Origin of the sequence: Streptomyces sp. NPDC046197, assembly GCF_040646295.1 — a bacterium.
Classification (GTDB): Bacteria; Actinomycetota; Actinomycetes; order Streptomycetales; family Streptomycetaceae; genus Streptomyces.
The window spans coordinates 1-55,757 of the sequence record NZ_JBEYZY010000036.1; the positions used below are offsets into that span (position 1 = coordinate 1).

General features: G+C 72.5%; 51 protein-coding genes and 1 pseudogene (1 of these 52 running past the window's edge). 26 read left to right on the forward strand and 26 right to left on the reverse strand.

Annotated elements, in window-relative coordinates:
- From AB0A61_RS33495 to AB0A61_RS33510, 4 genes and pseudogenes are all read left to right on the forward strand, one after another.
- A pseudogene (locus tag AB0A61_RS33495) lies at positions 1 to 184 on the forward strand (slipin family protein); the annotation flags it as partial.
- Positions 185 to 428: 244 nt separating this feature from the next.
- Positions 429 to 1,508 (forward strand): S1 family peptidase, encoded by a 1,080-nt coding sequence (locus AB0A61_RS33500; RefSeq protein WP_361300862.1) that lies wholly within the window; start codon positions 429 to 431, stop codon positions 1,506 to 1,508.
- 299 nt (positions 1,509 to 1,807) lie between these two features.
- Complete coding sequence (gene dnaE / locus AB0A61_RS33505; RefSeq protein ID WP_361300865.1) at positions 1,808 to 5,389, forward strand: DNA polymerase III subunit alpha; 3,582 nt, start codon at positions 1,808 to 1,810, stop codon at positions 5,387 to 5,389.
- The gene (locus tag AB0A61_RS33510) at positions 5,386 to 6,360 is read left to right on the forward strand and encodes a hypothetical protein (RefSeq protein ID WP_361300868.1); all 975 of its coding nucleotides are present in this window, start codon (positions 5,386 to 5,388) and stop codon (positions 6,358 to 6,360) included. Before dnaE ends, AB0A61_RS33510 begins: the two co-directional genes overlap by 4 nt.
- Positions 6,361 to 6,400: 40 nt before the next feature.
- Here AB0A61_RS33510 and AB0A61_RS33515 read toward each other — a convergent pair whose 3' ends face one another.
- Positions 6,401 to 6,775, reverse strand: coding sequence for a cupin domain-containing protein (locus AB0A61_RS33515; RefSeq protein ID WP_361300871.1), 375 nt, complete (start codon positions 6,773 to 6,775; stop codon positions 6,401 to 6,403).
- Positions 6,776 to 6,873: 98 nt separating this feature from the next.
- Here AB0A61_RS33515 and AB0A61_RS33520 point away from each other — a divergent pair, with 98 nt between their 5' ends.
- The 3 genes from AB0A61_RS33520 to AB0A61_RS33530 all read left to right on the forward strand — a co-directional run bounded on the left by AB0A61_RS33520 (position 6,874) and on the right by AB0A61_RS33530 (position 9,148).
- Positions 6,874 to 7,320 (forward strand): MarR family winged helix-turn-helix transcriptional regulator, encoded by a 447-nt coding sequence (locus AB0A61_RS33520; protein WP_361300874.1) that lies wholly within the window; start codon positions 6,874 to 6,876, stop codon positions 7,318 to 7,320.
- Positions 7,321 to 7,492: 172 nt separating this feature from the next.
- The gene (locus AB0A61_RS33525; RefSeq protein WP_361300877.1) at positions 7,493 to 8,362 is read left to right on the forward strand and encodes an alpha/beta fold hydrolase; all 870 of its coding nucleotides are present in this window, start codon (positions 7,493 to 7,495) and stop codon (positions 8,360 to 8,362) included.
- A 312-nt stretch (positions 8,363 to 8,674) separates the two neighbouring features.
- The gene (locus tag AB0A61_RS33530; protein ID WP_361300880.1) at positions 8,675 to 9,148 is read left to right on the forward strand and encodes a GNAT family N-acetyltransferase; all 474 of its coding nucleotides are present in this window, start codon (positions 8,675 to 8,677) and stop codon (positions 9,146 to 9,148) included.
- 14 nt (positions 9,149 to 9,162) lie between these two features.
- Here the strand turns inward: AB0A61_RS33530 and AB0A61_RS33535 are convergent, their stop codons facing one another.
- Complete coding sequence (locus AB0A61_RS33535) at positions 9,163 to 9,297, reverse strand: hypothetical protein (RefSeq protein ID WP_361300883.1); 135 nt, start codon at positions 9,295 to 9,297, stop codon at positions 9,163 to 9,165.
- Positions 9,298 to 9,436: 139 nt separating this feature from the next.
- Here AB0A61_RS33535 and AB0A61_RS33540 point away from each other — a divergent pair, with 139 nt between their 5' ends.
- Positions 9,437 to 10,060: a class I SAM-dependent methyltransferase gene (locus AB0A61_RS33540; protein WP_361300886.1), complete on the forward strand. Its 624-nt coding sequence runs from the start codon at positions 9,437 to 9,439 to the stop codon at positions 10,058 to 10,060.
- Between the two features lie 39 nt (positions 10,061 to 10,099).
- Here AB0A61_RS33540 and AB0A61_RS33545 read toward each other — a convergent pair whose 3' ends face one another.
- Entirely contained in the window at positions 10,100 to 10,600 is a 501-nt protein-coding gene (locus tag AB0A61_RS33545) for a DUF402 domain-containing protein (protein WP_361300889.1), read from the reverse strand.
- Positions 10,581 to 11,510 carry a GNAT family N-acetyltransferase gene (locus AB0A61_RS33550; protein ID WP_361300892.1) on the reverse strand — a complete coding sequence of 310 codons (930 nt, stop codon included), beginning with the start codon at positions 11,508 to 11,510 and terminating at the stop codon, positions 10,581 to 10,583. The genes AB0A61_RS33545 and AB0A61_RS33550 overlap by 20 nt, the downstream gene beginning before the upstream one ends.
- 70 nt (positions 11,511 to 11,580) lie before the next feature.
- On the opposite strand from AB0A61_RS33550, the gene AB0A61_RS33555 reads away from it, so the two are divergent.
- Positions 11,581 to 11,949: a GntR family transcriptional regulator gene (locus tag AB0A61_RS33555; RefSeq protein WP_361300895.1), complete on the forward strand. Its 369-nt coding sequence runs from the start codon at positions 11,581 to 11,583 to the stop codon at positions 11,947 to 11,949.
- A gap of 37 nt (positions 11,950 to 11,986) precedes the next feature.
- Here AB0A61_RS33555 and AB0A61_RS33560 read toward each other — a convergent pair whose 3' ends face one another.
- Both AB0A61_RS33560 and AB0A61_RS33565 read right to left on the reverse strand, forming a co-directional pair.
- Positions 11,987 to 12,760 carry a DUF72 domain-containing protein gene (locus AB0A61_RS33560; protein WP_361300898.1) on the reverse strand — a complete coding sequence of 258 codons (774 nt, stop codon included), beginning with the start codon at positions 12,758 to 12,760 and terminating at the stop codon, positions 11,987 to 11,989.
- A 56-nt stretch (positions 12,761 to 12,816) separates the two neighbouring features.
- Positions 12,817 to 13,911: a DUF5925 domain-containing protein gene (locus AB0A61_RS33565; protein ID WP_361300901.1), complete on the reverse strand. Its 1,095-nt coding sequence runs from the start codon at positions 13,909 to 13,911 to the stop codon at positions 12,817 to 12,819.
- A 189-nt stretch (positions 13,912 to 14,100) separates the two neighbouring features.
- Between AB0A61_RS33565 and AB0A61_RS33570 the strand changes: the two genes are divergently transcribed.
- A complete protein-coding gene (locus AB0A61_RS33570; RefSeq protein ID WP_361300904.1) occupies positions 14,101 to 15,519 on the forward strand; it encodes a xylan 1,4-beta-xylosidase in 1,419 nt (472 codons plus the stop codon).
- A gap of 67 nt (positions 15,520 to 15,586) precedes the next feature.
- Here AB0A61_RS33570 and AB0A61_RS33575 read toward each other — a convergent pair whose 3' ends face one another.
- From AB0A61_RS33575 to AB0A61_RS33600, 6 genes are all read right to left on the reverse strand, one after another.
- Positions 15,587 to 19,498 (reverse strand): lipopolysaccharide biosynthesis protein, encoded by a 3,912-nt coding sequence (locus tag AB0A61_RS33575; protein WP_361300907.1) that lies wholly within the window; start codon positions 19,496 to 19,498, stop codon positions 15,587 to 15,589.
- Entirely contained in the window at positions 19,491 to 20,294 is an 804-nt protein-coding gene (locus tag AB0A61_RS33580) for a polysaccharide deacetylase family protein (protein ID WP_361300910.1), read from the reverse strand. Before AB0A61_RS33580 ends, AB0A61_RS33575 begins: the two co-directional genes overlap by 8 nt.
- Entirely contained in the window at positions 20,291 to 21,307 is a 1,017-nt protein-coding gene (locus tag AB0A61_RS33585) for a glycosyltransferase family 2 protein (protein ID WP_361300913.1), read from the reverse strand. Before AB0A61_RS33585 ends, AB0A61_RS33580 begins: the two co-directional genes overlap by 4 nt.
- The gene (locus tag AB0A61_RS33590; protein ID WP_361300916.1) at positions 21,304 to 22,125 is read right to left on the reverse strand and encodes a glycosyltransferase family 2 protein; all 822 of its coding nucleotides are present in this window, start codon (positions 22,123 to 22,125) and stop codon (positions 21,304 to 21,306) included. The genes AB0A61_RS33585 and AB0A61_RS33590 overlap by 4 nt, the downstream gene beginning before the upstream one ends.
- Positions 22,126 to 22,514: 389 nt before the next feature.
- Complete coding sequence (locus AB0A61_RS33595) at positions 22,515 to 23,609, reverse strand: GNAT family N-acetyltransferase (protein WP_361300919.1); 1,095 nt, start codon at positions 23,607 to 23,609, stop codon at positions 22,515 to 22,517.
- Position 23,610: 1 nt separating this feature from the next.
- Complete coding sequence (locus AB0A61_RS33600; RefSeq protein WP_361300922.1) at positions 23,611 to 24,036, reverse strand: hypothetical protein; 426 nt, start codon at positions 24,034 to 24,036, stop codon at positions 23,611 to 23,613.
- Positions 24,037 to 24,342: 306 nt separating this feature from the next.
- On the opposite strand from AB0A61_RS33600, the gene AB0A61_RS33605 reads away from it, so the two are divergent.
- Positions 24,343 to 25,149 (forward strand): SGNH/GDSL hydrolase family protein, encoded by an 807-nt coding sequence (locus AB0A61_RS33605; RefSeq protein WP_361300925.1) that lies wholly within the window; start codon positions 24,343 to 24,345, stop codon positions 25,147 to 25,149.
- A gap of 4 nt (positions 25,150 to 25,153) precedes the next feature.
- Here AB0A61_RS33605 and AB0A61_RS33610 read toward each other — a convergent pair whose 3' ends face one another.
- The 4 genes from AB0A61_RS33610 to AB0A61_RS33625 form a co-directional block, all read right to left on the reverse strand.
- On the reverse strand, positions 25,154 to 26,758 hold the full coding sequence (locus AB0A61_RS33610; RefSeq protein ID WP_361300928.1) for a serine/threonine-protein kinase: 1,605 nt from the start codon (positions 26,756 to 26,758) through the stop codon (positions 25,154 to 25,156).
- A 72-nt stretch (positions 26,759 to 26,830) separates the two neighbouring features.
- Positions 26,831 to 28,471 carry a sulfite exporter TauE/SafE family protein gene (locus AB0A61_RS33615; protein ID WP_361300931.1) on the reverse strand — a complete coding sequence of 547 codons (1,641 nt, stop codon included), beginning with the start codon at positions 28,469 to 28,471 and terminating at the stop codon, positions 26,831 to 26,833.
- Complete coding sequence (locus tag AB0A61_RS33620; protein ID WP_361300934.1) at positions 28,468 to 30,111, reverse strand: tetratricopeptide repeat protein; 1,644 nt, start codon at positions 30,109 to 30,111, stop codon at positions 28,468 to 28,470. Before AB0A61_RS33620 ends, AB0A61_RS33615 begins: the two co-directional genes overlap by 4 nt.
- A 124-nt stretch (positions 30,112 to 30,235) precedes the next feature.
- Complete coding sequence (locus tag AB0A61_RS33625; protein ID WP_361300937.1) at positions 30,236 to 31,810, reverse strand: DUF4331 domain-containing protein; 1,575 nt, start codon at positions 31,808 to 31,810, stop codon at positions 30,236 to 30,238.
- Positions 31,811 to 31,980: 170 nt separating this feature from the next.
- Here AB0A61_RS33625 and AB0A61_RS33630 point away from each other — a divergent pair, with 170 nt between their 5' ends.
- The 3 genes from AB0A61_RS33630 to AB0A61_RS33640 all read left to right on the forward strand — a co-directional run bounded on the left by AB0A61_RS33630 (position 31,981) and on the right by AB0A61_RS33640 (position 33,809).
- Positions 31,981 to 32,562 (forward strand): sigma-70 family RNA polymerase sigma factor, encoded by a 582-nt coding sequence (locus tag AB0A61_RS33630; protein ID WP_361300940.1) that lies wholly within the window; start codon positions 31,981 to 31,983, stop codon positions 32,560 to 32,562.
- Between the two features lie 43 nt (positions 32,563 to 32,605).
- Positions 32,606 to 33,427 carry an anti-sigma factor gene (locus AB0A61_RS33635; RefSeq protein ID WP_361300943.1) on the forward strand — a complete coding sequence of 274 codons (822 nt, stop codon included), beginning with the start codon at positions 32,606 to 32,608 and terminating at the stop codon, positions 33,425 to 33,427.
- A gap of 115 nt (positions 33,428 to 33,542) precedes the next feature.
- Complete coding sequence (locus tag AB0A61_RS33640; RefSeq protein ID WP_361300946.1) at positions 33,543 to 33,809, forward strand: hypothetical protein; 267 nt, start codon at positions 33,543 to 33,545, stop codon at positions 33,807 to 33,809.
- A 40-nt stretch (positions 33,810 to 33,849) separates the two neighbouring features.
- Here AB0A61_RS33640 and AB0A61_RS33645 read toward each other — a convergent pair whose 3' ends face one another.
- The 3 genes from AB0A61_RS33645 to AB0A61_RS33655 are packed head-to-tail and all read right to left on the reverse strand — an operon-like array spanning position 33,850 to position 36,826.
- Positions 33,850 to 35,046, reverse strand: coding sequence for a CaiB/BaiF CoA-transferase family protein (locus tag AB0A61_RS33645; protein ID WP_361300949.1), 1,197 nt, complete (start codon positions 35,044 to 35,046; stop codon positions 33,850 to 33,852).
- A gap of 44 nt (positions 35,047 to 35,090) precedes the next feature.
- Positions 35,091 to 35,873 (reverse strand): ABC transporter permease, encoded by a 783-nt coding sequence (locus tag AB0A61_RS33650; protein WP_361300952.1) that lies wholly within the window; start codon positions 35,871 to 35,873, stop codon positions 35,091 to 35,093.
- Positions 35,870 to 36,826, reverse strand: coding sequence for an ATP-binding cassette domain-containing protein (locus AB0A61_RS33655; RefSeq protein WP_361300954.1), 957 nt, complete (start codon positions 36,824 to 36,826; stop codon positions 35,870 to 35,872). The genes AB0A61_RS33650 and AB0A61_RS33655 overlap by 4 nt, the downstream gene beginning before the upstream one ends.
- Positions 36,827 to 36,890: 64 nt before the next feature.
- On the opposite strand from AB0A61_RS33655, the gene AB0A61_RS33660 reads away from it, so the two are divergent.
- The gene (locus AB0A61_RS33660; protein WP_361300957.1) at positions 36,891 to 37,607 is read left to right on the forward strand and encodes a TetR/AcrR family transcriptional regulator; all 717 of its coding nucleotides are present in this window, start codon (positions 36,891 to 36,893) and stop codon (positions 37,605 to 37,607) included.
- Positions 37,608 to 37,673: 66 nt separating this feature from the next.
- On the opposite strand, the gene AB0A61_RS33665 is transcribed toward AB0A61_RS33660, so the two are convergent.
- The 3 genes from AB0A61_RS33665 to hmgA are packed head-to-tail and all read right to left on the reverse strand — an operon-like array spanning position 37,674 to position 40,981.
- Positions 37,674 to 38,831, reverse strand: a complete 1,158-nt coding sequence (locus AB0A61_RS33665; RefSeq protein ID WP_361300960.1) for a type ISP restriction/modification enzyme — start codon at positions 38,829 to 38,831, stop codon at positions 37,674 to 37,676.
- Positions 38,832 to 38,864: 33 nt separating this feature from the next.
- On the reverse strand, positions 38,865 to 39,614 hold the full coding sequence (locus tag AB0A61_RS33670; RefSeq protein ID WP_361300963.1) for a GntR family transcriptional regulator: 750 nt from the start codon (positions 39,612 to 39,614) through the stop codon (positions 38,865 to 38,867).
- A 26-nt stretch (positions 39,615 to 39,640) separates the two neighbouring features.
- Complete coding sequence (gene hmgA, locus AB0A61_RS33675; RefSeq protein ID WP_361300966.1) at positions 39,641 to 40,981, reverse strand: homogentisate 1,2-dioxygenase; 1,341 nt, start codon at positions 40,979 to 40,981, stop codon at positions 39,641 to 39,643.
- 144 nt (positions 40,982 to 41,125) lie between these two features.
- Between hmgA and AB0A61_RS33680 the strand changes: the two genes are divergently transcribed.
- The 8 genes from AB0A61_RS33680 (at position 41,126) to AB0A61_RS33715 (ending at position 50,558) form a co-directional block, all read left to right on the forward strand.
- Positions 41,126 to 41,746, forward strand: a complete 621-nt coding sequence (locus AB0A61_RS33680) for a hypothetical protein (RefSeq protein WP_361300969.1) — start codon at positions 41,126 to 41,128, stop codon at positions 41,744 to 41,746.
- On the forward strand, positions 41,743 to 42,360 hold the full coding sequence (locus AB0A61_RS33685) for a TetR/AcrR family transcriptional regulator (RefSeq protein ID WP_361300972.1): 618 nt from the start codon (positions 41,743 to 41,745) through the stop codon (positions 42,358 to 42,360). Before AB0A61_RS33680 ends, AB0A61_RS33685 begins: the two co-directional genes overlap by 4 nt.
- A 102-nt stretch (positions 42,361 to 42,462) precedes the next feature.
- Positions 42,463 to 44,688, forward strand: coding sequence for a molybdopterin oxidoreductase family protein (locus AB0A61_RS33690; protein ID WP_361300975.1), 2,226 nt, complete (start codon positions 42,463 to 42,465; stop codon positions 44,686 to 44,688).
- Between the two features lie 222 nt (positions 44,689 to 44,910).
- Positions 44,911 to 45,657: a hypothetical protein gene (locus AB0A61_RS33695; protein ID WP_361300978.1), complete on the forward strand. Its 747-nt coding sequence runs from the start codon at positions 44,911 to 44,913 to the stop codon at positions 45,655 to 45,657.
- Positions 45,644 to 46,372, forward strand: coding sequence for a class F sortase (locus AB0A61_RS33700; protein WP_361300981.1), 729 nt, complete (start codon positions 45,644 to 45,646; stop codon positions 46,370 to 46,372). Before AB0A61_RS33695 ends, AB0A61_RS33700 begins: the two co-directional genes overlap by 14 nt.
- Before the next feature lie 232 nt (positions 46,373 to 46,604).
- On the forward strand, positions 46,605 to 47,942 hold the full coding sequence (locus tag AB0A61_RS33705; RefSeq protein WP_361300983.1) for an ABC transporter ATP-binding protein: 1,338 nt from the start codon (positions 46,605 to 46,607) through the stop codon (positions 47,940 to 47,942).
- A 130-nt stretch (positions 47,943 to 48,072) separates the two neighbouring features.
- The gene (locus tag AB0A61_RS33710) at positions 48,073 to 49,461 is read left to right on the forward strand and encodes an aldehyde dehydrogenase family protein (RefSeq protein ID WP_361300985.1); all 1,389 of its coding nucleotides are present in this window, start codon (positions 48,073 to 48,075) and stop codon (positions 49,459 to 49,461) included.
- Between the two features lie 14 nt (positions 49,462 to 49,475).
- The gene (locus tag AB0A61_RS33715) at positions 49,476 to 50,558 is read left to right on the forward strand and encodes a Zn-dependent alcohol dehydrogenase (RefSeq protein WP_361300987.1); all 1,083 of its coding nucleotides are present in this window, start codon (positions 49,476 to 49,478) and stop codon (positions 50,556 to 50,558) included.
- A gap of 55 nt (positions 50,559 to 50,613) precedes the next feature.
- Here AB0A61_RS33715 and AB0A61_RS33720 read toward each other — a convergent pair whose 3' ends face one another.
- From AB0A61_RS33720 to AB0A61_RS33730, 3 genes are all read right to left on the reverse strand, one after another.
- On the reverse strand, positions 50,614 to 51,534 hold the full coding sequence (locus AB0A61_RS33720; protein ID WP_361300990.1) for a DMT family transporter: 921 nt from the start codon (positions 51,532 to 51,534) through the stop codon (positions 50,614 to 50,616).
- Between the two features lie 74 nt (positions 51,535 to 51,608).
- Entirely contained in the window at positions 51,609 to 52,343 is a 735-nt protein-coding gene (locus AB0A61_RS33725) for a winged helix-turn-helix domain-containing protein (RefSeq protein WP_361300993.1), read from the reverse strand.
- A gap of 91 nt (positions 52,344 to 52,434) precedes the next feature.
- Entirely contained in the window at positions 52,435 to 53,076 is a 642-nt protein-coding gene (locus tag AB0A61_RS33730) for a TetR/AcrR family transcriptional regulator (protein WP_361300996.1), read from the reverse strand.
- Between the two features lie 100 nt (positions 53,077 to 53,176).
- Between AB0A61_RS33730 and AB0A61_RS33735 the strand changes: the two genes are divergently transcribed.
- The 3 genes from AB0A61_RS33735 (at position 53,177) to AB0A61_RS33745 (ending at position 55,473) form a co-directional block, all read left to right on the forward strand.
- Complete coding sequence (locus AB0A61_RS33735) at positions 53,177 to 54,328, forward strand: acyl-CoA dehydrogenase family protein (protein ID WP_361300999.1); 1,152 nt, start codon at positions 53,177 to 53,179, stop codon at positions 54,326 to 54,328.
- Between the two features lie 88 nt (positions 54,329 to 54,416).
- On the forward strand, positions 54,417 to 54,704 hold the full coding sequence (locus AB0A61_RS33740; RefSeq protein WP_361301002.1) for a YiaA/YiaB family inner membrane protein: 288 nt from the start codon (positions 54,417 to 54,419) through the stop codon (positions 54,702 to 54,704).
- A 145-nt stretch (positions 54,705 to 54,849) separates the two neighbouring features.
- A complete protein-coding gene (locus AB0A61_RS33745; RefSeq protein ID WP_361301005.1) occupies positions 54,850 to 55,473 on the forward strand; it encodes a TetR/AcrR family transcriptional regulator in 624 nt (207 codons plus the stop codon).
- Positions 55,474 to 55,507: 34 nt separating this feature from the next.
- Here AB0A61_RS33745 and AB0A61_RS33750 read toward each other — a convergent pair whose 3' ends face one another.
- Positions 55,508 to 55,757, reverse strand: the 3' portion of a protein-coding gene (locus tag AB0A61_RS33750) for a MaoC family dehydratase (protein WP_361301008.1). 212 nt of this gene lie beyond the right edge of the window; the window shows 250 of its 462 coding nt (coding positions 213–462); its start codon lies beyond the right edge, outside the window; it ends in the stop codon at positions 55,508 to 55,510.

Consider the following 55,757-nt stretch of genomic DNA (forward strand, 5'->3'; position numbering starts at 1 on the left):
ACTGCGGCTGCTGCAGACCGTGGTCGCGGTCGCCGCCGAGAAGAACTCCACCCTCGTCCTGCCCTTCCCCGTCGAACTGCTGCGCTTCCTGGAGAAGGCCCAGCAGCAACCGCCCACGTCGTCCAGGAGGTCGGAAACCGCCGTCGACCCGGGCACACAAGGGGCAGGTTCAAGACAGGACTAGACCTTACGGAGCACCCACCGGTTACCCATGCGTAGTGTTTGCGCTGTGAATGTCCTGTGAAGCCTTCCGGGTCGACCTCGGACGGCCAACGTGCGGGGGGCGTACGCCAGTTGACGTACACGCGTCCAGAAGTCGACCTTGTGTACTCCCTGTGAGGCTCGGAATAGTGGGTGCAGTTCAACCGCCTTCCGGTTCGTGAGGTCCCCACAACCTCCCGGGCCGACCCCCCACAGGAGGACAAGAGTTGAAGCATCGACGCATACCCGGGCGCCGTGCGGCCGTGGCAGGTGCGGGCATCGCCGCACTGGTTGCCGCGGGAGTCACTTTCCAGACTGCGAATGCCAGTGAGCCCGCGAAGACCCCCGTGGCGGCGACCCTGTCGTCCACGGCGGCCGGAACGCTCGCCTCGACGCTGGCCGAGGACCTCGGCTCCGACGCGGCGGGCACGTACTACGACGCGAAGTCGAAGAACCTCGTGGTCAACGTGCTCGACGAGGCCGCCGCCAAGACCGTGCGGCAGCACGGGGCCAAGGCCAGAATCGTCGCGAACTCCCTTGCCGCGCTGGACGGTGCCCGCACCACGCTGCAGAAGGACGCGACCATCCCCGGCACCTCGTGGGCGACCGACCCGGTCACCAACAAGGTCGTCGTCACCGCCGACAAGACGGTCTCGCAGGCCGAGTGGACCAAGCTCGCCAAGGTCGTCGACGGGCTCGGCGCCAAGGCCGAACTCAAGCGCTCGAAGGGGGAGTTCAAGCCCTTCGTCGCGGGCGGTGACGCCATCACCGGCTCGGGCGGCCGCTGCTCGCTCGGCTTCAACGTGGTCAAGGGCGGCCAGCCGTACTTCCTGACCGCCGGCCACTGCACCCACGCGATCTCCACCTGGTCCGACTCCAGCGGCAAGCAGATCGGCCAGAACGAGAAGTCCAGCTTCCCGGGCACCGACTTCGGCCTGGTCAAGTACACCGCGGGCGTCGACCACCCGAGCGCGGTCGACCTCTACAACGGCTCGGCACAGACGATCACCAAGGCGGGCGAGGCGACCGTCGGCGAGAAGGTCACCCGCAGTGGTTCGACGACCCATGTGCACACCGGCACGGTCAAGGGCCTGAACGCCACCGTGAACTACTCGGAGGGCACGGTGAGCGGCCTCATCCAGACCGACGTGTGCGCCGAGCCCGGTGACAGCGGCGGCTCGCTCTTCGACGGCGACACCGCGATCGGTCTCACCTCCGGCGGCAGCGGCGACTGCACCTCGGGCGGCGAGACCTTCTTCCAGCCGGTCACCGCGGCGCTCTCGGCCACCGGGAGCCAGATCGGCTGAGCGACTGGCTGGGCCGAAGCCGCTGAGCCCGGATTCGCTGAGCCTGATCGGCTGAGCCGGAGCGGCGCGAACCCCCACGGGATCCGCAGAGCCCCGCCCCCGCGCGCGAGGGGGCGGGGCTTTCGCGTTCCCGCGCGAGGGAGCCGGTGCGGGCACAAGGGGCACGGTGGTGTTTGTGCAGGTGGGGCGCGCTCGAACGGTTGTCGTACACATGTTCGGGAATTGGTCTATGGTGGGGGTGGGAGTATTGGGAACTGATGTTCGAGAGCCGGTGTGGCTCACGAGTGCGGGAGGTGCGGGTGCCGGGCTTCACGCATCTGCACACCGTCTCCGGGTTCTCCCTGCGCTACGGCGCCTCGCATCCGGAGCGGCTGGCCGAGCGTGCCCTGGAGCGGGGCATGGACGCCCTCGCGCTCACCGACCGCGACACCCTCGCGGGCACCGTCCGCTTCGCCAAGGCCTGCGCCGGGGCGGGGGTCCGTCCGCTGTTCGGCGTGGAGCTGGCGGTGGCGGGGCCCGAGCCGGTAGCGGACGCGTCCGTCCGGCGGGAGCGCCGGCGGACGCCCGTGCGCGGTGGTGCCTTCGCCGACGAATCGACCCCCCGCGTCACCTTCCTCGCCCGTGACGGCGCCCGCGGCTGGGCCGGCCTGTGCCGGCTCGTCACCGCCGCCCACTCCCAGGCGGGACCCCCGTCCCCGGGCACTCCGCTGCTGACCTGGGCCGACAACCACGCCGACGGCCTGACCGTCCTGCTCGGCCCGGACTCCGACGTCGGCCGCGCCCTCGCCGCGGGCCGCCCCGACCGCGCGGCCAAGCTCCTCGGCCCCTGGCGCGAGGTCTACGGCGACGCCCTGCGCCTGGAGGCCGTCTGGCATGGCCGCACGGGCACCGGGCCCGGCTCGCTGCGTCTGGCCGCCCGCACCGTCGGCTTCGCCGCCGAGCAGGGCATCCGGCCCGTGCTCAGCAACGCCGTCCGGTACGCCGACCCCGGCCAGGGCCCGGTCGCCGACGTGCTGGACGCCGCCCGCCGCCTGGTCCCCGTCGACGCGACCGGGGAGCTGGACTCCGGCGAGGCCTGGCTGAAGGACGCCGGGCTGATGGCCCAGGCCGCCGAGCGGATCGTCGAGGCCGCGGGCTACCGCCGGGACACCGCCCACCGTCTGCTGGAGCAGACGCAGGCGACGGCCGCCGAGTGCCTGGTCGACCCCGAGGACGACCTCGGCATCGGCACCGTCCACTTCCCGGAGCCGCACCTGGTGGGCGCCGGCCGCCGCACCGCCCAGCGCGCGCTCGCCTCCCGGGCGGCGGCGGGGATGGTGCGGCGCGGCTACGCCGGCCGGCGCCGCTACTGGGAGCGGATGCACGAGGAACTGGACATCATCGCCCACCACGGCTTCGCCTCCTACTTCCTGACCGTGGCCCAAGTCGTCGACGACGTACGGAGGATGGGCATCCGGGTCGCCGCGCGCGGCTCCGGCGCGGGCTCTCTCGTCAACCACCTCCTCGGCATCGCCCACGCCGACCCGGTGGAGCACGGGCTGCTGATGGAGCGCTTCCTGTCCAAGCGCCGCATGGTCCTGCCCGACATCGACATCGACGTGGAGTCCGCGCGCCGGCTGGAGGTCTACCGCGCGATCATCGACCGGTTCGGCACCGAGCGGGTCGCGACCGTCGCGATGCCGGAGACCTACCGGGTGCGCCACGCGATCCGTGACGTGGGCGCCGCCCTGTCCATGGATCCCGCCGACGTCGACCGCATCGCCAAGTCCTTCCCGCACATCCGCGCCCGCGACGCCCGCGCGGCGCTGGAGGAACTGCCCGAGCTGAGGCGGCTGGCGGGGGAGAAGGAGCGGTACGGCAGGCTCTGGGAGCTGGTCGAGGCCCTCGACGCCCTCCCGCGCGGAGTCGCCATGCACCCCTGCGGTGTGCTCCTCTCCGACGCCTCGCTCCTGGCCCGTACCCCGGTCGTGCCCACCAGTGGCGAGGGCCTCCCGATGTCCCAGTTCGACAAGGACGACGTGGAGGACCTCGGGCTGCTCAAACTGGACGTGCTGGGTGTGCGGATGCAGTCGGCGATGGCGCACGCGGTCGCCGAGGTGGAGCGGGCCACGGGGGAGCGGATCGACCTGGACGCGGTGCCGCCGGGCGACCCGGCGACGTACGGTCTCATCCGTTCCACCGAGACGCTCGGCTGCTTCCAGATCGAGTCGCCGGGGCAGCGGGACCTGGTCGGACGGCTCCAGCCGGCCACCTTCCACGATCTGGTCGTCGACATCTCCCTCTTCCGGCCCGGGCCGGTCGCCGCCGACATGGTGCGGCCGTTCATCGAGACGCGGCACGGGCGGGCGCCGATCCGCTACCCGCACCGGGACCTGGAGGAGCCGCTGCGGGAGACGTACGGGGTCGTCGTCTTCCACGAGCAGGTCATCCACATCCTGGACATCATGACCGGCTGCGGGCGCGACGAGGCGGACCGGGTGCGGCGCGGGCTGTCCGACCCGGAGTCGCAGGATCGGATCAAGGTGTGGTTCGCGCAGCACGCGGCGGCGAAGGGCTACGACGCGGAAACGATTCAGCGCACCTGGGAGATCGTGGAGGCGTTCGGTTCGTACGGCTTCTGCAAGGCGCACGCGGTCGCCTTCGCCGTGCCGACGTACCAGTCCGCCTGGCTGAAGGCGCATCACCCGGCCGCCTTCTACGCGGGACTGCTCACGCACGACCCCGGTATGTATCCGAAGCGGCTGCTGCTGGCGGACGCGCGCCGGCGCGGGGTGCCGATCCTGCCGCTGGACGTGAACGTGTCGGGGGTCGCCCACCGCATCGAACTGGTGTCTGAACCAAAGGAGTCCGGGAAGAGGCCCGGGCAGGGGCCCGGGAAGGGGCCCGGGAAGGTCTGGGGGCTGCGGCTGGCCCTCTCCGACGTGCACGGCATCAGCGAGGCGGAGGCGGCGCGGATCGCGGACGGGCAGCCGTACGCCTCACTGCTGGACTTCTGGGAGCGGGCCCGGCCGAGCCGCCCGGTCGCCGGGCGGCTCGCCCAGGTCGGCGCGCTGGACGCGTTCGGTGCCAACCGCCGCGACCTGCAACTGCACCTGACGGAGCTGCACCGGGGGACCAGGGGCGCGGGCGGCGGGCAGCTCCCTCTGGCGGGCGGACGCAAGACCGCGGCGGCCGGGCTGCCGGACCTGTCCGCCGCGGAGCGGCTCAGCGCCGAGCTGGGCGTGCTGTCCATGGACGCCTCGCGCAACCTGATGGACGACTACCGCACGTTCCTCGACGAGCTGGGAGTGGTGTCGGCGCGCCGGCTGCGCGAGGCCCGGCACGGCGAGACGGTGCTGGTCGCGGGCGCCAAGGCGGCCACCCAGACCCCGCCGATCCGGTCCGGCAGGCGGGTCATCTTCACCACGCTGGACGACGGCACGGGCCTGGTCGACCTCGCCTTCTTCGACGACTCCCACGACGCCTGTGCGCACACCGTCTTCCACTCCTGGCTGCTGCTGGTGCGCGGGGTGGTGCAGCGGCGCGGCCCGCGCAGCCTCAGCGTGGTGGGCGCCGCCGCCTGGAACCTCGCCGAGCTGGTCGAACTGCGCGCCGAGGGCGGCCTGGACGAGGTGGCGGCATGCCTCGCGCAGACGGGAGGGGACCCGGAAGGGGCGGACGTCCCGGACGGCGGTGCCCGGCGGGCCCGGCTCGCCGGGTCGGACGGGAGCCCGGCGCCGGCCGGCTCCGCGGCGCAGGACCCGATGGAGGCCGCTCGCGACCGCCGCATCCGCATGCCCACCGGTTACGAGATGCATCCATGGGCGGATCTGCGCCCTGCGGGGGAAGGGCCCGCGAGTGGAAGGAAGTTGTGGCACCAGAGTCCGGGGAGTGCGGGATGACCATCCTCTGCGTACGTTTCCAGCTGCCTGAGAGGTGCGAGGCGGCGTTTCCCCGGCTGCTCGGCCTCCTCGAGGAGTTCACCCCGGTCGTCGAGGCGTTGCCGCCGGACGGCGCGCTGGCCGATCTGCGGGGCGCCGAGCGGTACTTCGGGCGCAGCGCGGTCGAACTGGCGTCGGTGATCCGCGTCCGTGCCCTTGCGCTGCACGGCGTCGACTGCGCGATCGGCGCCGGGCCGGGCCCGATGCTGGCCCGTATGGCACTGCGCGACGCCCGGCCCGGGGTGACGCACGTGGTGCCCGACGACCCCAAGGCCGTTGCCGAATTCCTCGCCGAGCGGCCGGTCGCCGCGCTGCCGGGCGTCGGCGCGGTCACCGCCCGCACCCTGGGCGAGTACGGTCTCGACACCCTGGGCCGGGTCGCCGCCGCGCCGCTGCCGACGCTGCAGCGCCTGCTCGGCGCGAGGGTCGGCCGCGAACTTCGTGACAGGGCCGGCGGCATCGACCGCGGCCGGGTCGTCCCGAACGCCGTCGCCCGCTCGCTGGCCACGGAACGCCCTTTCGACCGCGACGAGTTGGACCCGGGCCGGCACCGCAGGGCACTGCTGTCGGCGACCGAGGAACTGGGCGCCCGGCTGCGCGCCCTGGGCCAGGTCTGCCGCACCCTGACCCTCACCGTGCGCTACGCCGACCGGTCCGCCACCACCCGCAGCCGCACTCTCGCGGAACCGACCGCCCACTCCGCCGCGCTGACCTCGACGGCCTACGGCCTGTACGAGGCCCTGGGGCTGCAGCGCGCCCGAGTCCGCGCGCTCGCCCTCCGCGCCGAGGGCCTGACCCCGGCCGAACAGGCCTCCTACCAGCTCACCTTCGATCCCGTCGACGAGAAGGTCCGCCGCGTCGAGGAGGTCGCCGACCGCGCGCGGGCCAGGTTCGGCCCGCGTGCGGTGATTCGTGGAGCGCTGGCCGCCTGACTGCTGTGGCGGAGGGGTCGGCCGACCCGCGGCGCAGGGGTCAGTTGGCCCACGGCGGAGTGATGCGCGTGCCGTCGGCCAGTTCCGCCTCCAGGCCGATGGTCGTGGTGACCCAGGAGACCGCGGTGCGGTCCGTGGGGTTCTCGACGGTGAGTGTCGCACCGGGATTGACGATCACCGTGTCGCCCGCGGTGACCCGGTCGGTGCGGCCGTCCAGGGTGATCAGGAGCTCGCCGTCGAGGAGGTGGAAGATCTCCTCCCGGTTGACGGTGTGGGCGGGGGCCCTGGTGCCGGCGGGGATCTCACCGCGCCATGCGCACAGCTCCGCGGAGCCGGTCAGCGGGGTGGCGTGCGAGATGAAGCGGGCGCCGTGGATCTCGTGAGTCACGGCCTCGGACGGGCGGACGATGGGCATGGCTCTCCTCCGTGCATATGGTCAAGCTACTTGACTACATTGCTCGCCTCTATGGTCAAGCTGCTTGACCAATCCGTCAAGGGTGTTTCAATGCCTCCGTGCAGAACTCCGAAGCCATGGCCCTGTCCGCCGCCCTGCTCGCCGTCGCCGGTGAGCTCACCCAGCGCATCCACGACGGTGTCGTGGCCCGCGGCTTCGAGGGCCTCAGGCCCGCCCACGGCTTCGCCTTCGCGCGGCTCGCCCCGGACGGGGCGACCGTCACCGAACTCGCCGCTCATCTGGGTGTCACCAAGCAGGCGGCCAGTCAGCTCGTCGACGAGATGGTGCGCAAGGGTTATACGGAGCGCCGGCCGCATCCGGGCGACGCCCGGGCCCGGCTGGTCGTGCTGACCGAGCGGGGGTGGGCCTGCACCCGTGCGGCGGAGGAGTCGGCCGCCGAGGCGGTGCGGGCCTGGGTCGATGTGATCGGCGATGCCGAAGTCCGGGCGCTGGGACGGCAGTTGGCGCGGATCGCGCCGTACGGGCCGATCCGCCCCGCGTGGTGACGCTATATCGGAAGTCTGCGGCAACTTCCGGCTATCACTGGAAGTTTTTACTGACGCGTAACTTCTCACTTTGACTACTCGCCCGTAACTTGACGAGTGAACAGCATCCCGTGATCCGGATCACAGGGCCTAGTGCCGTCGTACCTCCCCTGAGCCGCAAGGAGATCACCCGATGCTGCCCTTCAAGCGCGCCCTCAGACCACTGGCCGCACTGCTCCTGGCCGCCGCCGTCGCCACCGTCCCGGCCGCCACCGCCCACGCCTCCGCCGCCGCGGTGACCTCGGACCACGGCTGGAACGACTTCTCCTGCAAGCCGTCCGCCGCGCACCCCCGCCCCGTCGTCCTCGTCCACGGAACCCTCGGCAACTCCGTCGACAACTGGCTGGCCCTCGCGCCGTACCTGACGAGCCGCGGGTACTGTGTCTTCTCCGTCGACTACGGTCAACTGCAGGGCGTCCCGCTCTTCTACGGCCTCGGGCCCATCGACAAGTCGGCAGAGCAGCTGTCCGCCTATGTCGACGAGGTGCTCGCCGCCACCGGAGCCGCCAAGGCCGACCTCGTCGGCCACTCGCAGGGCGGCATGATGCCCCGCTACTACCTGAAGTTCCTCGGCGGTGCCGGCAAGGTGAACGCCCTCGTCGGCCTCGCGCCCGACAACCACGGCACCACCCTCAGCGGCCTGACCAACCTGCTGCCGTACTTCCCGGGTGCCGAGGACCTCATCTCCGCCGCCACCCCCGGACTCGCCGACCAGATCGCCGGCTCCGACTTCCTCACCAAGCTCAACGACGGCGGCGACACGGTGTCCGGCGTCCACTACACCGTCATCGCCACCAAGTACGACGAGGTGGCCACGCCGTGGCGCACGCAGTACCTGACCGGCTCCGACGTGCGCAACGTCCTGCTGCAGAACCTGTGCCCGCTCGACCTGTCGGAACACGTGGCGATAGGGCTCTTCGACCGCATCGCGTTCCACGAGGTGGCCAACGCCCTCGACCCGGCGCACGCCACCGCCACCACCTGCGCGTCGGCCTTCAGCTGACGCGTACTTCGGGGCCTGTCCGACCTGAGCCGCCGGACAGGCCCCGCGCTCCGTGGCCGCCTCAGCGGCCGTCCCCGGTGCTCACCGCCTGCTGCCGCCGCCCGCCGCCCGCCGGCGGACCGAGGCGAAGAGCGCCGCCGAGCCCAGCGCCAGGGCGGCCGCGCCGCCGACCGCGTGCGGCTCCCGTGGGGGGGTGATCCGAAACTAGCCCCGGCGCACGGCGAAATCCCCTGCTGGAGGCGGTGGAAGGAGATCCTTATGCTCGCGTTAAGGGAGTGCTGAGGCTGGGCTCAGGTAGGTAGCGTGCGCGGCATGGAGACCAAGGAGATCCGGGCGGCGACCGCCGCCGACATGCCGGCCGTGAAGGCCGTGACCGACGCGGCCTACCGCCCCTACATCGCGCGCCTCGGGGTGGTGCCGGTGCCCATGGAGGCGGACCACGCGGCCGACGTGGCCGCGGGACGGGTGTTCGTCACGGAGGAGCCCGCCACGGCTCGCGTGATCGGCCTCGTCGTGATCGAGGCGCGTGCGGACCATCTCTTCCTCGACAGCATCGCCGTCCACCCCGACGCACACGGCAGGGGCGTGGGGCGGCGGCTGCTGGAGTTCGTGGACGCACGCGCGCGTGCGCTGGGTCTGCCCGAGATCAGGCTCTACACGAACGCGATGATGTGGGAGAACCAGAGGATCTACCCGAAGTTCGGCTACCACGCCGTGGAACGTCGCGTGGACGGGCCCTACGACCGCATCCACTACCGCAAGCGACTCGTCCGACGCGTCTCATGACCCCACCCGCCCGGCTATACGTCCGGCCACCAGGTGCGCGCGATGTCCTTTCTGACCTCCGGGCGCCCGGCAGGACGCTCGTCGGCTTCCTCACGGACCCGGCGCGCGTCCGTCCTCCTCAGGGGCTTGTGCACTGTCACGCGGCGCATGGCTGCCTCCTTCGACGTCTACCGGGTTCCGTGTTCTCACGGGGGTAGACCTGTCGGGCGAGAGTTCCTCATCGGTGCGGGTCTGTCTGTGGCGGCTGTCACGAACCGGCTGTCAGTGGCGGGTGTCACCCTGGGGCGCATGAGTGAACCGACGACAACCGAGGACGGGCCGGCCCCGGCCTACGTGGACTGGGACGCGCAGGCCGCCGTCTTCGACGACGAGCCGGACCACGGGCTGCGCGACCCGGAGGTGCGCGCCGCCTGGGCCGGGCGGCTGCGCGGCTGGCTGCCGGAGCGGGCGGGCGACGTCCTGGACCTCGGCTGCGGCACCGGCAGCCTCTCGCTCCTCGCGGCCGAGCAGGGGCACCGCGTGACCGGGGTCGACCTGTCCCCGCCGATGCTGGAGCGGGCGCGCGCCAAGCTCGCGGGCCGTGACGCGGTCTTCCTCGTCGGTGACGCGGCGGCGCCGCCGGTGGGCGAGCAGCGCTTCGACGTCGTCCTGGTCCGCCACGTGCTGTGGGCGCTGCCCGATCCCGGCCGTGCCCTGCGGCACTGGCGGGGGCTGCTGCGGCCGGCCGGGCGGCTGGTCCTGGTGGAAGGAGTGTGGGGCACGGTCACCCCCGTGGGCATACCCACGGACCGGCTCGTCACTCTCCTTGCGCCGCTCGCGCGTGACACACGGGTGGAGCGGCTGTCCGGCGACCCACGGCTGTGGGGGAAGGCCGTGGACGACGAGCGGTACGCGGTGGTGGCGACGGTGTGAGCCGCGCCGCGTCCGCTTGAGCGTGCGCCGGTGACGCCGTCACGTCAGCAGTGCGTCGAAGCCGCCCTCGCGGGCCAGCGTCTCCAGTTCGTCGAGGGCGGCCAGCGCGGCGGCCGCGGCCACCGGGTCCCTCTCCGGCAGGCCGCCGGCCGCGAACTCGTCCTCGTCCAGGCGCCGTACGTCCCTGCCGTCGGCGGAGCGCCACAGGTCCAGGTCGAGGTCCTCGACGACGAGTTCGGCGCCGGTGCGCGTGGCGGGGCGAGTGATGTCGCAGTACCAGCCCTTCAGCGCGCCCTCGGCACCACGGACCTCCTTCACCGAGTACCAGCGGTCGCGCCAGTAGTACTCGGTGAAGACGTCACCCGGCTCGAAGCGCACGAAGCCGAAGTCGCGGACGCCCCCGCCCGCCCACGCGGCACGGACCGCGATCCGGGTACCGTCGTCGGCGAGCAGCTCCGCCGGATAACCGATCTTCGTACGCCCGCCCTTGACCAGGACGACGTTCAGCAGCCCTGCCGGTTCAGCCGAGTTCGCGGACATGCCGCACCTCGGTCGCGCAGATCTCGTACCCGAACCACTTGTTGATCGCGATCATCGGTCCGTTGCCGGTGTCGTTCCCGGTGAACGCCTCCGTGTATCCGGCGGCCCGCGCGCGGTGCAGCGAGTCGTTCTTGGCGAGCTTGGCCAGGCCCCGGCCGCGGAAGGCACGGGCGGTGCCGGTCATGACGGTGCCGTACCGGGTGGCCCCGTCCGTCCGGGCCGCGCTGAACGCGGCGGGGCGCCCGTCCACCAGGGCCACCGACGTCAGCTCGGGACTGAACAGCGGGTGCCGCCAGGTCTCCTCCAGCCAGGCCTCGTAGTCCGTGAACTCCGAGTCCACATCGCTCGGTTCGTCCGCGGAGGTCTCCGCGTCCAGCGCGAACAGGGGGCGCGGATCGGCGGCGAAGTCCGACCCCCTGCGCAGTTCCACGCCCGGCGGCGGGTCCTGCGGCGTCGGCAGCGTGCCGCCCGCCAGATCGAGGCGGAGGAAGTGCGCGGAGCGGCTCGGGCGGTAGCCGTGCCGCTCGGCGAAGACACGGTTGCCCGGCTCGTCCAGCACCCAGGCGAACAGCTTCCGCGCGCCGTGGGCCCTCAAGTGCTCCTCGGCGGCCCGGACGAGGAGCGTACCGGCGCCGCGGCGTGTGCGCTGCGGGTGCACGTACACATTGACGTTGCCCTGGCCGGGCTCGGGGCTGTCGTGGACGCGGTGCACCTGGGCGGTGCCGATCACCTCGCCGTCCTCCACGGCGACGAGCGGCCGGTAGTGGGCGTCGGGGTGCATGTGGGTGAGGTCGTAGGCGACGGAGTCCGGGGTGAACAACATGAACGGCAGCGCCAGATGCCGGACGCGGGCGAAGCCCTCGAGGTCGGCCCGGGCGTCCGGGCGGAGGTCACGGACGATCACAGTCATGAGGACGCACGCTACGGAAGACCCGCCGGGGCTGCCTCTCATTTTCCGGCGGGTACGGGACAATCACCGGGTGACCTTGAAGATCCGGATCGACGACGGCGCACCGCCCTACGAGCAGGTACGGGCGCAGATCTCCGAGCAGGCGCGATCGGGCGCGCTGCCCGTGGGATACCGGCTGCCGACGGTACGAGGACTGGCCGAGTCGCTCGGTCTCGCGGCGAACACCGTTGCCAAGGCGTACCGGGCTCTGGAGGCGGACGGGGTGATCGAGACCCGCGGCCGCAACGGGACGTTCGTGGCCGCGGCCGGCTCGGCCGCGGAGCGGGAGGCGGCGGGGGCCGCCCAGGCGTACGCCGAGCGGGTGCGGCGGCTCGGGCTGGACGAGGACGCGGCCCTTGCCGCGGTACGCGACGCCCTGCGGGCGGCCTACGAGGAGTAGGGCCTGATCCGCCGGACAGTACACCTGGCCCGAATGGTCACCGGCGTGCCGCGAGTTGGTCCGGGGTGCGGGTCACCGTCAGGTCCGCCCGCCGCGCCGCCCGGGCGAACACCACCGCGTCCCCGACCGCCGCTCCCGCCGGGTCGTTGTTGAAGTACGCGTACACGTCGTGGTCGTCGGCCCAGGTGGTCGCGATGCGGTCGACCCAGGTCTCCAGGGAGCGGCGGCCGTAGTGCGGCCAGGCTCGGGCGCGGCCCACGTGGAAACGGACGTAGCCCCAGTCGGTGGTCCGCCACAGCGGTGTGACCGGACGGGCGTGGGCGTCGGCCCAGCACAGCGCGGCCCCGCGTGTTTCGAGCACCCGGCGCGCCGGCGGCGTCCACCACGAATCGTGCCGTGGCTCGACCGCGACCCGCGTGCCCGCCGGGAAACACGCCAGGCAGGCGTCCAGCAGGCCCGGGTCGCAGCCCAGCGTCGGCGGCAGTTGGAGCAGCACCGGTCCGAGCCGGCCGCCGAGGCCCTCCGCGTGGCTCATCAGACGGTGCACCGGCTCCTCGGGATCCTTCAGCCGCTTGATGTGGGTCAGGTAGCGGCTGGCCTTGACCGCGACCACGAAGTCCGGCGGGACCCGTTCCCGCCAGGCCTCGAAGGTCTCGCGCGCCGGCAGCCGGTAGAAGGCGTTGTTGACCTCCACCGTGGCGAAGTGCGCCGCGTACTCCTCCAGCCACAGCCGGGTGGGGCATCCCTGCGGGTACAGCACGCCCCGCCAGTCCTTGTACTGCCAGCCCGACGTCCCGACGAACAGGGTCATACGCCCATCAAAGCACCGGCGCGCCCCGCGGGCCCGCCGCCGGAGTACCCGTATCCCTACAGGTACAGGCCCGCGTCCACCCCGCCCCGCGGCTCCGGGAGCGTCGTCGGGGACGTGCCCCGGCGCAGGGCGTACAGCTCGGCCAGGGTGGCCCCCTCCCGGCCGACCCCCTCCTCGGTGCCCAGCCAGCCCACCGCCTCCGTACGGGTCAGGGGGCCCACCTCGATGCGGGCCAGGCAGCGGCCCGGGCGGACCACGGCCGGGTGGAGGCGTTCCAGGTCCTCGTTGGTCGTCACGCCGACCAGCACGTTGCGGCCCTGGCCGAGCAGTCCGTCGGTGAGGTTCAGCAGCCGGGACAGCGCCTGGCCCGCCGTGTGCCTGGCCTCCCCGCGGATCAGTTCGTCGCAGTCCTCCAGCAGGAGCAGGCGCCAGCGGCCCTTGCCCGTCGGGTCCTCCTCGCCGATCGCGATGTCCATCAGATAGCCGACGTCGGAGAAGAGCCGCTCGGGGTCCAGGACGCAGTCCACCTGGCACCAGTCCCGCCACGAGCGGGCCAGCGTCCGCAGCGCCGAGGTCTTGCCCGTGCCCGGTGGGCCGTGCAGCAGGAGGAGCCGGCCCGCGATGTCCTCCGGGGTCGTCTTCATCAGGCGGTCCATGGCGTCCGCCACCGGCGCCGTGTAGTTGGGCCGGACCTCCTCCCAGGTGCCCGCGGAGATCTGGCGGGTGGTGCGGTGCGGGCCGCGCCGGGGGGAGACGTACCAGAACCCCATCGTCACGTTCTCCGGCTGCGGCTCCGGCTCGTCGGCCGCTCCGTCGGTCGCCTCGTCCAGCACGTCGGCGGCCAGCTCGGCGCTGGTCGCCGTGACCGTGACGTCGGCGCCCCGGTTCCAGCGGGAGATCAGCAGCGTCCAGCCGTCGCCCTCGGCGAGTGTGGCGCTGCGGTCGTCGTCGCGGGCGATCCGCAGCACCCGGGCGCCGGGCGGCAGGAGGGTGGCGCCGGAGCGGACGCGGTCGATGTTCACCGCGTGCGAGAACGGCTGCTCGCCCGTCGCGAAGCGGCCGAGGAACAGCAGGTCGACGACATCGGACGGCGAGTCGGAGTCGTCGACGGTGAGCCGTACCGGCAGTGCGTCGTGTGGGTTCGCAGACATGCCGCCATGATCCGGCACGCGGGCGCCGTGCGCACCCGCTTTCCGCGTGGCACCCGGGTGGGAGGCACGGGGCACGTCCACACCGTGCGCATGAATGCCGCGGCCCTCGCACTCCGTCCACCCGGTTACGAAGTCGTGCATCCGCGAACCCTGCCCCGCGGGTGATTTCCACCGTTACTGTTGCCTTTGATGGGACGTCATGGGTGGGAACCGGGGGCACGGCGGTGGCGGCTCACCGCGTTGCTCGGCGTGGGCGTGGCCGCTCTGGCCCTGGTGGTGACGCTGATCAACACGCTGCCCGGCAGTGGCAGCACCGCAGGCACGACGCGTGACGGCGCCAAGGTGCACGGCACGCCCGCGACCCCGCCGAACGCGGACAAGCCGGACGTCGGCTGGGGCTTCACGCACACGCAGTACAGCGCCGACGAAGGCGACCCGGCCGCCACCGAGCGGGTCGAGGGACTGCTGTCCAAGGCCGGGAGCCTGCCCCAGAACCAGCACATCATGGGCTGGGGGGCCGACAACCCGGAGCCGGTGAAGGGGCGTTACGACTTCGCGGCGATGGACCGGCGGGTGGACTTCATCCGGAAGTCGGGCGGCACGCCCGTGATCACCCTGTGCTGCTCCCCGGACTGGATGAAGGGCGGCAGGGCCGGCGTCGACAGGACCGACTGGAGCCAGGCCGCTCTGGAGACCGCCCCCACCCCCGACCACTACAAGGACTTCGCCGCCCTCGCCGCGACGGTCGCCAGGCGCTATCCGGACATCACCCACTTCATCGTCTGGAACGAGTTCAAGGGGTTCTGGAACGACGCCCGGGCCCGCTGGGACTACGAGGGATACACCCAGCTGTACAACCTGGTGTACGGGGCGCTGAAGAAGGTCAACGACAAGATCATGGTCGGCGGCCCGTACCTGGTGATGGACAGCGTCGACCCGCGCGAACAGGACGCCTCCGCCGTCCTGAAGGGCACCTGGGGCGCGATGGACCAGCGGGTCCTCGACGCCTTCGGCTACTGGAACCGGCACAGGGCCGGCGCCGACTTCGTGGTCGTCGACGGCTCCAGCTACACCAAGGACGACGACCTGCTGCCCAACGAGTTCGGCGCCACCGACAAGCTCACGGCCGTGGGCCAGTGGGTGCGCCGGCAGACCCACGACCTGCCCCTGTGGTGGGCCGAGTACTACGTCGAGCCGGCCGACGGCCACGACGACCGCAGGACCTGGACCGAACCCCACCGCGTCGCCGTCCAGGCCGCCGGCCTGATCGCCCTGGTCAAGGGCGGTGCCTCCTCCGGCTTCTACTGGAACCCGGAGGAGGAGAAGGGCGCGGGCTGCGCCGGCTGCCTGTGGACGCCGACCGACGGCGGCGACGGCGGCCGGCCCCTGCCCATGCTCGACCTGGTCTCCCGCTTCAACCAGGCCTTCCCGCCCGGCAGCAGCTACGCGTCGGTGTCCGTCGCCCCCGACGACGTGCCCAACGTGCGCGTGCTGGCCACCGACAGGACCGTCCTGGTGGTCAACACCCTCGACCGGCCGATCAGCGCGCAGGTCGACGGCAAGCGGTTCGACATGAAGGCCTACGAAGTGAAGTGGCTCAAGCGGTAGACCGCCAGGTGAAGTGGCCCGAGCGACGGGCCGCCCGAGCCACTTCACGGGAGGTACGACGTGACCCCTAGCCGCGCCCCATCGTCAGGAACCGCTGCACCAGCGAGGCGAACAGCACTGCCAGCAGCGGCAGCGAGAACCAGAAACTGCTCTGCAGCCACCCCAACTGGCGCACGCTCGGGCGCATCGCGACCCGTACGACCTCCCGGGCGGTCAGCATCAGGATCAGCGCAAGGGCCGTGAGCCCGCCGACCACCGACCACGGCGTCCAGGTCACCTTCGGCCCGATCGGCCCGGGATGCGGCTGCGGCACGGCGCCCGTGGGCTGCTTGCGCAGCGCGTACATGGTCACGTCGTCGTTGGTGAGGACCTTCTTCAGCTCCTGCCGGTTGTCGAGATTGTGCACGAGCCGCGACACCCAGGTGGGCGCATAGCCCACGTCCATCCGGAGGTAGGTGACCTGACCCCGGTTGATCATCAGGTACGAGTTCGGGCCTGCGTCCTTCAGCGCCTTGACCAGTCCCGACACCAGCACGGGGTCGGCCGGCGCGAGCGTCGGCACGTAGTTCACGCGCTCCATGTCCTTCGTGCCCCACGGCATGGCCGGCGTGACGTCGTTGACGGTGTCGTTGCTCAGCCACAGCAGCCGTACCGTCGGCCTGTCGTGGGCGTAGACGTAGTCCATGGCCGCGACCTCGCCGGGGCGGATCCGTTCGAAGGGCTCGTTGCCCCAACGTGCCACCAGGAAGCCGCCCATGAGCAGCAGCCCGGCCATCAGGGCCGCGATCGGCGCCAGGCTGACCCGGTCCTTCTCGCGCTCCGCGGCGGTCACACCGGTACGCGGGAAGAGGGCGAGCGCGCCGAGCAGGCCCGCGCCGGGCAGGGCGAACATGAAGACGCGCAGCGCCATCTCGCCGCCGTAGGACTGCATGCCGAAGCCGAGGAACGGCACGAAGGTGAGCACCAGCAGCGACCGCTCGCGGTACCGGTGCCCGCGCCGCCGCCACCAGCCCCAGCAGGCGAAGGCCATCACGGCGCCGGCCAGCAGCACCCGGGTGTACAGGACGAGCTTGTGCGTGGAGTCGCCGCCCTGGATCCGGCCGGACACGGACGTCGACACGTTGCTGCCGACGCCGCCGACCCCGCCGAAGAGCTCGTCGAAGTGCCCGGACCAGTACGGCTCGGCCATGAAGCCCAGCCAGAAGGCCACCAGCACCGCGAACAGGATCGGCAGGCCCCGCAGTTCGCAGCGCCCGACCAGCACCAGCGCGGCCAGCACGCCCAGCATCACGAACGGGGTCAGCTGGTGGGCCGGAACACTGGCGGCGAACAGGCCGATCAGCACCGCCAGCAGCACGGCGCGCTGCCGCCGGTCGGCCGGTTCGACCTCCGCCTCGCCGGGTCGCGCCTTGGCCCAGATCACCCCGGGCGCCCGGAACCACACGAGGAGGATCGCCACGAAGGCGAGGTACAGCAGGTAGGTGAAGCCCTGCGGGGAGAAGTAGTCCTGGCCCACCCAGCCGCTGAGAACGAAGATCCACACTCCGGTCCACCTGGCCCGCCAGCTCGCCCGCAGAGACCGGGTCAGCAGGAACATGGGCGCCAGGTACATCAGTTGGACGGTCAGCGGCCACCAGCGGATGACCTCGGTGAAGTCCGACAGCCCGCAGGCCCGGGCGAGGAAGGCGGCCGCCGCGAAGAAGCCCGGCCAGCTCCAGCGGGCGTCCAGGTCGGGTACGGCCGACCCGGTGCGGTCGATGTAGTCGATGAAGCCGAGGTGCTGCCAGGCCGTCGGGAACCGCGGCTCGGTCTCGATCACGGCGGGCAGCGCGTGCAGTGAGACGACGGTCGCGAGCAGGGTCACCAGCAGGAGTGCCCTGTGCTCCCGCCGCAGCCACAGCAGCGTCGCGAACACGGTGACCAGCAGCGCCGCCCCGACCAGGGTCGGCAGCGGCAGCACCGAGACCAGCCCGAGCCCGCCCATCCGGTCCAGGTCGGAGTCGTCGAGCCGCAGTGCGGGCACCCAGTACAGCAGCAGCGCCGCTGTCAGCAGACAGCCCAGGAGGACGCCGAGCCGGGTGGGCACGAGCCGCTGCCGCCACGACAGCGGGGGCGCGCCGGGCCGCCGTGGCTCGGGCCGCGAGCCCGGGGACTCCTCCCGGCCGGCCTCCGCCGCCCCGACCGGCTCCTCGGGTACCGCCCTGCGCTCGGCACCGAACAGCAGGTCCGGGACGACGGCCCGCTCCTCGGTCCCGGACGGGCCGCCTGGGACGAGGCCCCGCTCCTGTGCCCCGAAGGGGGCGTCCACCTCGTGCTCGGCCGGCCCCAGGGAGGCCTCCGAGCCGGGTTCCCGCGCCTCCACCGGCAGGCCCAGCGCCTCCGGCCGATGCGGGCGCAGCGCCCACGTCGGCCGGGGGTCGTCCCGCACCACGGCCGTGCCCGCGGGCGGTGTGCCGGGGCCGGGGCGCACGTCGGGCCGCCGTTCCTGGTGGTCGAAGTCGACGTGGATGCCGAGGGCGAGGGTGTCGGAGTCCAGTGCCCAGGCGGGACGCCGGTGCGGCGCGGTCCCGGCGGGGACCTCGCGCGCCCCCAGGTCGGCGAGGTCCCCGTCGGGTGCCGCGTCCTCGGGGACGTCGGCGGCCGGGGCGGCCTTGACGGTCTTGTACAGCCTGGGCGCGGCGATGGCGACGATCACGGTCAGGCTGGAGATCTCGGCGACGCCCGCGCCGGTCAGCCCCATGCGCGGCAGCAACAGCAGCGTCAGTCCGAGCACCAGCACGCACAACAGGCCCTGCAGCCAGGCCAGCCCGGCGGTACGGCTCTGCGCGCGCAGCACCGCGAAGTACGTCTCCATCACGACCCGCAGCAGCGCGCCGACCGCGAACCAGCGCAGCAGCCCGGTAGCGGCGTGCGCGTAGCCCTCGCCGAAGACCCGCAGGATGAACGGGGCGCAGAGGAACAGCAGCCCGCAGATCGGCACCATGATGCGGGCCATCCGCCGCAGCGCGGCCCGGGTGTTGGCGGCCAGCCGCGCCGGGTCGTGCGAGCCCTCGACGGTCAGTGAGGCGCCCATGTTGATGGCCAGCAGGTTGACCGTGCCGCCGATGGTCGTCGTGATGTAGAAGTACGCGTTGTCCTCGGAGCTGACCTGCGAGGCGATGATCACCGGCACCAGGTAGACCACGGCGAGCGAGAAGAGCGATCCGGTGTAGTCACCGGCGAGGAACCTTCCGAGCTCTCGCGTGGTCGGCGGCTGCGCGTGCTCCTCGGTCGCCCTGACGTGCCGTGGCACCAGCCGCCGGAACACCAGCCAGCCGAGCGGCACGACGGAGGTGGCGATCGCCACGACCCAGGAGACGAAGACACCCGTCGTCGGGATCGCGGCGGCGAGCCCGATCAGCAGTGCCAGCTTCACCGCGGAGAAGACGGTGTTGCCGACCGGGACCCAGGGCGCGCTGCGCAGCCCGGTCAGCACCCCGTCCTGCAGGGTGAGCAGGTTCCAGGCCATGACGGCCACGATGAAGCCGAGGCCGTGGGCGAGCCCGTGCAGGAAGCGGTACGACGGCCCCCACATGTTCAGGGTGAGCAGGAAGATGCCCGCCGCGCCCGCCACCACCAGCGAACTGCCCGCGTACGTACGGGCGATGAGGCGGCCGGTGGCGCGGGCCGAGATCGGGATGAACCGGGCCAGCGCGCCGGTGAGCGTCACCGCCGTCAGCCCGGCGAGCAGCTTCATGGCGGCGATCGCGGCCGAGCCCTGGCCGACCGCGGATTCGGAGTAGTAGCGGGCGGCGACCAGCCAGTAGCCCAGGCCCAGCACCGCGGAGATCCCGGTGTTGAGCATCAGCGCGTAGGCGTTGCGGAACAGCTGGTTGCCGCCGGACCGGCCCCGTCCGGGCAGGCGCAGACGGCGCCCCGACTGCGCGGGCGCCTCGGTCGCGGGGGCTGTGGCCTCGGTGGTGGTCGTCGTGTCAGACACGGGCGCAGCTGGCCTTCCGGCGGACCTGTCGTGCTCTGCGGACCATGGCGTACCCCTTGGTCAGGGCGCGGTCCCTGGCGAAGTTCCGGGCGATCGCGCGGCCCTGGACCAGCCGCTCGAACTCCTGGACGGTGGTGCTGCGGCGCACGGTGAGCCGCTGCAGGGCGTACGGACCCTGCCGGCGGCGCGCCAGACCGTTGCCGACGGCGAGCGCCTGGGCGAAACCCGCCTCCCGGACCCGCTCGCGCACCCGGCGGCTGGAGTAGCCGTAGGGGTAGGCGAAGGAGGCCGGGACGGTGCCCAGTTCGTCGGCGACGATCTCCCTGCAGCGGGTGAGCTCCGGCCACAGGGCGTCGTCGTCGAGCTGGTCGAGCTGGGGATGGGTGTGGCTGTGCCCGCCGATCTCGACCCCGGCGGCCGCCAGTTCGCGCACCTGCTTCCAGTCGAGCATGGTGTCCAGGCCGCCGCCGGTGTCGTGGGCGCCCCGGATCCAGCCGGTGGAGACGAACAGCGTGGCCGGGAAACCGTGCTCGGCGAGCGCCGGAAGGGCGTGCCGGTGCACGCCCTCGTAGCCGTCGTCGAAGGTGATCAGAACGGGATTCCCGGGCAGCGGCGAGCTGCCCGCGGCGCGCCAGTGGGCGGCCAGTCCGGCCGTGGTGACCGGGGTGAAGTCAAGGTCGCTCAGCACGGCCATCTGCGCGGCGAACGCCTCGGGGCTCACGGACAGGCCGCGCGTTGCCTCGTTCGGTTCCCGGGCGACCGCGTGGTACATGAGCACCGGCACGGGTGCGCTCATCCGGCTCTTCCCCCCTCGCCGTCCGCGATCCGCGCGACGTGCACCTGCGAGAACCCGGCTCCGCCCCGGCGTGCCCGGACGCTCCCGACGACGTACCCGCCCGCCGCGGTCAGCACGCCGGCGACGATCGCCCCGGCCCGGCCCGCGCCGCCCGGACGGGCCAGCAGCGCGTCCCGCAGCCCGCGGGCGACCCCGGCGGGCAGCACACGGGTGGTGTACCGGCGCTCGGACTCGAGCCCCTTGTCCGCGCCCACACTGCGCGCCACCAGCGCCTTGGACAGGCCCTCGGCGTAGGTGCGGGTACGGAAGTAGCGGAAGTGCTCGCGCGCCTCGGGCACCCGGTGGTGGATGACGGCCCGGTCGTCGATCAGCAGGACCGCGTCGGGCCGGGCGCGGGTGAGCCGGATGCACAGCTCCGTCTCCTCGCAGCCCAGCGGCCGTTTGTCGCCGTCCCGGCCGATGCCGGTGGCGAAGCCGCCCGCCGCGTCGAACGCCGTACGGCGGAAGGAGGCGTTTCCGCCCAGGACGTTGCGCACCCGGACCCGGCCCGGCGGCAGGCCCCGGTACGTGCAGCCCACCACCCAGTCGAACTCCTCCGGGAACCAGGCGGGCCGGCGGCCCGACGCCCAGACGGGCATCGTCCGGCCGCCCACGGCCATGACCCGGGGGTCCTCGTACCCCTCGGCGAAGCGCCGCAGCCAGTCCCGCTCGGCCACGGCGTCGTCGTCGAGGAAGGCGATGATCCCGCCGCGCGCGGCGGCGATACCGGTGTTGCGTCCGGCGGACAGACCGCGGGGGCCCGCGTTGGCGAGCACCCGGACCTCCCCGCTCTCCCGGTGTTCCTTGTACTCCTCGGCCAGCCGGTCCAGGAGCGCCCGGTTGTGGTCGACCACCAGGAGCGTCTCCAGGGCGGGCCGGGACTGCGCCCGCACCGAGGAGACCGCCGCGAGGATGTCCTCCCAGCGGTCCTCGGTGTAGACGCAGATCACGACGGAGATGCCGAGATCGCTCAAGACACCTCTCCCCGCACCGAGTCGAGCATCGGCGAGTGGTGCTCCCGGCGGCGCAGGGCCCGCCGGTTGGAACGCTCCTTGAGGATCACCTTGAGGACGCGGAACCCGTCGCGCACGGCACGCAGGTTGCTCGCGCCGTGGATGCGCAGGTACTCGTGGCTGGGAATCTCCTGCACCTTCAGCCCGGCCTTGACCACTCTGATGTTCATGAGTGTCTCGACCTCGAACCCGGTGCAGTCGAGGTCGATCTTGTCGAGGCAGTGCCGCCAGAACGCGTTGTAGCCGTAGCACAGGTCGGTGTAGCGGGCGCCGAACTTGCGGTTGACCACGGCGCACAGGACCCGGTTGCCCAGCCTGCGGATGAAGGTCATGTCGTCGGTGCCGCCGCCGTTGGCGAAGCGGGAGCCCTTGGCGAAGTCCGCGCCCGAGACCAGGGCGGAGACGTACGACACGATCTCGTTGCCGTCGGCCGAGCCGTCGGCGTCGACCATCACGATGATGTCGCCCGTGCAGGCCTCGAAGCCGGTGATCAGGGCGTCACCCTTGCCCTTGCCCCGCTGTTCGACGACCTTGACGTCGGGCCACAGCCCGCGGGCGACCTCGACGGTGTTGTCGATGGAATTGCCGTCCACGAGAACGACTTCGTGTATCCAGTCCGGAAGTGTCTTGAAGACGTAGGGCAGATTCCCCGCCTCATTCATGGCGGGGATCACCACGCTCACCGGTGGCGCAATGGCCAGGTGAGAGGAGATCGGCCGGTAGGGGCTGTCCCTTAACGGATCTTGGCCCGAAGCCGGCGTGCGCAGAACTGAGCTCATGAGTCTTGTCCCTCTCGTCCGGCGGACCGCCCGCCCCTGGGTGGCCCGGCTATGTGTCCGGTTCGAAAGGGGGGTTCTCACTCGAAGCACGACGGAATGGACCTCCGTGCACGCCGGGTGAGCTGGCAAAGCTGGCCGGTGTGCCGAAAAACGGCAGCCGGTCGCGCGGCACGACCCGGTCACCAGTGGTCACCGGGCACGGCACCCCCCTACCGCGCCCCACGCCGGAACGTCGCGGTCCCTGAGCCCTCCCCTGGAGCCGCGTACTGACGGACCGATGCGGGTGAGATGTACGACGGTATTGACGATTGAACCTCTATGGCAAGACCTGGAACGAGGCCTCACATTTTTTGTTGGTTTGACCGTTACTCTACTTTGTCCGGCGGCGTTCAGTGCCTGGAACGGATTTTTCCCATCCGTTTGAGAATTCTGTCCGCCGGCTCGAACAGTTCCGGCCGGGACAGCACCGTGTTGCGCAGTGCCCGCACCGGAGCGCGACGCGCCCGGTGTCCGGCCGCAATGGGGTGACGTCGAGTCACCAGCCCTTCGGACACCATGAGTTCACGTGTCTTCAGGGAGTCCTTGTATTCCTTCTTTCCCCGGCCGAGATCGAGATGGGCGACGCCGTCGGCGGCGGCCGCCTCGGCCATGCGCAGATGCAGGATCAGTCCGGGGGAGTACTTCGCGTACGCCGGGTCGTACGCGGGGAACCAGCACGCCAGCACCCGCTCGGTGCGCAGCCCGAAATGGGCGGCGACCGGCCTGCCGTCCGCGTACAGCACCGACAGGATCCCCGCGAAGGAGTCGGAGCGGGTGTGGAACAGCTGGGTGACCAGGCGGGTGATCCACTCGTGCGCGAAGCGGTCGCTGCGCCCTGTGCGACGGTACTGCCCGGACTTCCAGGCCATCAGCATGCGCAGCACGTCCGGATCGCGCTCGTCGTGGACGTACCGCACCGAGCCCGTGTCCCGGCCCAGTCTGCGCTCCTTGGCGAGAGTGCTGCGGGTGAACTTCGGTGACTGCGCGCGCAGCCGGCTCAGATAGACGTCGTACCCCTGGTCGACGTCCATGACCGGGGACGGGAAGGTGCCGGAGGCTCCGGCCTCGAACGGCTCCTGGCCCGTGACCAGGTGGTCGAACTCCCACACTGCGAGTCCGCAGGCCCGCAGCAGCTCCCGGGCCTCCCAGGTGAAGCCGGGGCGGTGCACCATCCCCTGGGCGTCGGAGACGCCGAGGCCGACGGCCCGGCCGACTCCGGCGGCGGTTCTCATGAACGGGAAGAACGCGGCCGGGTCGCCGTCCTCACGGACCACGGCGACCCGCACACCGCGTCTGCAGCGGCCCACCGCGAGCGTGAACTGGGGCGCCAGGAAAGGATTCGCCAGCTGCTCCGAGCCGTGCAGATGGGCTTTGGACTGCATCGCCGTCCATGCTGCCCGGTCGGCGGCGCTCAGTTCGCCGGGGCGGTACACGCTGATGTCCACGTCATGAGCCCTGTCTTCTCGCTGTACGGTCGCGCAGCCGCCGTACCGGAACCGGCAGGAGAACGAGGAGGCTGAGCACGGCCACGGCCACGACCCCGCCGCGGACGGACCACCGGTGCACGGCCAGCATCCCCTGGGCCACCAGCATGTCGAGAACGACCGCGCCCGCGAGCGAGGCGAGCACGCGGCCGAAGGGATCCAGCCCGCGCAGGGCGGCCGCAATGGCGGCGGCCGGCGCGGCGAGCAGGAAGAACAGCGTCAGCGGGCCGCGCAACGGTGAGCCCGAGTCGGTGAGCGCGAGGAGCGCACCCACTGTCCCGAAGGCCGTCGCGGCGCCCGCGAGCAGCGGCGACAGGTTCCTTCCGAGGCCCGGTCCCGCCCGCTCGGTGTCGTCCGATGAAGCTGTCTTGATGTGGATGGTCTGCATTGGCGACTTTGCCCCCCGAAGCGCCGGATGCCGGGCTTCAATGTCGCGCAGCCGCCCGCGGGCCGTCAAGACGCGGAAACGGCCCCGCATCGCTTTTTGTCCGGCCTCAAACGTGTGTTCCCCGGGTCAGTGGCCTGATGGCTCGTCACCCGTTCGTCACTCAGGTGGCGTGTCGCGTCACCCGGGTGCTGGGTGAGCTGGAACCGGTTCTGTTGAGGGCCGAAGTTTTTTTGGCATGGACACTTCCTGTCAACACGCGTCGCTGCTACGACGGTTATGGCAGAGATCCTGCTAAAGGGAGGTTCCATGAGACGTTCCCGATTTGCCGCCCATGTCGGCTCCCTCCTCCTCGCCCTCGGTCTCGCCCTCACCGGAGCGGCGTCGGCCCAGGCATCCCAACCGGCCGCCACCGGCGGCTATGTCGCACTCGGCGACTCCTACTCCTCCGGGGTGGGCGCCGGCAGCTACATCGCCTCCAGCGGCAGTTGCGACCGCAGCACGAACGCGTACCCCTACCTCTGGAACGCCGCCCACGCGCCGTCGTCGTTCGCCTTCACCGCCTGCTCGGGCGCCCGAACGGATGACGTACTGGCGAACCAGCTCGGCCCCCTCAACTCCGCCACCGCCCTCGTCTCCCTCACGATCGGCGGCAACGACGCCGGATTCTCCGACGTCATGACGACCTGTGTGCTCCAGTCCGACAGCAGCTGCGTCTCCCGCATCAACACCGCCAAGGCGTACGTCGACACGACCCTGCCCGGCAAGCTCGACAACCTCTACTCGACGATCCGCGGCAAGGCGCCCTCCGCCCACGTCGTCGTGCTCGGCTACCCCCGCTTCTACAAGCTCGGCCAGACCTGCCTCGGCCTCTCCGACACCAAGCGCTCCGCCATCAACGGCGCGGCCGACTACCTGGACGCCGCCATCGCCAAGGCCGCCGCCGACCACGGCTTCACCTTCGGCGACGTCCGCACCACGTTCACCGGCCACGAGATCTGTTCCGGCAGCTCCTGGCTGCACAGCGTCAACTGGCTCGACATCGGCGAGTCGTACCACCCGACGGCGGCCGGCCAGTCCGGCGGCTACCTTCCGGTGCTGACCAACGCGGCCTGAACCGTCACGGGGAGGCCGAATCGCCAGGCGAAGGGGAGGCCCCGCCCGTCGGGGTCTCCGTCGCACACGTCACCGAGAAGGGCACCGCGTTCGACGTGGTGCGCACCGGAGAACGCACCTCGACACTGATGGCGTTGCCGAACGTGCCGCTGTCCGAGTGCGTCGTGACCGTCACCGTGTCCTGCCTGGACTTCCCGTCGCCCTTCGGGAACGACAGTGTCTTCCAGCCCGGGTCGGAGAACTCCCCGTTCCGCAGCACCCAGCGATAGGCCACCTTCGCCGGCAGCCGGCCCACCGTGAACGTCGCGGTGAAGGCCGGTGCCTGCGCGCCCGGCGGCGGGCACGGGCCCGAGTACGTCGTGTGCGACCCCGTCAGCGTCACCGTCACGGACTGCGGCGGGCGAGCGTTGGAGGAGCCGCCGCCCGGCGACGGGCTCGAACCGCCGCCCGTGTCGGTGCGGTTGTCACTCGCAGCCGGTGACGGCGGCCCGGCGCTGCGGCCACCGGCGGTGCTCGCACCACCCTTGCCGCCGTGGTGGCGGTTCACCAGCGCGTACGTCAGTCCGGCCAGCGCCAGCGCGAGCGCGGCCAGGCCCGCGACCAGCACGACCGCCGCACGGCGGTTGCGCTCCCGGCGGGAGCCGGGCGCGCCCGGGCCGGGGACGGGCCCGGCGGTCCGCGCCGTCGGGACCGGCATCGGCGGGGTCGGCGACAGCCCTTGCGGAATCGCGGCGACCGTGGGCGCATACGCCGACGCGCCCGCGGTGTCCGCGCGCGGGGTGCCGCCCGCCCCGACCACCCGCAGGTCCCGCTCGGCCCGCTCGGCCGGCAGCCGCTCGGCGGGATCCTTGCGCAACAGGCCCTCGATCACCGGCGCGAGGGCACCGGCCCGGCGCGGGGGCGGCAACTCCTCGTCGACGATGGCGCGCAGGGTGCTGAGCGGGGTGTTCTGCCGGAACGGGGAGTCGCCCTCGACCGCCGCGTACAGCAGCACGCCGAGCGACCACAGGTCCGACTCCGGGCCCGGTGTGCGGCCCAGCGCCCGCTCCGGGGCGAGGAACTCGGGGGAACCGATGACCTCGCCGGTCATGGTGAGCGCGGAGCTGCCCTCGACCATCGCGATGCCGAAGTCGGTGAGCACCACCCGGCCGTCGTTCGCCAGCAGCACGTTGGCCGGCTTGACGTCACGGTGCAGCACCCCGGCGGCGTGCGCGGCGCGCAGCGCGGCGAGCACCTCCGCGCCGATCTGCGCCGCGCGCTGCGGGCTGAGCGGACCCTCGGCGTCCAGCAGGTCGGCCAGCGACAGGCCACGCACCAGCTCCATCACGATCCACGGGCGGCCGCCGTCCGTGGCCACGTCGTAGACCGTCACCACATTGCCACTGGCGACCCGGGCGGCGGCCCATGCCTCCCGCTCCAGCCGGGTGTACATCCGCTCGACCTCCGGGGCCGGCAGCCCGGCCGGGGCGCGCACCTCCTTGACGGCGACCTCGCGGTGCAGCACTTCGTCACGGGCGCGCCACACGGTTCCCATGCCGCCCTCGCCGAGCGGGGACAGGAGACGGTAGCGGCCCGCGATCACACGTTCACGGCCCGGTTCTTCGGACACCGGCGCCCCCCATTCGCATCCGGGCGATGTCTCCACCCCACCTGACTCGCGCGATTTCTCCCCAAAAGTAGCTCAGCCCAGTGCTGATGCCGCCCCCTTGAGCATCATTCCGGCTCCCAGGGCCACGACGACGAACGCCGAGCCGAGCGGCGCGGCCCTGCGCACCAGGGCCGCCGCCGGACCCGCCGTCCAGCGCGGGCGCCGGTCCAGCACCCGGCTCATGCCGCTGCCCAGCCGGACGACGGCGAACCCGGCCGCGGTCAGGGTCAGCGCGAGCCCGAGGCCGTAGGCGACGACCAGCAGGAGCCCGAACCAGGCCTGTCCCAGCGCGGCCGCGCCCACCAGCACGACCACGGCCGAGGGGCTGGGCACGAGCCCACCGGCGAAGCCGAGGAGAAGCGTGCCGCGGAGGGTTGGAGCGGTGGGGTGGGTGTGCGGGACGCCACCGTGGGTGTGCTCGGCGGGGTGGTCGTGGGGGTGCTCCGTGGGGTGGTCGAGGGCGTGGTCGTGGTCGTGGCTGTGGCCGTGTGCATGGTCGTGGTCGGACCCGTGCTCGTGGTCGTGCCCTTGGTCGGACCCGTGCTCGTGGTCGTGCCCGTGGTCGAGGGTGTGTCCGTGCGTATGGGTGTGTCCGTGCGTGTGGGTGTGTCCGTGCGTGTGGGTGTGCCCGGGCATGTGGACGCGGTTGCGCCAGGCCCGGCGGAGCAGGTTCGCGCCCGCCAGGGTCACCAGGACACCGCTGGCGATGCCGAGCCAGGCGATCACCGACGGCGTGGCCGCGGAGCCGGCGGTGACCAGGAGGCCGAGGGCGACGACGCCGAGGGTGTGGGTGACGGTCACCGACGCGGCCAGCGGCAGCACGTCCTTCAGACGGGCCCGGCCGCCACGCGCCGCCGCCGTCGCCGCCATGATGGTCTTGCCGTGGCCCGGGGCGAGGGCGTGCATGGCGCCGAGGCCGACCGCGATGGCCAGGGCGAGAGCGGCGAAGCCGGGGGTGAGGTCGTGACGGGCGACCAGGTCGTCCAGGGCGCGGGTCCAGCGGTCGGCGCCGCGGGGGAGCACCGAGGCGGCGGGCGCGTCCCGGTGCTCGTCGACGAGGGCCGGTCCGCCGGGACGCACCCGCAGGGACGCGGCCGAGGTGTCGGCCGGTGAGGAGAGCAACTCCTTGGGATAGCTGGTCAGTTCGCGGGAGACGGAAGTCTTCGGAACGTCGGACGCGGTGAGCGTCATCCGGTCGCCGCGGGCGGTGATCTCGCGCCAGCCGGGCCCGGAGGACGTGCCCGCGCTGTGGAAACGGAGGGTGACCGTGTCGCCCTGCGGCAGCCGCGCCGTCAGCCGGCACTCCACCCGCAGCGTGTTCAGCCCCGCCTGGCCGGGCCGCAGGTCGGCGCGGCTGCCGCCGACGGTGAGGGCGGCCGCGCTTCCGTCGATACTGACCCTGCTGCCCTGCGCGGCGCGCTGGCACCGCTGCCGGGCCCACGCCGTCATGCCCAGCCGCTCGATGTCCGGTTTGGCCTGGGTCGCGGGGATCTCGGCGAGGTCCTCGACATGGTCGACACGGAGCGTGCCGGGGGCGGCGACGAGGCCGTCGTAGCGGTTGACGGTGAAGTTGCCGAGGGGGTGCGCGCCGGCGGTGCCGGACGGGACGAGGACGAGCGCGCAGGCGGCCGTGAGGGTGGCCGCGGCGGAGGCGAGCAGACGGGGGACGTTCACCGGGCCGCCTCCAGGGACTTCAGCGCCGAACGGGCCGTACGGGCACCGAGCGGGGAGAACCCGGGGTTCAGCCTCAGGGCCGCGGTGAGGTGGGTGCGGGCGTCCTCGGCGTGGCCGGTGGCGCGTTCGATCATTCCACGGTGGTAGAGGAAGGCCGCGTTGTGGTAACCGGTGGCCGTGGCCTGGCGGGCGTAGGGGAGAGCCTCCTGGTCGAGGCCGTTGACGTGCAGCGCCCAGGCGAGGGCGTCCGCCGTGTGCACGGTGTGGCGGCGGGCCCATTCGGCGCGGGCGGCGCGCAGGGCGGACGCATGGTTGCCGTGGTCGGCGGCGGCGAGCGCGGTGTCCAGGTCGGCGTCGACGCCGTTGGCGCGCGCCAGGGCGATCCAGGCGTCGACGAGGGCGTACTGGTCGCGGGCCCTGGCCAGGTCGCCCTCGGCGCCACGGGCCTCGTACAGCTCGCCGAGCTCGACCAGGGGGCCGGGCAGCGGGTAGCGGGAGACGACGTTCTCCATTCCCTTGACGGCACCGGCCCGGTCACCGCTCGCGGTCTGGGCGCGGGCGCGCCCCTCCAGGGCGGGCAGGTAGTTCTCGTCGGCGGCCAGCGCCCGCGCGTAGTGGCCGAGCGCCGCCTTGTAGTCGCCCTGGTTCCAGGCCAGTTGGCCGAGCTGGCCGGCGACGTACGCGATGTCGCCCGGGGACTTGGCGGTGGCCAGGGCTTGTTCCAGGACGCGGCGGGCGGTGGTGACGTCGCCGCGCAGCTCGTGGACGTAGGCGTACCGGGTGAAGACCGGAACGCCGGGGTGCCTGGCGTCGGCGGTGTCGGCGGCCTTCGCCGCGTCGGCGTACCGGCCGAGTTCGACGAGCGCGTCGATACGGGAGCACAGGGCGCGTTCGCTGTAGGGGTTCTGCTTCAGGGCCGCGTCCGCGGAGGTGAGGGCGCCGCTGAAGTCGTGCCGGGCGGCGGCCAGGGCGGCGCGCCCGGCGAGGGCCTGGTCGTTGTCGGGCGCGAGCTGCAGGGACCGGTCCAGCGCCTTCTCCGCCTGCGGGTAGCGTGCCGGGTCGCCCTTGGTCCGCGCCTGCTCGACGTAGGCGAGGCCGAGGGTGGCCCAGCCGCCGTAGTCCCTGGGCTGTCCGCGGAGATGAGCCTGCAGGGAGGCGATGCTCGCGTCCAGGCTCCCGCCGGCCAGCAGTTCCGGCGACACCGCACTGGCCGCCGCCGCGACGGAGACGCCGCCTCCGTCCCGCGCCGCGCCGAACGCGATGGCCCCGCCGGTGAGGGCCACCGCCAGCAGCAGCGCGGACCCGGCGAAGCGCGTGGCCCGCCACCGCCGTCCGGCGGCAGCGGCTCGCCGCACGGCGGCCACCCGCTCGTCGACGCCGGATCCGGCGGCCGCCCGTTCGCGGGCGTCCGAACCGGCCGCCGCCGGTTGGCCGGGGTCGGCTTCGGCGGCCGCCGGTTGGCCGGGGTCGGCTTCGACGACTGCCTGTTCGTTGGCGTCGGCTTCGGCGGCCGCCTGTTGGCCGGCGTCGGTGTCGGTGGCCTCCGGGACGGAGGGGGCGGGCGTGAGGTCCGTTACGTCGGGCTGTGCCGCCACGACGGGCTGCTCGTCGGCCTCGCTGTCGTTGGTACGCGGGGACATGCCCCCTCCTGTCACCTGAGGTGGTTCAACGTGCTTGTCGCTCATGACCGTCGTCGCGTGGGGTGGCGCGGCCCGCGCCGTGGGGGATGGGGTGCGCGGGCCGCGCCAGTCGGTGGGGCGGGGGTCAGTACGGGCGCTGCATACGGCGGCGCCACCACGCCAGGGCCGTGCCGATCAGCAGGATTCCGGCCGCGCCCGCGGCCGCCGACCCGGCGATCAGGACCGTGTTGTCCGAGCCGGCGGACGCGCTCGCGGGCTGGAGCGCGTCGCCCAGCTGGCTGCGGACGTCCGTGCCGCTCTTCGTGCCCTTGGCCAGCGGTCCGCGCGAACCGGAGGTCGGCTCGGCCACGTACGGGAAGTACTTCTCGAACTTCTTGTCGTTCTCGTTGACGGCGTCGCCGAGGTCGTTCTTGGCGCCGACCAGCTCGCCCTCCATCACCTGCAGCGCCTCGTCGACCACGTCGTCGGTGAGCCGGCGGCCGTTGGGGAAGCCGGCGTTGTCGCCGTCGAGGACACCCAGCCGCTTGGGATGCATGGCCGGCTTGATCGAGGTGTTCAGCCGCAGTTCCTCCGCCGGCCGTACGTTCGGCGGCTGGTTGAGGCCCTTGACGCCCTTGAGAAAGACGTCGACCAGGTCGTTGCGCGGCTCGGCGGGCGCCTTGATCTTGTAGATCTGCTCGATCAGCTTCGGCAGCTCGGGGTTGGTGACGTTCTTCAGGAACTGCGCGTCGTCCCAGGGCGAGGAGGCGTTGAACTTGTCCTTGTCCTTCTGCGGGTTGACGACCTCGTTGACGAGCGGGTTGCCCAGGCGTGAGACCTGCGTCCAGTCGCCGTGGGCGTTCTTGCGCTGCGTGGTCGACCAGATGCCCACCACCGGCTGCTTCGCCGACTCGCGGATCAGGTCGTTGGGCACCTGCAGGGCGATCGTGTTGACGTTGTAGCCCTTGAGCGTGTCGTTGCCGACCTCCGAGAGGTTCCCGCCGTACAGCAGGTCGAAGACGCGCAGGTCCAGGAAGAACGGGTCGTCGGCCTGCCCGGCGAAGGTCGTCGCGCCACCGGCCGTCTTGTAGATCGCCTGCGACCGCAGCTTGCCGTAGTCCGGCATCGACGCCTTGCCGACGTCCGACGGTGCCACCGGCACGCCGTCCGCCAGCCGCGTCTTGGACACCAGCTTCTGGTTGTGCAGCTTGAGCAGGTCGATGTCGTACGTCTGCGTGACGTTGAGGGTGGCGTCCTTGAGGCTGTTGACCGGCCCCGTGTTGTACAGGAACGTGTTCTTGTTCTTGACATGCGTCTTGAACGTGTAGCGGAAGATCATGTCGCTCTGCGCGTCACCGTTGCTGTCGACGTGCAGGTCGTACTGGGCGTCGTCCGCGAACGTGTAGAAGTTCGGTCCGCCGGCCGGCTCCTCGAACGGGATCCAGTTCGCCACGATCGTCGTGGTGTCGGGCTTGTCCGGGCTGACGAACGCGTACACGTCCGTGTTGTCGTACTGCGGGGTCCCGGAGATGAGCGGGGCCTCCCGGTGGCTGGAGGCGGAGGCCGCCCCGGGTGCCAGCGTGGCCACTCCGGCGGCCGTGAGCCCGCCGGCGGCCAGCGCCGCGCAGATGAGGGAGGCGAGGCCCCTGCGTCCCTCCCCCAGAGTTTTGCGCCTGGGGGCGCCCCCGTTGCTCCCGGAGAGACTGGAGAAAGGTGTCATGCCGATCCGTCCTCAGTGCCGACTTGCCTGTCGACCGGGCATTCGGAGACGCTGCGGGGGCGGATTGGTCGGACGGGAAGAATCTTTTTCTCCCTGCTCGACCCGCGTTTTCCACCCGCTGATCCGTAACAACGTCCGGAGGTGCGCCCACTGCGCGGGCCTCGCGTGACGTGACGGACCCGGCGCGGCCGGCCGAGAGGGGGACACGAGTGGAGGCGGACGAACTTCTGGTGCTCGTGGCAGGGGGCGACCAGAAGGCATTCGAGCAGCTGTACGGACTGGTGTCCGGGCCCGTGTACGGGCTGGTGCGCAGGGTCGTGCGCGACCCCGCCCAGTCCGAGGAGGTGGCCCAGGAGGTGCTGCTCGAACTGTGGCGCTCGGCCGCCCGGTTCGACCCCGGACGAGGCAGCGCCCTGTCCTGGGTCCTCACCCTTGCCCACCGCCGCGCCGTGGACCGGGTGCGCAGTGCCCGCGCCGCCGGCGAACGCGAGCAGCGCGAGGCGCTGCGCGCCGGGCTCCCCGCCTTCGACCATGTGGCGGAGGAGGTGGAGGCCGGACTGGAGCGCGAGTGGGTACGGCGCTGTCTGGACCGTCTGACGGCACTCCAGCGGCAGTCCGTCACCCTCGCCTACTACGACGGTTATACGTACCGTGAAGTGGCCGAGCGGCTCTCCCTGCCGCTGGGTACGGTCAAGACGCGGATGCGCGACGGACTCACCCGGCTGCGCGAGTGCCTGGGAGGTGTCGCATGAGTGCCCGCAGCCGTCTGCGCCTCCCGCGCCGAGGAGGCACGGCATGAGCCTGTTCGGCCGTTTCCTGCGGCGCGAGGACCTGCACTCCCTCGCCGCCCCCTACGCGCTCGACGCCCTGGAGCCCGCCGAGCGGATCCGGTTCGAGAGGCACCTGAAGAACTGCGACCGCTGCGGTGCCGAGGTGCGCGCGCTGTCCGAGGACGCGGTGCGCCTGGCCTGGTCCGCGGCCGCGCCGGCCCCGGCCGCCCTGCGCGACCGGGTGCTGACCGCCGTGCGCACGATGCCCCAGGACCCCGCCCCGGGCCGCGGCGCACCGGAGCACACGCCCCAACTGCCCCCGCATGTCTGGGGCACCCAGCCGCCGCCCGCGCGCACCCGTGCGACCCGGCCGCGCCCCCTGTTCGTCCCGTTCGCCACGGTGACCGCCGCCGCGGCCCTGGTCGTGGCCGCGCTCTTCGCCGTCCAGGCCAACCGGACGCAGCACCAGCTGGACGCCCAGCGGGACCGGACACGTGAGATCGCCCACGTTCTGGCGGCGGCCGACGCACGGGCCACCACCGGCCGGGACCCGCAGGGCCGCAGTATCGGAGTGATCGCTTCCGCCTCCGAGGAGGAGGCCGTCGTCACCCTGCGCGGATACGGTGCCCCGCCGAGCGGCCGGGTGCGCCAGCTCTGGCTCATGCGCCCCGGCGCGCAACCGCGCTCCCTCGGGCTCTTCGACGGCGACACGCCCCTGGTGGCCTCCGATCTCGCGAAGTCCGCCACGTCACTCGCCGTGACCGTCGAACCCGACGGCGGGTCAGTTCAGCCCACCAGCCAGCCGATTGTTCAACTCGCCTTGAAATCGGTCGGATTCGGAGGGTAGTCGTCAACACCCTTACAGGGAAGGTGAATCCTGTGACCGAGATACACGAGTGCCCCGGGGGAACGGTAGGGTTACTCTGCCCGGGCCGGGTGGACTCGTACGGGTGGGGAGTGACATGGAGCAGATAACAGTGCGCAGCAGGGCAAGGGTCCCTGCGATCACCTGCGGGAGCAGCGCGACCAGCTCGCGCCTCGACCGCCATCTCTCGGTGCTGGCGGGTCCCGCCGTCCCGCAGCGGGAGGCGGCCGAGGCGACCTCGCTGATGCTTGAGCTGACCGCACGTGACGCGCACGACCGCACGGGCAGGGGCGCACGGGTCCGCCGGGTGTCGCTGTTCGCGCCGCTGCGCCGGCTGCGCCGCTCGCTGTTCGGCGGGCGCTGAGCGCCACCGGCGCATCCCGAGGCCCTTCTCCGGCCCGCGTTCAGGCCGCCACGCCGTCCCGGCGCAGCGCTGCGATCTCGCCGTCCGTCATCCCCACGGCACGCAGCAGCGTCTCGGTGTGCTGTCCGAGCGCGGGCACGTCCCCCATACGGGGTGAAGCCCCGCCCGGCAGTGTGATCGGCGGCAGGAGTGCCCGCAGTGGCCCGACCGGCGTCCCCACCTCCCGCCACCGCTCCCGGGCTGCCAGTTGCGGATGCTCCGCCACCTCGTGCACGTCCCTCAGGCGCGCGCAGGCGATGCCCGCGCTCTCCAGTCGCGCCTGCGCCTCGTCCGCGCCCAGTGCCCCCAAGGCCTTGCTGACCAGTTCGTCGGTGCGCTCCCGGTTCGCGACCCGGGCCGCATTCGTGGCGAACGCGGGGTCCGTGCCCAAGTCGGGCCGCTCCAGCACCTGTTCGGCCAGGCGCCGCCATTCCCGGTCGTTCTGCACCGACAGCAGCACCCGCCCGCCGTCCGCCGTCGGATAGGCGTCGTAGGGAGCGATCACGGCGTGCGCGAGCCCCGTGCGCGCCGGGGCCGTGCCGCCGTGCATCGCGTGGTGCAGCGGATGTCCCATCCATTCCGCGAGCGCCTCCAGCATCGACACCTCCACCGGCCCGCCGCGCCCGGTCGTGCCGCGCCGCACCAACGCCGCCAGCACACCCGAGAAGGCGTACATGGCCGCCGCGATGTCCGCCGCCGGGATCCCCGCCTTCACCGGCTGATCGGGCGTCCCGGTCACCGACACCAGCCCTGCCTCGCACTGCACGAGCATGTCGTACGCCCGCTTGTCCGCGTACGGACCGAAGGCCCCGTAGCCCGAGATGTCGACGGCGATCAGCCGCGGGTGCGCGGCGCACAGCGTGGCCGCGTCCAGGCCGAGCCGGGCCGCCGCGCCCTGGGCGAGGTTCTGCACGAACACGTCCGCGTCCGCGACCAGTCGCCGTACGACCTGAAGGCCCCGCGGGTCCTTCAGGTCCAGCGCGATGGACTCCTTGCCCCGGTTGCACCACACGAAGTGCGAGGCGAGTCCGTCGGCGGCGGTGTCGTAGCCGCGCGCGAAGTCGCCGCCGTCGACCCGCTCGACCTTGACGACCCGGGCGCCGAGATCGGCGAGCTGGCGGGTCGCGAAGGGGGCCGAGACGGCCTGTTCGACGGCGACGACCGTGATGCCCTCCAGGGGCAGGGGGAGATGGTCCATGGGGTGGATCATGTCCCGTGACCGGCTGCCTTGTCAGCAGCCGGTCACCGCTTGCCCTGGGAGTACCGGCGGACGGCGAGCGGCGCGAACAGGGCGATCAGCGCCACGCACCAGGCCAGTGATCCGGCGACGGGATGGGCCACGGGCCAGGCGGCCCGCTCGGGCACGGGGGCGTTTCCGAACAGGTGGCGCAGGGCCGTGGTCACCGCGCTGATCGGGTTCCACTCGGCGAGCGTGCGCAGCCGGCCGGGCAGATTGTCCGTGGGAATGTAGGCGTTGGACAGCAGCGGCAGCACGAAGGACGAGGCGCCGAGCTGCCCTGCCGCGTCCTCGCTCCGGGTGAGCAGCCCGAGGAAGACGCCGACGCATGTGCAGGCGAAGCGGAACAGCAGGAGCAGACCGACGGCGCCCACCGCCCCGGGCACCGACCCCTCCACCCGCCAGCCCACCGCGAGACCGACCAGCAGCAGCGGCACCGTCCCGACGGCCGTGACGATCAGGTCCGCGACCGCCTGCCCGAGCGGCACGGCCGCCCGGCTCACCGGCATCGCGCGGAAGCGGTCCATCACGCCCCGGTGCGAGTCGGCCGCCGCCTGGAACATCCCGGTCATGATCCCGCCCGCCGCGGTCGCCACCAGCAGCCCCGGGACGAGGAAGGACCGGTACTCCCGGCCGGGCATCGCCAGCGCGCTGCCGAAGACGTAACCGAAGAACAGCAGCATGTTGATCGGCATCACCTGGGTCAGGATCGCCAGCCCCGGGCTGTTGCGGACCCGGCGCAGCTGCCGGCCCACCAGCGCCATGCCGTCGTAGGCCAACGCGCTCATGTCATCAGCTCCTTGTCGTGGGCGGACTCTCCGGTCAGACGGAGGAAGACGTCGTCGAGGCTGGGCGGTCTGAGGCTCGCGTCGAGCAGCGGAACGCCGGCCGCGTCGAGTTCGCGGACCAGGCGGGGGAGGGTGAGCGTCGGGTCGGTGGTGACCGCGCCGACGGTGTTCCGGTCGTGGTCGAAGACCGGCTCGGCGCCCGTGAGCCGGTCGAGCACGCCGGCCGCCTTCACCATGGCGTCGGTCTGCGCGACGACGACCTCGGCGCGGGAGCCGATGAGCGCCTTGAGCTCGGCCGGCGAGCCGGTGTGGGCGACCCGGCCGCCGTCCACCAGGGCGATGTGATCCGCGAGTTGGTCCGCCTCCTCCAGGTACTGGGTGGTCAGCAGCACGGTCGTGCCCTGGCGTGCGAGGTCCCGCACCGCGTCCCGGATGCGGTTGCGGCTGGCCGGGTCCAGGCCGGTGGTCGGCTCGTCCAGGAACAGCACCTCCGGGCGGCGGATCAGGCTGGCCGCCAGGTCGAGGCGGCGGCGCATCCCGCCCGAGTAGGTGGACGCGGGCCGGCCGGCGGCCTCGGTGAGGCCGAACCGCTCCAGCAGTTCGTCGGCCCGCGCCGCCGCGTCCCGCACTCGGTGCAGCCGGGCGAACAGCCGCAGGTTCTGCCGTCCGGTGAGGTCCCCGTCGACCGACGCGTACTGCCCGGTGACGCCGATCCGGCCGCGCACGGCCGCCGCCTCCCGGACGAGGTCGTGGCCCGCGACCCGCGCCGATCCCGCGTCCGGCCGCAGCAGTGTCGTCAGCAGCCGCACGGCCGTGGTCTTCCCGGCCCCGTTCGGCCCGAGCACCCCGCAGACCGTGCCCTCGGCGACGGCCAGATCGAGGCCGCACACGGCCCGCACATCCCCGAACCGCTTCTCGAGCCCCTCACTAAGTACAGCGTACGTAGTTGTCATGGGAGCACCGTAGCGCACTACGTACGGTGTACGTAACTACGATGGTGGGGCGAGGTGATGATCAATGGCGGGCCGAGCGGCCGTACCCGAAGTGATCTGGACCCGTCCCGAGCGGACGGGGCGGGGTCCGAAGCCGGCGTACAGCCGGACCGACATCGCGGCTGCCGCCGTGCGGCTCGCCGACGCGGGCGGGCTGGACGCGGTCTCGATGCGGCACGTCGCCGCGGAGCTGGGCTGCGGCACGATGTCGCTGTACAACTACGTCCCCCGCAAGGAGGACCTGTACGAGCTGATGGTGGACGCCGTCGGTGGTGAGCACGAGCTGTGGGAGCCGTCGGGGGACTGGCGCGCCGACATGCTCCGGGTGGCCCACCAGACCCGGACGCTGTTGCACCGGCACCCCTGGCTGCCCCGCCTGATGTCCCCCGTGTACGGCTTCGGCCCGAACGCCCTGCGGTATCTGGAGCACTGCCTGGCCTGCCTGGACCCGGTGGAGGCCTCCTACGGCACGAAGATGCAGCTGGTCGGGCTGCTCAACGGCGTGGTGACGATGTACGTGTCGAACGAGCTGGCCACCGCCGAGCGGACACGTTCCCTGCCCTGGTCGGAGGAGCAGGAGAACGCGGTCCGCATCGCCTACCTGGGCAGCCGGGTCGCCACCGGCGCGTACCCGAGGATGGCGGCGGCCTTCGCGGAGGACCCGGGGCCGATCGATCTGGACGCGCTGTTCGACACGACGCTGGACAAGGTCCTGGACGCCTTCGATCCCGGCAGAGGCTAGGTGCGTTGGACCCAGGGAGGAGGGTTGTTTGGTCACCGCGGACCCGCGGTGACCAAACGACATCCCCTAGATCAGCGCGAACTGCCCCTCGGGTCCCTCTTCGCGGTGGTCCAGCACGGACGCCGGTCTGCGGGCCGCCTCCGGCACGGGAAGGACTCCCGCGCCGTGCAGCTCGGCGCGCGTGACCGGGGCGGTCACCGCCAACCGGTCCCGTTGCGGCCGCAGTTCCGCCAGCAGGGCCAGCACCGTGATCAGCTCCAGCAGCTCCGAGGTCCACGCCTGCGGCCAGGTCGCCGGGCGGATCGCCGTCAGCGTGCCCGGGGTGCCCTCCGTGGTCCGGGCCGTGAACCACTGCTCCAGGACGCGGACTCCGCCCACCTCGAACTCCCAGGCCTGGGGCGGCACCGGTGAGACACGGCCCTCGTCGAGGTGGAGCGTCTCCTCCTCGTGGTCGTAGTGGAGGGTGAGCGGGCGGGCGGGAAGCGGCGCGCGGACGTAGGGGCGGCGGCCGCCGGGGAGTTTGGGGCGTTCGCCATTGCGGCGCATCAGCCACAGCATGCGGTGCCCGAGCTCGACGCCGCGCGACCACAGGCCGGGGTCGCCGGTCAGGGGGACGGTGAGGTCGGGGCGAACCGCCGCCAGGGTCCAGGCCAGGACGTCCGGCGGGGCGGGCAGGTGGCCGAGGCGGGCGGCCAGGTGGTCCAGCAGGCCGGGTGCCAGATTGGGCTCCGCACCGCCGGGGCGGCGGTACAGGGGGCGGACGCGGCCGAGACGGAGGGTGGGCAGGAGAGAGGTGGCCAGCAGCTGCGAACCCACGGTGTCCGGCACTTCCGCCACGAAGACCTGGTGGTCGTCCGCGACCCGCCACAGCTCCGGGCGGGCCGCGTCGATCAGCCGGTGGTCGGGGATCAGCCACTGCTCGTCGTAGGGCGCCGCCAGCACGCGGAGCGGTTCCGGGCAGGGGCCCGAGGCGCGGATCAGCTTCTGGGTGCCGCTGGACTGGCCCGGCAGCTGGCCGACGGCCGTGTGCAGGGTGCGCGGCCGCGTCGGCTCGAACAGGGCCTCCCGCCCGGGGCCGTCGGCCTTCATCAGGGTGTCCCAGCGGGCCTTCAGGGAAGCCGCGTCGGGGCCCGCCGGCCACGCCCGGCCGAGCCGCGGCGGTGCGACGGACCACGGCATGAGGTCCGCCAGCAGCGGAGCGTCGTCGTGCGTCACGCCGGGCATCGTACGACGGGGTACGCGCACCGCGGGCGGGGGTCAGGTGGCATCGAGCGTGACCGTGAAGGAGAACCGGTCACCCCGGTAGTGGATGACCACCACGTCCAACGGCCGCCCGGACGCGTCGTAGGTGACCCCCGTGTAGTGCAGGATCGGGCTGAGCAGCGGGACTTCGAGCAGCCGTGCGGTCTCCGGGTCGGCCAGCCGCGCCTCCACGGTGTCCGTGATACGGCTGATCTCCGCACCCACCACGTCCCGAAGCACCTTGGTCATCGGCCACCGCACCAGGTCGTCCGGGGCCATGCGCCCGGCGAGCTCCGGACGGACGTAGTTGCGGGCGTGGTTGGTCGGCTCCCCGGTCTTCTCGTCGCTGCGCAGCCGGTGGAACGTCGCCACCTCGCCGAGATCGGGGAAGAACTCGGCGAGTTCGGCGGGCACGGGCGCCGTGCCGTGCTCCAGCAGTTCGGTGGCCATGCCGGACTGCTGGGCCACGATGGCGTCCACCGAGCCGAGCAGCCGTACCGGGGCGCCTCTTCGGGCCCCCGGCTCGATGAACGTGCCGCGCCTGCGGTGGCGCGTGATCAGCCCCTCGTCCTCCAGCTCCTTCAGTGCCTGGCGCATGGTCAGCACGCTCACCCCGTAGTGCCCCGCGAGCTGCTCCTCGGTGGGCAGGCGCAGCGGATCCTGAGGCGAGCGGCCGAGGATGGAGGCGCGCAGCGACTGCGACACCTGGTACCACAGCGGTAGCTTGCGGTTCAGGACGATCGAATCCGGGGCGAAGGAGGTCACGGGCTATCCGTACCGGTCGGGACCGTTCAGCGCAACGGCCGGAAGTGCCGCTCGAGGCCCTGCCACACGTCGTCGTAACGCTGTTGCAGGTGCTCCGCGCGTGCCGCGTGCGGTGTGAGCCTCACCGGCCAGCGCGTCTCGAACATGAAGGCCAGCCCGTCGTCGACCTTCTGCGGGCGCAGTTCCGCGGCGCTCGCCCGCTCGAACGTCTCCCGGTCCGGCCCGTGCGCCGACATCATGTTGTGCAGCGAGCCGCCCCCCGGTACGAAGCCCTCCGCCTTGGCGTCGTAGGCACCCTCGACCAGGCCCATGTACTCGCTCATCACGTTCCGGTGGAAGTACGGCGGCCGGAAGGTGTCCTCACCCACCAGCCAGCGCGGCGCGAAGACGACGAAGTCGATGCCGGCCAGCCCCGGGGTGTCGGACGGCGAGGTCAGCACGGTGAAGATCGACGGGTCCGGGTGGTCGTACGAGATGGTGCCGATCACATTGAACCGGCGCAGGTCGTAGACGTAGGGCACATGGTTTCCGTGCCAGGCGACGACGTCGAGCGGGGAGTGGTCGTACGTGGCGGTCCACAGGTTGCCGCAGAACTTGTTCACCACCTCCACCGGACCCTCGACGTCCTCGTAGGCGGCGACGGGCGCCCGGAAGTCCCGGGCGTTGGCCAGGCCGTTGGCGCCGATGGGACCGAGGTCGGGGAGACGGAACGGGGCGCCGTAGTTCTCGCAGACGTAACCCCGGGCCGTCGGGCTCTGCCCGCCGTCGGACGCGGTGTCGAGGAGCTCGACCCGGAACCGCACCCCGCGCGGGATGAGAACCACGTGCCCCGGCTCGGCGTGCAGCAGTCCGAACTCCGTGTGCAGCAGCAGCCCGCCGCGCTCCGGCACGATCAGCAGCTCGCCGTCGGCGTCGCTGAAGACCCGCTCCATCGAGGAGTTGGCGTGATACAGGTGCACCGCCATGCCGGTGCGCTGGGTGGCGTCGCCGTTGCCGCCGAGCGTCCAGAGGCCCGCGACGAAGTCCGTGCCCTGCGCGGGCTCCGGCAGCGGGTTCCAGCGCAGCCGGTTGGGGTCGGGCACGGTCTGCGCGAAGGGCGCCGTACCGATCGCGCCGTTGTCGGTGCGGGTGAACGCCGGGTGGGCGGCCGACGGGTGGATGCGGTACAGCCACGAGCGGCGGTTGTGGGCCCTCGGCTCGGTGAACGCGGTGCCGCTGAGCTGCTCCGCGTACAGCCCCAGGGGAGCGCGCTGGGGGGAGTTGCGGCCCTCGGGCAGTGCGCCGGGTACCGCCTCCGAGCTGTGCTCGTTGCCGAAACCGCAGAGATAGGTCAGCCCCTCGGCGGTCTTGCGTGCGTCCCCGCTCATGATCGCTCCCTTGCGTCCGATTCCTATGCAACACCGTAGGATTGCGTTTTCACGGGCGCAAGGGGGCTCGGCGCCCTCCTTGCGGGGGAGGGCGAGAACCGGACTTCAGGGGGATCCGGCCGCCGGGGCACTGGGCTCCCGGGCATGTCGTCGTCGACGCGGGCAGTCGTCGCCGCGCTCGCGGTCTGCGTCCTGCTGCCGACCCGGCCTGCGGGCTGCGGCGGCGGTGCACAGGGGCGGCCCGGGCGGGCCTCGCCCGCGCCGGTGGGCACGATTCTCGTCCGCACCGACGAGCAGGGACGGCACTACCGCCAGGTGGACCGGAAGGCCGCTCCCGAGGTCGGCCTGGAGGTGCAGCCCGATGCCGGTGGCAGCCGGGACGTACGCCTGACCGTCCGCCGCATCCGCTTCTCCCCGGCCGGGGCGGCGGCCCGCCCGGTGGCCGGTCGCGGCCTCGCGTACCTGCTGGTGGACGGGCGGCTCGTCTCCCGCCTGCGCGCCCGGGAGTACCACCTGTCCGCCCGCCTCGTGCCCCGCGGTACCCATCACGTCACCGCCCGCCTGTACGCCGACGACGACACGGCCTGGGCCGTCGCCGGCAAGCCGGTCCAGAGCACCGCGGACATCACGGCGTCGGAGCCGACGGTCACCGCGTCCCCGCGCGGCACGAGAGCCGGGCGTGGCGGGTCCGCGCTGAGTGCACCGGGCGGCCGACCGCGTACAGGAGGGCGAGCTTCACCGGACCGCGACGGAAAGGCATCATGAAGCCCGTGCCCCATGCGACCTCGCTTCGCCGTGCGCCCGTGCAGCGGCGCAGTGCCGAACGGCTGACCAGGATCCTCGACGCCTGCGCCGACCTCCTCGACGAGATCGGCTACGACGCGCTGAGCACCCGGGCCGTCGCCCTGCGCGCGGGCGTGCCGATCGGCTCGGTCTACCGCTTCTTCGGCAACAAGCGGGCGATGGTCGACGCGCTCGCCCAGCGCAATCTGGAGCGGTACACCGAGCGCGTCACCGAACGCCTGAAGCAGGCCGACGACGTGGACTGGCGGGTGGCCATGGACGCCGTGCTCGACGAGTACCTGGCGATGAAGCGCACCGCACCCGGCTTCTCCCTCGTCGACTTCGGCAACCAGGTCCCGGTCGGCGCCCGCCACGCCGAACCCAACCACCGGGTCGCCGACCGCCTCACCGACCTGCTCTCCGGCTACCTGCGCCGCACGCCCGACGACGACCTGCGCCGCTCGTTCCTGATCGCCGTCGAAACCGCCGACACCCTCGTCCATCTCGCCTTCCGGGTCGACCCGCAGGGCGACGAAAAGATCATCGAGGAGACACGAGAGGTGCTGCGCGCCTATCTGAGCCGGGTCCTGGACTGAAGCGGCGGCTTTTCGACGCAGTCGCCGTGCCCCCTCCCCTCCATGCCAACCGGTCGGTATGCTCCCCCCAGTTTCCGCCGCCGCCGTCCACCGGGAGGACCCGTGTCCCGCACCGCTCTGCGCATCTGCCCCCTGTGCGAGGCCACCTGCGGGCTCACGCTGACCATCGACGGCACCCGGGTCACCGGCGCCCGCGGTGACCGTGAGGACGTGTTCAGCAAGGGATTCATCTGTCCCAAGGGCGCCTCCTTCGGGGCCGTCGACGGCGACCCCGACCGGCTGCGCACCCCGCTCGTGCGCAAGGACGGTGTACTGCGGGAGGCCGACTGGGAGGAGGCGTTCGACGCGGTCGCCGCCGGGATCCGGCCCGTCGTCGAGCGGTACGGGCCGCACGCCGTCGGCGTCGTCCTCGGCAACCCCAACGTGCACACCATGGCCGGCGGCCTCTACCCGCCGCTCCTGATCGGCGCCCTGGGCACCCGCAGCATCTTCACCGCCTCCACGGTCGACCAGATGCCCAAGCACGTCTCCAGCGGACTGCTCTACGGCGACGCGGGCGCCATCCCCGTACCCGATCTCGACCGCACCGACCACCTGCTCCTGATCGGCGCCAACCCCCTGGAGTCCAACGGGAGTCTGTGCACCGCCCCGGACTTCCCCGGCAGGCTCAAGGCCCTCAAGGCCCGCGGCGGCACGCTCACGGTCGTCGACCCGCGCCGCACCCGCACGGCCCGACTCGCCGACCGGCACATCGCCGTACGCCCCGGCGCCGACGCCCTGCTGCTGGCGGCCATGGCGTACGTGCTCTTCGAGGAGGACCTCGTGGACCTCGGGGACCTCGCGCCCCATGTGCAGGGTCTGCCCGAACTACGCGCTGCCGTGGGCGACTTCGCACCAGAGGCCGTCGCCGGGGCCTGCGACGTGGACGCCGGAACCATCCGCACGCTCGCCCGCGAGCTCGCCGCCGCGCCCACCGCCGCCGTCTACGGCCGCATCGGCAGCTGCACCGTCCCGCACGGCACCCTGGCCAGCTGGCTCGTCGACGTCCTCAACATCCTCACCGGCAACCTCGACCGGCCCGGCGGCGCCCTGTTCCCCCAGGCCGCCACCGACAGGACGCCCCGGCCCGCCGGACCGGGCCGCGGCTTCGCCCTGGGGCGCTGGCACTCACGAGTGAGCCGCCACCCGGAGGCGAAGGGGGAGTTGCCGCTCTCCGCGCTCGCCGAGGAGATCGACACCGCCACGCAGGAGGGCGAGCCGGTCCGCGCCCTTGTCGCCGTCGCCGCCAACCCCGTGCTGTCCGCCCCCGACGGCGACCGGCTCGACCAGGCACTGGCCTCGCTCGACTTCATGGTCAGCGTCGATCCGTACCTCAACGAGACCTCACGCCACGCCCACGTCGTGCTGCCCCCGCCGCCGCCCTCGCAGAGCCCGCACCACGACTTCGCGTTCAACACCCTCGCCGTGCGCAACCAGGTCCGCTACACCCGCCCCGCCGTGCCGCTGGAGCCCGGCCGGATGGCGGAGACCGAGATCCTCGCCCGGCTGATCCTGGCCGCGAGCGGCATGCACGGGGCGGACCCGGCCGCCGTGGACACCATGGTCATCGACCAGACCCTCGGCAAGGCGGTGACGGAGCCGCACTCCCCGGTGCACGGCCGCGACCCCAGGGAACTCGCCGCACGGCTCACCGGGGAGAACGGTCCCGAGCGGCGGCTGGACATGATGCTGCGCCTCGGCCCCTACGGCGACGGCTTCGGCGTACGGCCGGACGGGCTGAGCCTGGACCGGCTCCTCGCCCAGCCGCACGGCATCGACCTGGGTCCGCTCGGCCCGCGTCTGCCGCAGCCGTTGAGGACCAGGAGCGGGAAGGTCGAGCTGCTGCCGCGGCCGATCGCGGACGACCTGCCGCGTCTGAGGGCGGCGGTGCGGGAGCGGGCGGACGGACTCGTCCTGGTCGGCCGCCGCCATCTGCGCTCCAACAACAGCTGGATGCACAACGTCCCGGCCCTGACCGGCGGCTCCAACCGCTGCACCCTGCAGATCCACCCCGAGGACGCCGAACGCCTCGGGATAGGCGACGGGGCCCCGGTAAGGGTCAAGGGCGCGGGCGGAGAGGTGACCGCTCCGGCCGAGGTGACCGAGGGCGTGCGTCCCGGTGTGGTGAGCCTGCCGCACGGCTGGGGCCACGACCGGCCCGGCACCCGGCTGACGCACGCCTCCACCGACCCGGGGGTCAACGTCAACCAGCTCCTCGACGGCAGTCTGCTCGACCCGCTGTCGGGCAACGCCGTCCTCAACGGCGTGCCCGTCGAACTGACCCCGTGACGGCCGAAAGGCTCGCGCCGCCGCTGCCCGGCAACCGGCTCGGCCGGGTCGCCGCGGTCGCCGCGGCCGCCGCGCCCGCGGGGCGGCGGTGCTCGGTTGCGCCGGACCGGTGATGTCCGGCGGCGCGTCGGGCGCGGGTGCCGCGTCGCCGGGTGGATGTGTGAAAGAGAGTCAGGTCAAAGAGCGATTTGTATGAAAATCGTCTGACTCGGAGGAATGCGCATGCCCACCCTGACAGTCCCACGCACCTTCGCCTCCCGCGTCGGCGCCGCCGCCGCCCTCACGGCCCTCACCGCGGCGGGTGCCACGTGGCTGGCGGCGCCGGCCGCCGTGGCCCAGGGGGAAGCCGGCGACATCAAGATCCACCGGGTGGGCGTGCCCTTCGGCGTCTCGAAGGACGACCCGGTGGTCTGCAGGTTCTACCTCGACGCCGTCAACTTCGACACCCTGCCGACCATCGGCTACACCATCCAGGCGCAGCCCCCGCTGCCCACCAGTGCGACCGTCACCGGAACCATCGCCCTGGCCGCCGGTGCCGGCCACACCGACCCGCTGGGCCTGGCCGACGGGCAGTACCGGCTCATGTGGACCGTGGCGGGCACACCCAAGGAGAAGATCTTCCGCGTCAACTGCCGCGACGACAATGAGCGGCACGACGGGGCGTTCGGGCCCGGCGGCCAGATCCAGGACCCCGGACACGGCAACGCGGACCCCGGACACGGCAGCGAGGATCCCGGCCGCGGCAGCGAGGACCAGGGCCATGGCAGCCAGGACCAGCGCGGTGGAGCGGCGTCCGGCAAGGACGACCACGACGCCCCGAAGGGCGGCGTTCACGCGGGCGGCGGCGGCCTCGCCCGGACGGCCGACGCGTTCTCGCCGGTGACCGCGACCGCCGCCGTGGGGCTTGTCGTGGTCAGCGGTGTCGTGTACCTCCGGCTGATCCGCCGGCGTCCCCATGGTGCCGCGTAGGCGCAGACGCAGGCCCTGGTACCGCAGACGCGCCTTTCGCCTCGCCAGGACGGCCTTGCTCGTGACCGTCCTGGCGACGGCCTGGACCCGGTGCGGCGCGGACCACGAGCACCCGGCATCGCAGCGGGCGGGCGGCCAGGTCGCCGCCGCGTCGGCCGACCCGTCGCTCTCCGGCCGGGCCTCCTTCGCGGACGGCAGCGGCCAGGACCCGGACGAGTCCGGCCGGGCCGCGCCACAGGGGCCCCCGCCCCCGCCGCTGCCCCGGTCCCGGCCGGTCTCCCTGCGCATCCCCTCGCTGGGGGTCGACGCACCCGTCGTCGGGGTCCGGCTCGACGGCAGCCACCAACTGCAGACGCCGCCGGTCGACAAACCAAAGCTCGTCGGCTGGTACGAGGGCGGACCCACGCCGGGGGAGTCCGGCACGGCCGTCGCCGTGGGACACCGCGACACCAGGACGGGCGCCGCCGTCTTCGCCGCGCTGGGCCAGGTGGCGCCCGGCAGCCGCATCGAGGCCCGCCGCACGGACGGCCGTACCGCCGTCTACACCGTGGACAAGGTGCGGGTCTTCGACAAGGCGCGCTTTCCCGACAAGGAGGTCTACGGCCCGAGCAGGCGTCCCGAGCTGCGTGTGATCACCTGCGGTGGTCTGTTCAACCACAGGACGGGCTACTCCAGCAACATCGTCGTGTTCGCCCATCTGACCGCGACGAGGTGATGACACGCGCGCCGACAGGAGCGGGAGGGGCCGACGGGTCCCGCCCGTCCCTGCTTGGCCGAAGACGATCGTCCGCTTTCTCACCTGCTGGACCGGAGCGTCCGATCCCGACCGGTGTCTTCCCCCGGCCGCACACATTCCGTTAACTTCCGTGACTCACACGCCCGTACGACCGCACGAGGCGTCCGACCGCGGAGCGCCAGCGCTTCAGTGAGCCCCCGGGGGCACCCTCATGACACGCGCCATCTCTCTGCACGACGTGAGCAAGGTCTACGGCAAGGGTGTCCGTGTGGTGGACCGACTGTCGCTGGACATCGCGCCCGGCGAGTTCCTGGCCCTCCTCGGGCCCTCCGGTTGCGGCAAGTCGACCGTCCTGCGCATGATCGCCGGGCTGGAGGAGATCACCGACGGTGAGTTGCTGCTCGACGGCGAGCGCGCCAACGACCTGCCGCCGTCCGGCCGGCACATGGCGATGGTCTTCCAGAACTTCGCCCTCTACCCGAACATGACCGGCCGGGACAACATCGGTTTCCCGCTGCGCATCGAGTCGCCCGGCGCGGACCCGCGCTCGCGTGTCGACGCCACCGCCCGGATGCTGGGCATCGAGGACCTCCTCGACCGCTTCCCGAGCCAGCTCTCCGGCGGTGAGCGCCAGCGCGTCGCCATGGGCCGCGCGATCGCCCGCCACCCCTCGGCCTTCCTCATGGACGAGCCGCTGTCCAACCTCGACGCCAAGCTGCGCAACCATCTGCGCGCCGAAATATCCAGGCTCACCCGTGAGTTGGGCGTCACCACGGTCCACGTCACGCACGACCAGGCCGAGGCCATGTCGCTGGGCGACCGGGTCGCCGTGCTGCGCGGCGGCGTCCTCCAGCAGGTCGGCACCCCGCGCTCGGTGTACGCGCTGCCCCGCAACGTCTTCGTCGCCGCCTTCATCGGCACCCCGCGCATCAACCTGCTGCGCGGCCTGGTCCGGGCACCGCTCGACGGAGCGATGACCATCAGTCTCGGCAAGCAGTACCTTCGTCTGCCCGAACCCCTGTGCCTGGACCACCAGTTGCTGCGTGTGCAGCAGGGCCGCGAGGTCATCGTGGGCCTGCGCTCGGAGGCGGTGCGGCTTGCCAAGCCCGCGGCGGCCCGGCCGGGCGAGGTGCCGATCACCGGTCTGGTGGAGCACGTCGAGTTCCAGGGCCACGAGGTGCTCGTCCACTTCAACACCGGCTCCCGGCCCGCCGTCGTACCGGAGTTGGAGGCCCCGCGCCCGGGCCGCCGCCCGGCCCGGCGACGCCGTCGCCGCGACGGTACGGTCCTGGACCGTCTGCGGGAGCGGGCCGGGGCGCTGCGGGCGGGGCCCGTGGTCCTGGAGGACCCCGCCGACGCCGAACCGGAGCCCGCGCCGCCCGAGCCCCGCCTCCCCGGCGACCTGGTGGTCCGCACCACCCCCGACATCCGCCTCCGCCACGGCATGCAGGTGCCGCTGCTCGTCGACATCGCCCACCTGTTCGTCTTCGACCAGCACGGCGAGCGGATCTGCCCGTCTCCGGACCGGCTGCCCGATCTGGACGAATGAGCCGTCCGCGGCCGAAGGAAGGGGGGTGCCCGGCAGGCCGAAAACTATCGGCGCTAGTTTATGGGGCTGTCGGTAGGTTGTGACGCGGAGGACGCAGACGCGGACGACGCACCCCGCCCGGAGGAGCACGATGAAGGCACACGACGGCATGTACATCGACGGCGCCTGGCGTCCCGCCGCGGGCCCGGACACCATCGAGGTGGTGAACCCGGCCGACGAGCAGGTGATCGGCACCGTCCCCGCCGGCACCGCCGAGGACGTCGACGCGGCCGTTCGCGCGGCTCGGGCCGCCTTCCCCGCCTGGGCCGCGAGCCCGCCCGCCGAACGGGCCGCCCGCCTGGCCGCCCTGCGGGACGTACTCGTCGCCCGCAAGGACGAGATCGCCGAGACCGTCACCGCCGAGCTGGGCTCGCCCCTGGCGTTCTCCCAGACGGTCCACGCGGGCGTGCCGATCGCCGTCGCGGGCTCCTACGCCGACCTGGCGGCGACGTACGCCTTCGAGGAGCGGGTCGGCAACTCGACCGTCCACCACGAGCCGGTCGGCGTGGTCGGCGCGATCACGCCCTGGAACTACCCGCTGCACCAGATCGTCGCCAAGGCCGCCCCGGCGCTGGCCGCGGGCTGCACCGTCGTGCTGAAGCCGGCCGAGGACACCCCGCTCACCGCGCAGCTCTTCGCCGAGGCGGTGCACGAGGCCGGCGTCCCGGCCGGTGTCTTCAACCTGGTCACCGGCCTGGGCCCGGTCGCCGGGCAGGCCCTGGCCGAGCACCCGGACGTCGACCTGGTCTCCTTCACCGGCTCCACGGCGGTCGGCCGGCGGATCGGCGCCGTCGCGGGCGCCGCCGTCAAGAAGGTCGCCCTGGAGCTCGGCGGCAAGTCCGCCAACGTCATCCTGCCGAGCGCCGACCTCGCCAAGGCCGTGGCCGTCGGCGTCGCCAACGTCATGTCCAACTCGGGGCAGACGTGCAGCGCCTGGACGCGGATGCTGGTGCACCGCGACCGCTACGAGGAGGCGGTGGAACTCGCCGCGGCCGCCGCCGCCAAGTACGGCGACCGCATCGGCCCGGTCGTGAACGCCAAGCAGCAGGCGCGGGTGCGCGGCTACATCGAGAAGGGCGTCGCCGAAGGCGCGCGCCTGGTGGCGGGCGGGCCCGAAGCCCCGCGCGAGAAGGGTTACTTCGTCAGTCCCACGGTCTTCGCTGACGTCACCCCCGGCATGACCGTCGCACAGGAGGAGATCTTCGGACCCGTCCTGTCGATCCTGAAGTACGAGGACGCCGAGGACGCCCTGCACATCGCCAACGGCACGGTCTACGGCCTCGCCGGGGCCGTCTGGGCCGGCGACGAGGCGGAGGCGGTGGCCTTCGCCCGCCGGATGGAGACCGGCCAGGTCGACATCAACGGCGGCCGCTTCAACCCGCTGGCCCCCTTCGGCGGCTACAAGCAGTCGGGCGTCGGCCGCGAACTCGGCGCGCACGGCCTCGCCGAGTACCTCCAGACCAAGTCCCTCCAGTTCTAGGAGCGTTGCCCACCATGGCCGTCCGCGCCGCCGTCCTGCCCGCCATCGGCTCCCCGCTGGAGATCACCGGGATCGACCTGCCCGAGCCGGGCCCCGGCCAGGTCCGCATCCGCCTCGCCGCCGCCGGGGTCTGCCACTCCGACCTGTCGCTGTCCAACGGCACCATGCGGGTGCCGGTGCCCGCCGTCCTCGGCCACGAGGGCGCGGGCACCGTCGTCGCCGTGGGTGAGGGAGTCACCCATGTCTCGCCCGGAGACGGTGCCGTCCTCAACTGGGCCCCCTCCTGCGGCACCTGCCACGCCTGCTCGCTCGGCGAGGTCTGGCTGTGCGCCAACGCCCTCGACGGCGCCGCGGGCGTCCACGCCCGCACCGCCGACGGCACCGAGTTGCACCCCGGTCTGAACGTCGCCGCCTTCGCCGAGGAGACGGTGGTCCCCTCCTCCTGCGTCCTGCCTCTGCCCGAGGGCGTTCCGCTCACCGACGCCGCCCTGCTCGGCTGCGCCGTCCTCACCGGCTACGGCGCCGTGCACCACTCGGCGAAGGTCCAGCCGGGCGAGACCGTGGCGGTCTTCGGCGTGGGCGGAGTGGGCCTGGCCACCCTCCAGGCCGCCCGGATCGCGGGCGCCTCGCGGATCGTCGCCGTCGACGTCTCCCCGGAGAAGGAGGAGCTCGCCCGCACCGCCGGTGCCACGGACTACGTCGTCGCCTCCGACACCACCCCGCGCGAGATCCGCGCCCTCACCGGCAAGCAGGGCGTCGACGCCGCCGTCGAGTGCGTGGGCCGCGCGGTCACCATCCGCGCGGCCTGGGAGTCCACCCGCCGCGGCGGCCGTACGACGGTCGTCGGCATCGGAGGCAAGGACCAGCAGGTCACCTTCAACGCGCTGGAACTCTTCCACTGGGGCCGGACCCTGTCCGGCTGCGTGTACGGCAACTCCGACCCGGCGAAGGACCTGCCGGTGCTCGCCGAGCACGTACGGGCCGGGCGCCTGGACCTGGGAGCGCTGGTGACCGAGCGGATCGGTCTTGAGGGCATTCCGGCCGCCTTCGAGAACATGCTGGCCGGCAAGGGCGGCCGGGCGCTGGTGGTCTTCTGATCTTCTGACCCGGTCCGGCAGCCCCGGCAGTCACGGCAGCCTCAAGGGCGCCCGCTCAGGCCACCTGTTCGGGCTCCCGCTGCGCGGTCGCGGTCCGAGCCGTCCTCGGCCGCGACCGCGACACGGCAACCCCGGCCAGGCACAGCACCCCGCCCGCCAGCGTCAGCAGTCCCGGCACCTCGCCGAGCGCCAGCCACGACATCAGCACGACGAGGGCCGGGACGGCGTACGTGGTCGCGCCCATGCGGCTGGCCGTGGTGCGGGCCAGGGCGTACGCCCACGTGGTGAAGGCGAGGGCGGTCGGAAAGACACCGAGGTACACCATGTTGAGCGTGGCCGGCCACGGAGCGGCGGCGGCCTCGTGGACCAGCCGGCCGGCGAACGGCAGACAGGCCACGGCCCCGACCAGACACCCGAAGGTCGTCACCTGCAGCGCGCTCGCCCGGCCCAGGGCCGGCTTCTGCGCGACCACCCCGGCCGCGTACCCGACCGCGGCCAGCAGGCACAGGGTCACCCCGAGCACCGAGGAGCGGCCCGCTCCCGACATCGACAGTCCCACGGTCACCGCACCGGCGAACGACACCACCATGCCCGCCAGCAGGCGCGGCGGCATCGGATCGCCGAGCAGCCGCGAGCCCAGCAGCGCGATGAGCAGTGGGCCGACGTTGACGACGAGCGCCGCCGTCCCGGCGTCCACCCGCTGCTCGCCCCAGTTGAGGGCCACCATGTAGAAGCCGAACCACAGCAGCCCGGATACGGCGATTCCGCGCCACGCGTCCCGGGGCGGCCACCCCTCCCGTCGGACCAGGCAGATCGACCCCAGCGTCAGGGCCCCGGCCAGCAGCCGCCCGAGCGCCAGCGCGCCCGGCGAGTAGGCGGCACCCGCGCTGCGTATGGACACGAAGGCGGAGGCCCACAGCATCACGGTGACCGTGGCCGCACCGGCGGCCAGACGTCCTGGGGAGGCGTTCATCATGCTCCAGAGGCTAGGTGGGGAAGGAGGGGCAGGGCCGGCGGATTCCGGACCCGACGCTGGGACGAGGTCGTAGGTCAGCGCAGTAGGGCCGGCTCGATGCCCAGCAGGTCCGACAGGGCGCGCTCGCCGGTCGCCGTGACCTTCACGGCCCGCTCGGAGCCGATGCGCACGCACCAGCCCGCGTCCAGGGCGTGCCGGCACAGGGCCGCTCCGGCGACCCCGGCCAGATGCGGGCGCCGTTCGGTCCAGTCGAGGCAGGCCCGGGCCAGTGGACGGCGGCCCCCGCGGTCCAGCCCGATACCGGTGGCGTCGAACCACCGCACGCCCGCGTCCGTCAGCGCGAACCCGGTGTCCTGCCGCAGCAGTCCGCGCTCCGTCAGCGCGTCGGTCGTCGCGATGCCGAGCCGGCCGGCCAGGTGGTCGTAGCAGGTGCGGCCCCGCGCCATCGCGGATCCGGCGCCCGCCTCCCGCAGCCCGCGCGGGGGCAGGGCCGGGCCGGGCAGGACCTGCGCGGCCAGGCTCTCCACGAGCTCGGCCACCCGGGCGTCGGCCAGCCGTACGTACCGGTGCCGCCCCTGGCGTTCCTCGGCGAGCAGCCCGCCGGCGACCAGCCGGCCCAGGTGCTCGCTGAGCGTCGACGCCGCCACGCCCGCGTGGCGGGCGAGCTCACCGGCGGTCCAGGCCCGCCCGTCGAGCAGCGCCAGCAGACACGCGGCGCGTGTCTCGTCGGCGATCAGCCCGGCGAGCGCGGCCAGTCCCGGTGCCGGCGCGTCCCGGGGCCGCGCACGCTTCGGATCCCTGGTGGTCATACGTCCAGCATGGGGCACGGACACTTCGGTCACGGCCGAAGTGTGCTCGCTCCGGCCGTCCCGCGGTGCGGCCGGGCGCACCGCAGTGGCATCACGCGGTCTGATCGACCTCTTCGTACTGCTGCGCCAGGCCGTCCAGCAGCGCCGTCAGCCCCGCCTCGAAGGCCCGTTCGTCGATCTTCTCCTGCTGTTCGGCCAGCAGGTGGGCCTGACCGAGATGGGGATAGTCGGCGGGGTCGTAGGCGCTCGCGTCGTCCACGAAGCCCCCGGCGAAGGAGCCCAGCGCCGAACCCATGATGAAGTACCGCATCAGCGCGCCGATGGAGGTGGCCTGTGCCGGCGGCCAGCCCGCGTCGACCATGGCGCCGTACACGGCGTCGGCCAGGCGCAGCGCGGCGGGACGGCGCCCGGGGCCGCGGGCGAGGACCGGGACGATGTTCGGGTGGTCGCGCAGCGCCGCCCGGTAGGAGACGGCCCAGTCGTGCAGCGCGGTCCGCCAGTCCCGGCCGTCCTCGAACATCGACAGGTCGACCTGGGCGCTCACCGAGTCCGCGACCGCCTCGAGGATCTCGTCCTTCGTCCGGAAGTGGTTGTACAGCGAGGGCCCGCTCACGCCCAGTTCCGCGGCGAGCCGGCGCGTGGAGACGGCGGCCAGGCCGTCCGCGTCCACCAGGTCGCGCGCCGTCTCGACGATGCGGTCGGCGCTCAGGAGGGGCTTGCGCGGTCTGGCCATGGCGCACATAGTAGGGCTGCGAGGTAAAACTAGCAGTGATAATTTAAATGTACGGCTTTCAAGGTCCGCCCGGTACGGGCGACATGAGGGGTGATCCGTCGTGAACCTCGGACTCGGTGAGGAACAGCTCGCGGTCCGGCAACTGGCCAGGGACTTCGTGGAGCGCGAGGTCGTCCCCAACGCCGTCGCCTGGGACCGCGCCGAGGAGGTGGACCGCAGCCTCGTGAAGAAGCTCGGCGAGGTCGGCTTCCTCGGGCTCACCGTCGACGAGGAGTACGGCGGCTCGGGTGGCGACCATCTCGCGTACTGCCTGGTGACGGAGGAGCTGGGCCGCGGGGACTCGTCGGTGCGCGGCATCGTGTCCGTCTCGCTGGGCCTGGTCGCCAAGACGATCGCCGCGTGGGGGAGCGAGGAGCAGAAGCGGCAGTGGCTGCCGGGTCTGACCAGCGGCGAACTGGTCGGCTGCTTCGGACTCACCGAGCCCGGCACCGGCTCCGACGCGGGCAGTCTCACCACCCGGGCCGTGCGCGACGGCGGTGACTACGTCATCAACGGCACCAAGATGTTCATCACCAACGGCACGTGGGCCGACGTCGTCCTGCTCTTCGCCCGTTCCACCGACGCCCCGGGCCACAAGGGCGTCTCCGCCTTCCTCGTGCCCACCGACACCCCCGGCCTGAACCGCCGCACCATCCACGGCAAGCTCGGCCTGCGCGGCCAGGCGACCGCCGAGCTGGTCCTCCAGGACGTGCGGGTGCCCGCCTCGGCGATGCTGGCGCCGGAGGGCAAGGGCTTCTCCGTCGCCATGTCGGCGCTGGCCAAGGGCCGGATGTCGGTGGCGGCCGGCTGTGTCGGCATAGCCCAGGCCGCACTGGACGCGGCGGTGAGGTACGCGGGCGAACGCGAGCAGTTCGGGAAGACGATCGCCCACCACCAGCTCATTCAGGAGCTGATCAGCGACATCGCCGTGGACGTCGACGCGGCCCGGCTGCTGACCTGGCGGGTGGCCGACCTGGTCGACCGGGGGCTGCCGTTCACGGTCGAGTCCTCCAAGGCCAAGCTGTTCGCCTCGGAGGCCGCCGTGCGCGCGGCGAACAACGCCCTGCAGGTCTTCGGCGGGTACGGCTACATCGACGAGTACCCGGCGGGCAAGCTGCTGCGCGACGCCCGTGTGATGACCCTCTACGAGGGCACCAGTCAGATCCAGAAGCTGGTGATAGGCCGCGCGCTGACCGGAGTCTCGGCGTTCTAGGGTCTGCCTCGTTCTGCGGCCGTTCTGAGTATCCGGCTGAGTATCCCGGCGGATGTGGCCGCCACCACATCCGCCGAGGCTTGTCCGCATGAGTGAGACACCGGTCAAGCAGCAGAGCACGGCCGCCTTCCACGGGCAGGCCGTCGCCTCCTTCTCCGTCGCCATGGCGGCCACCGCGATCGGCATCTTCCGGCTGAACGCCGACGCCTGGGTACGCGCCTTCCTCGCCATCGCCGTCCTCTACCTGGTGACCTCCGCCTTCACCCTCGCCAAGGTGATCCGGGACCGTCAGGAGGCGGGGCGGATCGTCAGCCGGGTCGACCAGGCGCGGCTGGAGAAGCTGCTCGCCGAGCACGACCCCTTCGAGAAGCTGTGACGCGGTGAATTCGAGAAGCCGTGACGCGGCGAAGCCGTGACACCATGGGGGCCTTTCCCGCCACTCCGCCCACCCGGGACTCTAAGCGGCCGCTCACCTTCGGCGGTATGGTGGAGCCCCTGACGCAGAGAGGGGCGAGCGAGCGATGACTACGGCGGAGGAGACGGCCGGCGGCGAGGTGCAGCCGTGGGGCGAGGTCACGCCTGACGCGGCCCGGCGGCTGCTCGTGGCCGCCGTGGAGGCCTTCGCCGAGCGCGGCTACCACGCGACCACGACCCGCGACATCGCGGGCCGGGCCGGCATGAGCCCGGCCGCGCTCTACATCCACTACAAGACCAAGGAAGAACTCCTTCACCGCATCAGCCGCATCGGCCACGAGAAGGCGCTGGAGATCCTGCGGACCGCGGCCCGCCGCGAGGGCACCGCGACCGAGCGGCTCGCCGACGCCGTGAGCTCCTTCGTCCGCTGGCACGCCGGCGGACGCACCACCGCTCGGGTGGTGCAGTACGAGCTGGACTCGCTCGGCCCGGACGCCCGCGCCGAGATCCTCGCACTGCGCCGCCAGGTCGACGCCGAGGTGCGCCAGATCATCGAGGACGGCGTGGCGGCCGGCGAGTTCGACGTGCTGGACCTGAACGGGACCACGCTGGCCGTGCTGTCGCTGTGCATCGACGTCGCCCGCTGGTTCAACGTCGACGGCCCGCGCACCCCCGAGGAGGTCGGCACGCTCTATGCCGACCTCGTGCTGCGGATGGTCGGGGCGAAGTAGCCGGCGCCTGCCCGGAAGCGGTGCGGCGCCCGGCCTACAGGTAGTACCGGGACACCGACTCCGCGACGCACACGGGCTTGTCGCCGCCCTCGCGCTCCACGGTGAAGGCGACGGTGACCTGCACACCGCCCGGCACTTCGTCCACGCCGCTGATCGTGGCCGTGGCGCGCAGCCGGGAGCCGACCGGGACGGGAGCGGGGAAACGGACCTTGTTGGTCCCGTAGTTGACACCCATCCTGACGCCCTCGACACCGATCAGTTGCGGGCCGAACAGCGGCAGCAGC

Bases quoted from the DNA above. Each gene is read 5' to 3' on its own strand.
- AB0A61_RS33510 (WP_361300868.1), top strand. From the start codon at position 5,386: ATGACCATCCTCTGCGTACGTTTCCAGCTGCCTGAGAGGTGCGAGGCG.
- AB0A61_RS33515 (WP_361300871.1), bottom strand. From the start codon at position 6,775: ATGCCCATCGTCCGCCCGTCCGAGGCCGTGACTCACGAGATCCACGGC.
- AB0A61_RS33525 (WP_361300877.1), top strand. From the start codon at position 7,493: ATGCTGCCCTTCAAGCGCGCCCTCAGACCACTGGCCGCACTGCTCCTG.
- AB0A61_RS33530 (WP_361300880.1), top strand. From the start codon at position 8,675: ATGGAGACCAAGGAGATCCGGGCGGCGACCGCCGCCGACATGCCGGCC.
- AB0A61_RS33535 (WP_361300883.1), bottom strand. From the start codon at position 9,297: ATGCGCCGCGTGACAGTGCACAAGCCCCTGAGGAGGACGGACGCGCGC.
- AB0A61_RS33540 (WP_361300886.1), top strand. From the start codon at position 9,437: ATGAGTGAACCGACGACAACCGAGGACGGGCCGGCCCCGGCCTACGTG.
- AB0A61_RS33545 (WP_361300889.1), bottom strand. From the start codon at position 10,600: ATGTCCGCGAACTCGGCTGAACCGGCAGGGCTGCTGAACGTCGTCCTG.
- AB0A61_RS33550 (WP_361300892.1), bottom strand. From the start codon at position 11,510: ATGACTGTGATCGTCCGTGACCTCCGCCCGGACGCCCGGGCCGACCTC.
- AB0A61_RS33560 (WP_361300898.1), bottom strand. From the start codon at position 12,760: ATGACCCTGTTCGTCGGGACGTCGGGCTGGCAGTACAAGGACTGGCGG.
- AB0A61_RS33565 (WP_361300901.1), bottom strand. From the start codon at position 13,911: ATGTCTGCGAACCCACACGACGCACTGCCGGTACGGCTCACCGTCGAC.
- AB0A61_RS33570 (WP_361300904.1), top strand. From the start codon at position 14,101: ATGGGACGTCATGGGTGGGAACCGGGGGCACGGCGGTGGCGGCTCACC.
- AB0A61_RS33580 (WP_361300910.1), bottom strand. From the start codon at position 20,294: ATGAGCGCACCCGTGCCGGTGCTCATGTACCACGCGGTCGCCCGGGAA.
- AB0A61_RS33590 (WP_361300916.1), bottom strand. From the start codon at position 22,125: ATGAGCTCAGTTCTGCGCACGCCGGCTTCGGGCCAAGATCCGTTAAGG.
- AB0A61_RS33600 (WP_361300922.1), bottom strand. From the start codon at position 24,036: ATGCAGACCATCCACATCAAGACAGCTTCATCGGACGACACCGAGCGG.
- AB0A61_RS33605 (WP_361300925.1), top strand. From the start codon at position 24,343: ATGAGACGTTCCCGATTTGCCGCCCATGTCGGCTCCCTCCTCCTCGCC.
- AB0A61_RS33620 (WP_361300934.1), bottom strand. From the start codon at position 30,111: ATGTCCCCGCGTACCAACGACAGCGAGGCCGACGAGCAGCCCGTCGTG.
- AB0A61_RS33625 (WP_361300937.1), bottom strand. From the start codon at position 31,810: ATGACACCTTTCTCCAGTCTCTCCGGGAGCAACGGGGGCGCCCCCAGG.
- AB0A61_RS33635 (WP_361300943.1), top strand. From the start codon at position 32,606: ATGAGCCTGTTCGGCCGTTTCCTGCGGCGCGAGGACCTGCACTCCCTC.
- AB0A61_RS33640 (WP_361300946.1), top strand. From the start codon at position 33,543: ATGGAGCAGATAACAGTGCGCAGCAGGGCAAGGGTCCCTGCGATCACC.
- AB0A61_RS33645 (WP_361300949.1), bottom strand. From the start codon at position 35,046: ATGGACCATCTCCCCCTGCCCCTGGAGGGCATCACGGTCGTCGCCGTC.
- AB0A61_RS33650 (WP_361300952.1), bottom strand. From the start codon at position 35,873: ATGAGCGCGTTGGCCTACGACGGCATGGCGCTGGTGGGCCGGCAGCTG.
- AB0A61_RS33655 (WP_361300954.1), bottom strand. From the start codon at position 36,826: ATGACAACTACGTACGCTGTACTTAGTGAGGGGCTCGAGAAGCGGTTC.
- AB0A61_RS33660 (WP_361300957.1), top strand. From the start codon at position 36,891: ATGGCGGGCCGAGCGGCCGTACCCGAAGTGATCTGGACCCGTCCCGAG.
- AB0A61_RS33665 (WP_361300960.1), bottom strand. From the start codon at position 38,831: ATGCCCGGCGTGACGCACGACGACGCTCCGCTGCTGGCGGACCTCATG.
- hmgA (WP_361300966.1), bottom strand. From the start codon at position 40,981: ATGAGCGGGGACGCACGCAAGACCGCCGAGGGGCTGACCTATCTCTGC.
- AB0A61_RS33680 (WP_361300969.1), top strand. From the start codon at position 41,126: ATGTCGTCGTCGACGCGGGCAGTCGTCGCCGCGCTCGCGGTCTGCGTC.
- AB0A61_RS33685 (WP_361300972.1), top strand. From the start codon at position 41,743: ATGAAGCCCGTGCCCCATGCGACCTCGCTTCGCCGTGCGCCCGTGCAG.
- AB0A61_RS33695 (WP_361300978.1), top strand. From the start codon at position 44,911: ATGCCCACCCTGACAGTCCCACGCACCTTCGCCTCCCGCGTCGGCGCC.
- AB0A61_RS33700 (WP_361300981.1), top strand. From the start codon at position 45,644: ATGGTGCCGCGTAGGCGCAGACGCAGGCCCTGGTACCGCAGACGCGCC.
- AB0A61_RS33705 (WP_361300983.1), top strand. From the start codon at position 46,605: ATGACACGCGCCATCTCTCTGCACGACGTGAGCAAGGTCTACGGCAAG.
- AB0A61_RS33710 (WP_361300985.1), top strand. From the start codon at position 48,073: ATGAAGGCACACGACGGCATGTACATCGACGGCGCCTGGCGTCCCGCC.
- AB0A61_RS33715 (WP_361300987.1), top strand. From the start codon at position 49,476: ATGGCCGTCCGCGCCGCCGTCCTGCCCGCCATCGGCTCCCCGCTGGAG.
- AB0A61_RS33720 (WP_361300990.1), bottom strand. From the start codon at position 51,534: ATGATGAACGCCTCCCCAGGACGTCTGGCCGCCGGTGCGGCCACGGTC.
- AB0A61_RS33725 (WP_361300993.1), bottom strand. From the start codon at position 52,343: ATGACCACCAGGGATCCGAAGCGTGCGCGGCCCCGGGACGCGCCGGCA.
- AB0A61_RS33730 (WP_361300996.1), bottom strand. From the start codon at position 53,076: ATGGCCAGACCGCGCAAGCCCCTCCTGAGCGCCGACCGCATCGTCGAG.
- AB0A61_RS33740 (WP_361301002.1), top strand. From the start codon at position 54,417: ATGAGTGAGACACCGGTCAAGCAGCAGAGCACGGCCGCCTTCCACGGG.
- AB0A61_RS33745 (WP_361301005.1), top strand. From the start codon at position 54,850: ATGACTACGGCGGAGGAGACGGCCGGCGGCGAGGTGCAGCCGTGGGGC.